The organism is Pyxidicoccus fallax (assembly GCF_012933655.1).
Lineage (GTDB): Bacteria > Myxococcota > Myxococcia > Myxococcales > Myxococcaceae > Myxococcus > Myxococcus fallax.
The window spans coordinates 1-47,121 of record NZ_JABBJJ010000056.1 but is presented as its reverse complement, the minus strand read 5'-3'; the positions used below and the strand labels follow the sequence as shown (position 1 = coordinate 47,121).

The following is a 47,121-nucleotide window of genomic DNA, read 5'->3' as shown; positions in this document are numbered from 1 at the left end:
GCCGTGGGCGGAGCGGGCTTGGGGGCCAGCTTCGGCTTCGGGGCCGGCGGGGGCGGAGGCGGCGGCTTCACCTCCACGACCGGCGCGGGCGGCGGCGGAGGACGGAAGACGACGTCCAGGCCCTTCTTCTCCTGGATGACCTCGCGCACCTTGCCGGCGGCCGAGACGACAGCGACGCCGATCATCACGAACACGGCGACGGAGGCCGTGGTGGAGAGTGCGAACCGACGGGCCGACGCGACATCGGTGGCGTTGTCGAAAGTTTCGAACATGGCTGGTGCGCATATAGCGACGCCATGTGTCACGTAGGTCCGGGACGCGTAACACTTCGCCCGCAAGAACATGACGGATGCGTCACGAAGCCCGGACGCCTGCTCACCCGTGAAGTAGGTGTGACGGTGCCTTCACCCGAAAGCCGGGAACGTCACGGAATTCACCGCGCACGTCGCGCGCGGTTGGCGCGACGGTGTCGGCGCCTGCGTGACGGGAGCGTCACGTCGCGCGAGTGAGGTGTCACGCGAGCCGGGATGATCGCCATGGCTCACGCTTTCTTCAGTGCAACGGCGACGTCACGGCGCGCGCATGCCCACGAACAGGCGCGGCAGGTGCGACAGCGTTCCATCCGGGAGCACGGCGCGGGGCGCGCCCGCGCGGCGCATCTGCCACAGCAGGGCGATCAGGAACACGCAGTAGAGGATGGCGTAGGGACGCCAGTACAGGACGACCTTGGATAGCTCGGGTCCGATGGCCGACTCGGAGGACAGGGCGCCGTTGAGCGTGATGAGGGCCAGGAGGACGAGGTTGAGCTTGTAGCGTCCCTCGGCCGCGGCGCGCATCAGCGGCCACGCGAGCACGTAGTTGGCGCGCCAGGCCAGTGGAGACAGGAGCGTCACGCCCAGGCAGCACACGGCGAGCAGGTCCGCGGGGCCGGGGCGGGCCCACAGCACCGCGCCCAGGAAGAGGGCCATGGCGATGCCCTGCGCGACGGTCATGCTCCCGGGAGGCGGGGTGGTCTCCGGAGGCAGCACGAGCGACAGCAGCAGCGTGGGCAGGCCCTGCGGGTTGTGCGCCAGCGCCCAGGGCGGCGTGGTGCGCGCGAGCGTCTCGTTCCACTGCTGGAACTGGATGAGGGTGCCGTCCCAGCCGTAGCGCGCGAGCGTGGGAAGCGCGAGGGCGACGCCGACCACCGCGGTGGCGCCGATGACGTGCCAGTGGCGGCGCCAGAGGAAGAAGAGGCCGACGAGGGCGGCGGGAGGCTTGAGGAGGAACGCGACGGCGAAGGCCGCGCCGGGACCCCAGACCCGGCCGCGCTCGGCGCCGAGTGCGGAGACGAGGATGAGCAGGAGGATGACGACGTCCACCTGCCCGTAGAAGATTTCGAAGGTGAAGGCGGGGAGGAGGGTGAAGGTGGCGAGCGCGGGGCCCCAGGCCCAGGGTCGCGCCTCGGAGGGGCCGGGCGCGGCGCGGGTGGTGAGGCGGACCACGAGCAGCATCATCGCGATGGAGCCCAGGTTCCACAGGGCGACGGCGACTCGCGCGGGGACGAGGGTGAACGGGATGAAGAGGGGCGCGGTGACGGGGGCGTACTTGAACGGCATGTGGCCGTCCGAGACGCGGTAGAGGGCGGTGCCCTCCAGGAAGCGCTCGGCGGCGGTGATGTAGACGCGGAAGTCCACGCCCCGCCGGGGGTGCTGGCCCACGGCCACCGCGGCCACCGCGAGCGTGGCGAGCAGGAGCCACCAGGCCCACCGGGCCCACTTGTTGGAATCACTTGCGACGTGAGAGGGCCCCGGTGAGGCGACGTTCATCGATAGGGGGTGTGTAAGGGGAGGGCCGGCACCATTTCACGCCCGACGCCGGGCGGCAACGTGGGGACCGGGCTTTCCGCAACGCCGTTACCCCTCGATGGCACGGGTGCAAGAACCCCGCGCCCGGGGCGTCGACGCTCGTGCCGTGTCGCCGGGCACTCCCGGAGGCACGGTGGCTTCACGGTGGGTGAGGCGACCCGCGCTCGTGCACGGGCGTGGGGAGCCGTCTGGTACGGTGTGGATCAGGACAAGGAAGTGGACATGACAGCGGTGGAACTCGCACGGGCCGCGTGCCTCATCCTCATCATCGGGCATGTGCTCGTGCTGGCGCTCCGGCGGAACAAGTGGCTTGCCTGGTTGGAGAAGGCCGGAGGGGAGTACGCCGAGCATGGCGTCACGCTGTCGGACGACGAGAAGGTGCGGTGGGTCGCGCGTCCGGCCGAGGGCGGAGGGGTGGAGGTGCAGGGCTTCGTCGAGGGCCTGTTCCCGCCCGGAGCGGACCCCGAGCGGGTGGGAGGAAAGGACAGTTCCTTGTTGAAGGTGCCGCTCACCGGCGGCGGGCTGCTGGTGCTGACCCCCGACCTCGTCGAGCCGCTGCTGGGGCCGCTGCCGCCGGTGCCGCGCGTGCGCACGGGAAGCGCCCGGTTCGACAAGGCCTTCGCGACGTTCGCCCAGGGCGGCGACCTGCCTCGCTGGCCGACGGGCACCCCCTTCCTCTCGCCCGACGACCTCGCCTTCCTGCAGGCCCACGGGCTGCGCTGGCTGCGGTGGAATGACGACCTGCTCGAGGTGGCCTTCGAGCCGCGCAGCCCCCCGGACACGGTGCCGCTGCTCGCCTTCGCCCATGCGCTGCGGCGCAGGGGGCAGGGCCGCGCGGTCGCGACTCCCTCGGCCGAGGCGCCGCCGCTGCCCTCGGTGCGGGTGTCGAGCGCGAGTCACTCGTTCTGGTTCGCGGTCATCTTCACGATGGCCTTCCTGCCGGTGCTCGCGGGAGTCGTTCCCCGATTCTTCACCCCACTGAGGGACGCGGTGTCCCTGCACGTGTGTGGGGCCGAGGGAATCCGGCTCGGCAACGATTACGCCCTGTGCCCGGATGGGCGGGAGGTGATGGGCACCGCGTGGCTGGCGTCCATCTGGTTCTGGCTGGCGCCCGTGCTCGCCTGGTTCCTGGTGAAGAGCACGGGGAAGCTGCTCAGGCCCGCCGAGCAGCCGGTGGCGGAGTAGTCGCTACAGGCCGTAGGCCTCCAGCAGCCGCAGCCACACCTCGCTCATGGTGGGGAACGACGGCACCGCGTGCCAGAGCGTGTCGAGCGACACCTCGCCCGCGACGGCGATGGTCGCCGCGTGGAGCATCTCGCCCACCTCGGGGCCGGTGAAGGTGGCGCCGAGGATGACCCGGCGCTTCTCGTCCACCACCAGCTTGGCGGTGCCCTTGAGGTCCCGGCCCAGCAGCCCGGTGCCGGACACGTTCTGCATGTCGTACTGCACCGTGCGCACGGGCAGCTTCGCCTCGCGGGCCTTGGCCTCGGTGAGGCCCACGCTCGCCGCCTGCGGGTGCGTGAAGATGACCTGCGGCGTGGCCTTGGCGTCCGCCCACGCGTGCACCTTCTTCCCCGCGATGATGTCGCCCACCAGCCGCGCCTGGTACTTGCCCATGTGCGTGAGCAGGTTGCGGCCGTTCACGTCGCCGCACGCGTAGAGCCAGCCGCCCTCCACGCCCTTCGCGCGGAGCTGGTCGTCCACCTGCACGGGGCCGCCGCCCTTCAGGCCCACCGTTTCCAGGCCGAGCCCCTCCGTGCGCGCCTCGCGGCCCATGGCCACGAGCAGCGCGTCGGCGCGGACCTCCTCGCCGTGGGTGAGCGTCACCGTCACCTCGCCCTTGTCCCCGGCGCGCTGGACGCGAGCGGCCGTCGTGCCCAGCAGCACGCGCACGCCCGAGTCGCGGAGCGCCTGGGCGACCTGCTCACCGACGAAGGGCTCGAAGCGGGACAGCAGGCTCTTGCCGCGCTGGGCGAGCGTCACCTCGGAGCCGAGCGAGCGCCACGCCTGTGCCAGCTCCACCGCCACCGCGCCGCCGCCGAGGACGAGCAGCCGCTTGGGGACCTCCTTCGCGCCGGTGCCCTCGCGGTTGTCCCAGGGCTTCGCCTCCTTGAGGCCAGGGATGTCCGGCAGGCGGGGCTTGCTGCCGGTGGCCAGGACGACGGCGCGCCGGGCCTCCAGCTCGCGCACGGTGCCGTCGCGGGACTCCACGCGGACCTTGCGCGGGCCGGTGAGCGTGCCGTTGCCGCGCACGACCGTGATTTTCGCGCCCTCGGCCCACTTCACCTGGGAGTCGTCCTTGTAGTCGCCGACCATGTAGTCGCGGTGCTCCAGCACGGCGCTCGCCACGAGCGGGCCCTTGATGGCCTCGCGCGCGCCCGGTGCCATCTTCGCCAGCCACAGGGCCTCGGCCGGGCGCAGCAGCGCCTTGCTGGGGATGCAGGCCCAGAAGGAGCACTCACCGCCGAGCAGCTCGTGCTCCACCAGCGCCACCGACATCCCGGCCGCCGCCGCGCGTGCGGCCGCGTTCTCACCCGTGGGCCCCGCGCCAATCACCACCACATCGAAGGCTTCCGCCATGTGTTTGCTCTCCGTGGACCGTTGCGTAGGTCGGGAGAGCAGGCGGGCCAATGGAACGTGGGGCTGCTCGTCGGATGGTGGAAAGAGTGGCTGGTAACCACGTGACACCTGCCCCGGCGTCACGGGTGATGGTGCCACCTGAGTCGTCTGGGAGACCGTTCGTCAGGAATCCCCGGGCCCCTGCGTCCGTGCCCGCGCTGAACTGGGCGAAGCGCGGGTGTCTCACTCGGGAACGAAACGACGGTCCGTGCCGGAATCGGGTGCGCGGCGGGAGGTGTGTCATGGGGACTGCAATGAACGGTGTCTCGCGTCGCTCCACGCCGTGCGCGCCTGACCGGGCGTGACCTCCTCCCTCGCTGAGCCCTGGCGCTGAGCTGGACGGAGCGGGTCTCCCGCGTCCTGGTTACCGCACGTGCGCGCGGAGCTGTCACCACCGTGCACCTGCTGGAAACCGTTCGTCCATTCATGTCTTCTTCCAGGAATCGCCGTCCCCGCGCGTCCCGTCGGCGCGAGGGGGACTCGCTGTCTTCGTTCTCGTCGTCTCCCTCCGAAAACCCTTCCGCGCGCCACCTGCGCGTGCAGTCCACCCTCTTCCAGGAGGTCTCCCTCCTCTTCCGCTCCGAGCTGTCCGACCCGCGCCTCGAAGGCGTCTCGCTGTCCTCTTTCGAGCTGTCCCCGGATGGCCGGCTCGTCCGCATCGGCTACACGCTGACGCCGGACGCCGCGGCCTCCGGCACCCGCGCCGTACAGGAGGCGCTCGAACGCGCGAGCGGCTACCTGCGCTCGCAGCTCGCGCTCCACCTCGACATGAAGCGCACGCCACAGCTGCGCTTCATCTACATCGGCGTGGCGGAGCCCTCCGGCACCGATGGGGAAGGGGGTGAGCGATGATGCCCCGCATCCTCCCGGCGAACCCTGGCGCCGTGCCCATCCTCGTCTGGGCCCGCGCGCTTCCACCGGGCGCGGAGAAGCAGCTCCGCCACATCGCCGCCCAGCCCTACGCCGTCGAGCATGTGGCCGCCATGCCGGACGTCCACGTGTCCTCGGGCGTCGCCGTGGGCACCGTCTTCGCCACCGAGCACCACGTGGTGCCCGGAGCGCTCGGCGGGGACCTGGGCTGCGGCGTCAGCGCGTACCGCTTCTCCGCACCGGAGACGCCGCTCGGCCGAGACGTGCTGGAGCCCCTGCTGGCGCGGCTGGCCCGCCTGGTGCCCGTGGGCGACACGGTCCACCGGGGCCGCGGTGTGCCGCTGCCCCCGGAGCTGGAGTCCCCACCCCTGTCCACCCAGAAGCTGCGCCACGCCTGGGAGCGGCTGGCGCCGCGACACCTGGGTACCCTGGGCGGGGGCAACCACTTCCTCGAACTGGACCGGGACGCGGAGGGCCACGTCTGGCTCCTGCTGCACACCGGCTCCCGCGGGGTGGGGGCCGCCATCGCCGACCACCACCTGCGCGTGGCCCAGGCGCAGGGGGAGGGCAGCCTGCCCGGCCTGAGCACGCGCTCCCCCGAGGGCCTCGCCTGTCTCGCCGACACCGGTCTGGCCTGCCGCTTCGCCCGCGCCAACCGCGACGCCATCGCCGCGCGCGCGGTGGAGGTGGTGGCCGAGGCACTCGGCGTGGCCCCCGACCCGGAGTCCTTCGTCGACGTGCATCACAATCACGTCGCCGAGGAGCCGCACTTCGGCCGCATGTTGCTGGTCCACCGCAAGGGGGCGGTCGGCCTCGAAGCGGGGCAGCGGGGGCTCATCCCCGGCTCCATGGGGACCGCGTCCTATGTGGTGGAGGGCCGGGGCGAGCCGCGCGCCTTCCGCTCCTGCTCGCACGGGGCAGGCCGCGTCCTCACCCGGACCGAGGCCCGCGCCCGCATCCGCCCGGCCGCGCTGGAGCACGCCATGCGGCGGGTGGTGTTCGACCAGGGCCGGACCGCCTCCCTCGTCGAGGAGGCCCCGGCCGCCTACCGGGACATCACCGAGGTGCTGGAGGACGAGGCCGACCTCCTCACCCCCCTGCGTCGCCTCACCCCCATCGCCGTCCTCAAGGGCTGAGGCCCCAAGCGCCGCGTCCCGGGCGGAAACCGGGGCGCGGCGCCTCCCCGCCCGGGGGACGGGGTCCCCGGGGAGCCCCGGCTTCACTCCAGGTAAAGGAGGGGAGCGACGCCGGGCCCGGGTTTCAGGCGGATGAGGGCCTCCCGGGGGAGATCCACGCCCTCGAAGCCCGCCGGAAACCCCGTCCGGGACGGGTTGGGTGGCGGACAGGGTTCGACTTCCATGTCAGGGTGGGTTCCCGAGCCCGTCCAGATGCCGTAGAATCGGGCACCAGAAACACACGTGCGAACCTGCTGGGGCGTCGTCTAATGGCAGGACATCAGACTTTGACTCTGATTATCAAGGTTCGAATCCTTGCGCCCCAGCCACTCCGCTCCGGGGGGACGCGGTAACAAGCGCGTCCGTCCGCGTGCATGAAGGACGGTGGCCCGATGCCGCAGAAGACGCTCCTGCTGGTCTCCGTGGGTAGCCCACCGGCCTCCCTCCTGAGGGACTTGCAGGACCCGCTGGCGACGCACATGGGCGTCCAGGCGGTGGTGGCGAAGACGGCACTTCCCTCTCCGGCCTATGCCTTCAACAAGGACCGGAGCCAGTACCACTGCAACGCCATCATGCGGCGGCTGTCGCCGATGCTGGAGCCCGGCCAGACCGCGGTCATGGGCATCACCGACGTGGACCTCTTCGTCCCCGACTCGCCCTTCGTCTTCGGCGAGGCGGACCGCGAGTCCCACACCGCCGTGGTGAGCCTCTTCCGCCTGCGTCAGGGCGCGGATGGCGAGCCGCTGCGCCGTCGCATCCAGACGGAGGTGGTGCACCAGGCGGGGCACCTGCTGGGGCTGTCCTACTGCGAGGACCCCCGGTGCGTGATGTTCTTCGCCCAGACGCCCCAGGACTGCGACCGCAAGCAGCTGTCGCTGTGCAACATGTGCCGCAACGAGCTGCAGAAGCTCAACCGCTGACACTCCGCGGGCCTTTGAATCCCGCGTGACGCGTTGACGTCCGACCCGGCGCGCCCTGTAGTACGGGGCGTGGTCGAGCGGGCCGGACAAGCGGAGTGATAGCGATGACGGGCATGCGGCGATGGCTGGGCGGAGTGCTGGCGGTGGGCTTGCTGGGGGCGTGCGAGCCCCTGGATGACGGCGGCGGCGGCGGCATCGGCGACGTCCTCTTCACGAAGGGCTTCGCCTTCGTGCGCCAGAATGACCGCAACGTCTTCGTGGTGGACGACGCGGGCGACCCCAACAGCCCGCAGCGGCTGACGACTGTGGGCGGCGCGTACTGGCCCTCCGTGTCGCGCGACGGGCGCAGCGTGGTGTTCGTGCAGCGCACCGGCAACACCACCTCGCTGCAGACCGTGCCCACCTCGGGGGGCGCCAACCCGGCCACGCTGTTCAGCTCGGGTGACGCGGCGTGCGCGCGCGGCTGCATCAACTTTCGCACGCCCACCTTCAGCCCCGACGGCCGCAGCGTCGTCTTCGTCTTCTCTCCGGCCAACAGCTCCCTCACGTCGCTGGGGCGGGTGAACGTGGACGGCAGCGGCTTCCAGGAGCTCACGCCGAACGCGACCGTCGCCTACGGCGCGCCTTCCTTCCTCCCCAACGGCAGCGCGGTGATGGCGCCGACGGGCAACACGCTGCAGCAGCTCGACGAGATTGCGCGCGTGCCGCTCAATGGCGGCGGCATCCTCACCTTCTCGCTCGGCAGCGGGGTGCTCGCGGTGGAGAACCGCGTGGCGGTGTCCCCGAGTGGCACGCAGCTGGCCTTCGACGGGCGCCTGTCCTCCGGCAGCATCCGCGTCTACGTGGCGCCCATCAACGCTGCTGGCAGCGTGGGCGTGGGACGGCAGTTGACGGACCTCACCGGCGCCAGCGTGCAGGAGACCTGGCCGAGCTGGACGCGCGCAGACCAGCTGGGCTTCCTCGTCGCGGGCACGGGTGGAGGCGACCCGGACATCTACCGCGCCACCGTCAGCAACAGCGGGCCGAGCTCGGTGACCATCGCGGTGCCCAGCGCCGCCGAGCCGTCCTACGGTCCGCTGTAGGACGTGATGCGCCGCGGGCCCGCGTGCCTCGCCGTCGTCTTTGCCATGGGCGTCGCGTGCGCCTCGGGCCCCTCGTCTCCGGGCGCATCCGGGCCCGCCATCGAGGAAGCCGCCGGGCTCGCGCGGCCTCCCTCCGGGCTTCGCCTGCACACCGGCGCGCCGGAGGGCGGGCTGCCGTACCGGCTCTTCGTCTCCGAGGAGGCCACCGCGTCGCGGCCGCACCGGCTGCTCCTCTGGCTGCACCCGTCGGGCGGCCACGGGCTGGCGCTGGTGGAGCCGCTGGCGGCGGACTTCGCGCGGAGGGGCTTCGCTCTCCTGACGCTGTCCCGGAAGGACTTCTCCGGCTGGCGCGGCGCGGACGCCAACCGGCTGATGCTGAAGGTGTTGCCGGACGCGGCGCGCGTCCCTGGCGTGGATGCCCGTAAGCCCGTGCTGCTGGGCTTCAGCGCGGGCGCGCAGATGGCGATGGAGCTGTGGGCCTCCCGCCCGGACGCCTTCGGTGGGTTGGTGCTGCTGTCGGGTGCGCCCCGCTTCTCGCGCGGGGCCGAGTCCACGCCTCCCACCGGGGCCGCGTACACCCGGGTGCCGCTGCTGTCCCTGGTGGGAGAGGGGGACGGCGAGGGGCCCGCCCTGTGGCGCGAGGCGTCGGTGGCCTGGCGCGAGGTAGGCATACCGCTCCAGGCGCGGGTGGTGTCCGGCCGTGGACACGAGTGGCTCCTGATAGACCCGGCCGAGCGGGACGCCGTGCTCGCCTGGCTGGTCGCGCTGCCTCCGGTGGAGTGAATCCCATCCCGGGGGCCGCTGGCGTCCGGGCGCGCGAGGCGCGATGCTGCCCGGGCGGAGGTGGTCATGTCCCTGTTCGATGCAGTGCTCGCGGGAGACCGCGAGGCCGTGAAGTCCAAGCTCGCCGCGGGGGCGGACCCCAACCCGTTCGATTCGGAAGGCCGCACGCCGCTGATGGCCGCCGCCCGCAAGGGCCGGGCCGACATCGTGCGCCTGCTGCTGGAGGCCGGCGCGGACCCCGAGCTGACGGACAGCCTCGGCGAGACGGCGCTCATCATGGCCGCCGCCCACGGCAACGCCGACGTCTGCCGGCTGCTGTTGCCCCATGCGAAGGACGACGAGCGGGACCTGGCCCGCACGCTCCTGTCCGGCGTGGGCATCACCGACCTGCGTCCCGAGCCCAACGTCCCGCCGCCGGACGACTTCCGCCGCAAGCTCGCCTCCGCGGGCGCGTACGTCGCCGGCAAGCTGGGTGATGACGGCCCCACCAAGCGCCTGGAGAGGGCCCTCCGCTCGGAGAAGCCCCCCAAGCGCTGACGCCGCCGTCCTCCGCCGGACACTCCTGCGAGCCCGGTATTCTCCTGTTACAACAGTAACGGCATTTATTCAGGTTTCCGCAGGTATTCCCAGCCTCGTCCGTGGAGAGTGACGAACGGGCATGGCGGGGGTGTTGCTTTGCGGGGAGACGCCGGGCCGGCGGTCCTCCCGTGTCGTGGGGGGCATGACATGCAGATGCCGGACACACGGCTCATCTACGGCGTCACCGCGCAGGGGCTCTTCCTCCATGCGCTGGGTCGCAGGCTGTCCGCGAACGCGCGCGTGGCGCTGCGCGAGGCGGGCATGGACCTGGACCAGGACCTGCTGCCGGCCTACGACCTCGGCACCTGGATGCGCTGCCTGGATATCGCGCTTCGGGACCTGTGGCCGGACCTGCCACGCGAGGAGGCCTGGCGGCGGATGGGCCACACGCTCGTCGAGGGAATCACGTCGACGATGCTGGGCCGGCTGACGATGACGGCGGCGCGCGCGCTCGGGCCGCAGCTCGCCGTGTCCCAGTTCAACCGCGCCTTCCGCAACTCGGACAACTTCGTGGAATTGCGGCCGAAGGAGCTGGGCCCGGGCCGGTGGGAGCTGTGGATCAGCGACATCGTCGGCCGGCCGCACTACTACCAGGGCATCCTGGAGAAGTCGCTCGAGCTGACGGGCGCGCGCGGGTTCCAGGTGTCGGTGCTCCGGCAGGAGCCGCCCGCCTGCGTCTTCCTCATGCAGTGGCCGGAGAAGTGAGGGCCCGCCCGGAACGACAAGGGCCCGGGGCTTCGCGGTGGAAGCCTCCGGGCCCTCAACGAATCACGGTACCGCGCTACGTCACTCCGGCTTGGCGCTCACCGTCACGCCGGGGGTCACCGTGCCGGAGCCGGTGCGGGTCTCCACCAGGGAGTCGGCCACCAGCTCGGTGATGTCCTTGACCTTGATGTTCTCCTCGCGGCCGGTGTCGTTGACCGCGTCCTTGAGCATCGTCGAGCAGAACGGGCACGCCACGGCCACCACGCCGGTGCCGCCCTTGTCCTTGTAGTCGCCCACCAGGCCCGGCTTCTTCTTGTCCGAGGCGGAGGGGTACGGCGTGTTCGGGTCCTCGGCGTGCTTCAGCGTCAGCGCCGCCTCGTTCAGGCGGTTGTGGTTGATGCGCGTGCCGATGTGCTCCTCCATCCACATGCGGCCGCCACCGGCGCCGCAGCAGAAGCCCTCGCGCTTGCTGCGCTGCATCTCCACCACTTCCAGGCCGGGGATGGCGTTGAGGACCTCGCGGGGCGCGTCGTACACGCCGTTGTGCCGGCCGAGGTAGCAGGGGTCGTGGTAGGTGAGCTTGGTGTTCATCACCGAGGAGAGCTTGATGCGCTTCTCCTTCAGCAGCTCGTTGATGAGCTGCGTGTGGTTGATGACGCGGTACTCACCGCCGAACTCCGGGTACTCGTTCTTGATGGTGTTGAAGCAGTGCGGGCACTGGGTGATGACCGCCTTCACGCCCATCGAGTTCCAGGTCTCGACGTTCGTCTTCGCCATCGACTGGAAGAGGTACTCGTTGCCCATGCGGCGAGCGGAGTCGCCGTTGCACATCTCCTGCTTGGACAGCGTGGCGAAGGACACGCCCGCCTCGCGCATGATTTTGACCAGCGCGCGGCTGACCTTCTTCTGCTTGTCGTCGTAGCTGCCCGCGCAGCCCACGAAGAAGAGGTACTCGTACGGGCCGCCGCCGTCACCCCAGGTGGGCAGCGCCAGGTCCTCGGCCCACTCGTCGCGCCGGTCCTGGCCCAGGCCCCAGGGGTTGCCCTGGCGCTCGATGCCCTCGAACACGCGCTGGATTTCGGGGGGGAACTCCGCCTTCACCTGCACCTGGTAGCGGCGCATGTCGATGAGGCGCGGCACGTTCTCGATGAACACCGGGCAGGCCTGCTCGCACCAGCCGCAGCTCGTGCACGCCCACACCGTCTCCGCCTTCAGCGCCGAGCCGACGATTTCGGGCAGCGGCTCCTTCACCTTGCTGGGGCCGTAGCCTTCCTCCACCCACTGCTCGTGGTCCCAGATCCAGTGCTTCAGGTCCTGGTTGACGCCCTTGTGCGTGAGCGGCTTGCCGGTGATGTACGTGGGGCAGTGCGTCTGGCAGCGGCCGCACTCGGTGCAGGAGTACAGGTCCAGGCCCTGCTTCCAGGTGAGGTCCTTCACCGTGGCGGTGCCGAACTCCTCCTTCTCCAGGTTCGGCGTGGGCAGCTTGCCGGTGGAGTGGGTGCGCTGGAAGAAGACGTTGGGCAGGCCGGTGATGATGTGGAAGTGCTTCCCCAGGGGGAGGAAGTTCAGGAACGTCAGGATGATGGCGAGGTGGATCCAGAACCCGGCCACGCCCACCGCGTGGGCGGCGTTCTCACCGAGCGGCATCATCGCCAGGCCCACGGCGCTGGTGACGGGCTCCCACCAGACGAGCGACGCGGCCGTCTGCGGCACCTGCGTGGCGCCCATCTTCGCCTGCGCGGCATTGGCCACCACCATGTGGCTGCCGCCGAAGAGGAACTCCGAAATCATCAGGCCGGAGATGAAGCCCAGGATGAGGTACGCCTCCCAGGAGACCGTCATGCGGTCCGGCTTCACCTTCCAGCGCGTCCAGACGAAGTAGGCGCAGCCGACCAGGGCCAGCGCGGCGACCACGTCCTTGGCCAGCAGGTAGACCTTGTAGAGGGCGAGCAGCGCCGGCTGGCTCGCCCAGAACGGGTCGCCCAGGTCGGTCAGCACCGCCAGCGCCGTGGACGAGAAGCCCATGGCGAACAGCATCACGGTGCGCAGCGCCAGCACCATGAACGCCGCGTAGATGAGGACGTGCATCAGGCCCGGGGTGAACTCCTCCGGGTCCACCATGCGCTTCTGGCCGAGGCCGAAGAGCGTGAGCCGCTTGAGGCGCTCGGGGATGTGGTCGAACCGATTCTCCCCCTTCATCGCGAGGAGCACGCCGATACGACCGGACATGGTCATCACGAAGATGGGGATGGCAACGGCGAGCAATAGGCCGGTGATGATGGGGCTCATGGGACTCTGGGGACCTCTGGGGGCGCGCGGCGAAGAAGGCCCGGTTGCCGCGGCGCGGCAAATCTCGAGTTCAAGTCAACCCTAACAGGGGTGATTCGCGAATCAAGCGCCGTTCGGTGTGGCGTGTCCGTCAGTCAAGCACGAGGCAGAGGCCCGCTGGTGGGGAACCGACCGGCGCACGCATTTACTGATGTGAAACCCCTGCCGAGCAGGCTTTGAAAATGAGCTGCGGGTGAACCGTGTAGAGCTTCCACCTGCCCCGGGGTAGCCCTACCTTGTACGATTGCCGCGCCAGGTGTCCGACGGGCGACGTTTCGCAAGTGCCCGGATTCTCATGGTTGCTTGGCGCTGGGCAGGCAGGCGGACGTACGGTGGTGGACGCGTTCGGAACTTTGACGTCCCAAGGGCTTTACAACGCGGAGCGACATGGCCAGACTCTTCGGTAAATCGGTCAACGCTTGATGGGTCGGGCACCGCATGGGGCGGGCCCGAGTCGACCGACAGAAGGGCGCCCACGGGGAGGCGAGCCATCCATTGGCCGTCCACCCCCGCCAGGCCGGAGCGCTCATCAGAGGAGCCGGACATGATTCAGCACGACGACACCACGTACATGGACGACGAAGGCCTCCCCTATGTGGACCGGAGTGACGACAACGAGTCCGACGTGAGCCAGACGGACGGCTCCAGCACCCGGTGGGGCTACGGTGAAGAGGCGTGGGGCGGTTGGCACGCGGCCGAGTGAGGACGGGGCCCCCGCGGCCCACGGATGCGCGGGGGCATTCCAGACGCAGGTGGTCGTGCAGTGAGTAGGACCGAGCGTACGACGCCCGAGCGGCGGCTCCCCCCGAGGTGAGCTCCCGGGCCCGGAAGCTCGAAGCGGTCTGCCTCCCGGGTGGACTGTCATCTTCTCCAACAGGTTCGCGTCACTGGGGCTCCCGACCGCGGGTGGCGGTGCCGGGGCTCACGAGGGAGGGTGTGATGAAGGTGCTCTGGTGCTGGCGATGCCAGATGGACATCCCGATGCTCGACGAGGCGGAGTTCGAGCAGGTGATGCAGGTGTACGCGGAGTGCAGGCGGGGCGGCATCAAGGCGTCCCTTCCGAAGGAGGGCGCGTCCATCAACGACCGGATTGCGGCCCTCCTGGCCCCGGTGTGCGCCGAGTACACGCGGCTGACTGGCTTCCCCGAGACGAACGTCAACGCGGTGCTGCACCACCGGCTGAGCCTCTTCGGCCCACCCTGCGCGACGTGCGGCAAGCCCCTGCGCACCCCGCAGGCCCGGTACTGCGCCGCATGTGGGGAGCCGCGCTGAGTCGGACGCGCCGCGCGCTCCGCGTGTGGGCGCGTCCCGACCCCCTCTTGCCGGAAAGCCCGACTCCCGACATTCTCTGACGCCGAAGCCTTCCCGTGGGAGCCCCCGCTCCCGGGTGTTGTGGCCCATGAGACTTCTGGCGGCGAGGGGCGTCATCCCTTCGCGGAACGATTCGCGGCACAATGCCTCGTGAGCGCACGGGGGAGTACGGATGAAGCAGACGGCCTGGGCAGTGGAGCGGGATGCCGAGCACGGCCGTGAGGTGCTCCTCCTCGTCACGTTGGAGGCGGACGCCGACGCGCCCCGCGCTCCGGTGGCCATCAACCTCGCCCTGGACCGCAGCGCGTCCATGCGCGGCGTGCCGCTGCTGGCCGCCATCCAGGCCGCGCAGGCGCTCATCGAGCGCGCCAGTCCCCGTGACTACCTGGGCCTGCTCACCTTCGACGCGGAGCCCGAGCAGGTGCTCCCCATGCGCGCCATGGAGCCCAACGCCAAGGCGCAGCTGCTCAAGGTGCTGTCGCGCCTGGAGGCCGGCGAGGGCACCGCGCTGCACGAGGCCGTCGAGCGCGCCGCCGAGGCCGCGCGCCGCGTGCTCGTCCCCGGTGCCCGGCCCCAGGTGCTGATGCTCACCGACGGCGAGCCCTCGGTGGGCCCGTCCCAGCTCGCGGACTTCAAGACGCTCGGCGGCCGCGTGGCCGAGTCCGGCGTCATGCTGCACGCGCTGGGGCTGGGCCGGCACTACCTGCCCGACGTCCTCGAGGCCCTCACCCGTCCGTCCGGCACCGGCTTCGTCCACGTGGACGACCCCGAGGGACTGCCCATGGCCGTGGGGCAGCTCGGCGCGGAGCTGTTCGGCGAGGTCGTCTCCGACGCGCGCGTGCACGTGCTGCCCTCGGGCTTCGCCGACCTGCGCTGCCGCCACCGCTACCCGGCGCGCGTGGAAGGTGACGCGATGAGCGCGGCGCTCGGCGCGGTGTCCCTGGCCTTCCCGCGCCGCGTCCTCTTCGCGGGCCTCTTGGGCTCGGCGGAGTGGAACCTGGGCGTGACGTCCTCGTACACGGAGCGGGGCGACACGCGCCGTATCTCGGTGCCGGTGACGCGCATCCTTCCGGAGAGCGAGCAGGGCCGCTACGTGCGCGCCGTCTCCGCGGAGCTGGAATTGGTGGCCGCCGAGGCCGCCGCGTGGAAGGCGCTGGGCCGCCGCCACCAGGACTCGGCCGAGCGCGCGCTGGAGGCCGCGGACCTGGCGCTCTACAAGCTCGCCCGGCTTGGCGCCCCCGAGGTGCCCCCGAATCGCCACGTGGAGCGGCTGGCGGACCTGCGGCGCATCATGGAGCGCCGGGCGAACCAGAACCTCCCCGCGCTGGTGATGCGCCGGGCCCACTCCGAGGTCTCCCGCATCACGATGAGCCGTGTGGGCCCCGCCCCCCTGGCCGCGCTGGTGCCCTGGAAGACGGAGGAGTAGCCGCCGCCCGCGCTTCCTGATGCGCGGCGTGGGGCCGGCCGCCCCGGGCCCGCGCGGGCGTCCGGGAAGCCGGATGAGCGGCGCCGTCTGCCCGCCTGCTCTCACCGGACGGGGCGCGGGGGCCTCCTGTAACCTCGCGGACTTCCGAGCGTATGGAAGACAGCAGCCGTCCTGGCGACGGGGAATGCCCGGCCGCCTGGGGGGTTCATGGGAGTCGGAGACCCGTGCCTGTCGCTGGCGGGCCGGCCCGCCGTGGGTTAACGGGAGGCGCATGAAGCGTCAGCAGTGGAAGAGGTTCGGTGCGGTGGGCGGCCTCGGCATGGCCTTGCTGGCCACGGTGGCGTGGGCGGAGCTGCCCGCGTCCGCGGTGGGCACGAGCGCGCCGGACGAGGGCGACCCGCGCGTGGAAGCGGCGTTGCTCGTGGATGCCACCCAGGTGAAGCCGGGCGACGCGTTCCGCGTGGGCGTGCGCTTCCGCATGGACCCGGGCTGGCACATCTACTGGAAGAACCCCGGCGACTCCGGTCTGGAGACGGAAATCGCCTGGGACACGCCGGGCTCCACCGTGGGGCCGCTGCAATGGCCCTTCCCGCACACCTTCCGCACGCCGGACGGCTTCATCGTCACCCACGGCTATGACGGCGAGGTGCTCCTCTTCGCGCAGGCGCGCGCCGCCGAGGGGGCCACGGGCTCGCTCCAGCTCTCCGCCGCGGTGGAGGCGCTGGTGTGCGAGGTGCACTGCATCCCCGCCGAGCTGATGCTCACCCGCAGCGTGCCGCTGGGCCCCCAGACCCAGCTGGACGCGGACGCCGCGCGCGCCTTCGACGACGCACAGACGAAGGTGCCCCGGCCCACGGCGGACACCGGCCACATGGTGAAGCTCGCGCTGGACACGCCGCAGCTCAAGGCGGGCCAGGAGTTCACCGGCACCCTCACCGTGGCGGGCCCTGGCGGCGCGCCGCTGCCCGCGCTGGAGGCGGACTTCTTCACCCCCGAGCGCATCGACGGCGTGGAGCGCGTGACGCTCACCTCCGCGGGCCCGGGCCGCTTCGCGCTGAAGGGCAAGGCGGAGCCGGACGTGCCCACCGCCGAGCCGCGCCTCACGGGCGTGCTGCGCCTGGGGACGAAGGCCTCGGGCTATCAGCCCGTGACGGTGGACGTGCCGCTGGCGCCCGTGGTGGCGGTCGGCGCGGTGGCCGGCGCGCCGGTGGTGAAGCCGCCGTCGGTGAAGGACAGCATCGCGGCGGTGAAGCCGGTGACCGCGGTGGCGGCGCCCCCGCCGGTGGCGGCCGACGACTCGGTGGGCCTGGGGCTGGCGCTGCTGTTCGCGTTCCTCGGGGGCGCGCTGCTCAACCTGATGCCGTGCGTGTTCCCCGTGCTGGCGCTGAAGGCGTACGGCTTCACGCGCATGGTGCAGCAGGAGCACGGCCGGGTGGGCGCGCACGCGGCGGCGTACGCGGGCGGCATCATCGGCAGCCTGTTGCTGCTGGCGGGCGCGGTGCTCGCGGTGCGCGCGGGCGGGGCCAGCGTGGGCTGGGGCTTCCAGTTCCAGGAGCCGCTCTTCGTGGCGGCGGTGAGCGCGGTACTGGTGGCCTTCGCGCTCAACCTCTTCGGCGTCTTCAACGTGGGCCTGGACGGCACCGCGCTGGCGGGCAAGGTGGACCAGAGTCACGGCCTCCTGCACAGCGCGGGCGAGGGCGTGCTCGCGGTGGTGCTGGCCACGCCGTGCTCGGCGCCGCTGCTGGGCACGGCGGTGGGCTTCGCCTTCGCGGCGGGCCCGCTCACGGTGCTGGCCACCTTCGTGGCGCTGGGCCTGGGGCTCGCGCTGCCCTTCTGCCTGCTGGTGCTGGTGCCGGGACTGGCGAAGAAGCTGCCCAAGCCGGGCGCGTGGATGGAGCGCTTCAAGCAGGTGCTGGGCTTCGCGCTGCTGGGCACCACGGTGTGGCTGGTGTGGGTGATGGGCGGGCTGGCCGGCGTGGACGGCATGGCGCGGCTGCTGGCCTTCCTCGTCGCGGTGGGCCTGGGCACGTGGCTGTATGGCCAGGCGCAGGCGCAGGACGGCGGGCGCAAGCTGGCCACCGTGGCGGTGGCGGCGCTGGTGCTGGTGGCCTCGGGCGTGGTGGCGCTGCGCTTCGACGAGACGGCGGCGCCCGCGGCGCGGACGTCCACGGTGGCGCAGGCCTGGGACGCGGCGGCGGTGGACACGGCGCTGGCGGCCGGTCAGCCGGTGTTCATCGACTTCACGGCGGACTGGTGCCTCACCTGCAAGTTCAACGAGCGCACCGTGCTGGCGCGCGAGGAGGTGCGCGCCGCCTTCACCGAGCACCAGGTCGCCTTCTTCGTGGCCGACTGGACGCGCCGGGACGCGCGCATCACCGCGAAGCTGGCCGAGCACGGCCGCGCGGGCGTGCCCATGTACCTGGTGCTGAGCCCCGGTGCTCCGGACAAGCCGGAGGTGCTGCCGGAGCTGCTCACCGCGGAGATGGTGGTGGACGCGGTGAAGCGCGCGGCGGAGTGCTCGCCCTCGCGACGCAAGGAAGGCTCGAACATCCTCTGTGCCACCGCGGGACTTCCGCGGCCCTGAGTTCCCGAAGACGCAGTCAACACTCCCCCAGGAGGTACGCCATGAAGCAGGTCTTCACCGCCCTCGCGCTCGGCACGTTGTTCGTCGGGGCTCCCGCCCTCGCGGATGCCGAGGTGGGCAAGCCCGCGCCGGCCTTCACGCTGAAGGACGAGACGGGCAAGGAGCACTCGCTGGCGCAGTACAAGGGCAAGGTGGTGGTCCTCGAGTGGACCAACCCCGAGTGCCCCTTCGTGAAGCGGCACTACGAGGCCGACACGATGGCCACCACCCTGAAGGGCTTCGACGCGAAGAAGGTGGTGTGGCTCGCGGTGGACTCCACGGCGCACAACACGCCGGAGAAGTCCGCGACCTGGAAGAAGGCGGAGGGCTTCCCCTACCCGGTGCTGCAGGACGCGCCGGGCACCGTGGGCAAGGCCTACGGCGCCAAGACGACGCCGCACATGTACGTCATCGATGAGCAGGGTGTGGTGCGCTACGCCGGCGCCATCGACGACGACCCGCGCGGCAAGAACGACAAGAAGGTCAACCACGTGAAGACGGCCGTGGACGCGGTGCTCACCGGCAAGCCGGTGCCGGCCGCCACCACCACGCCGTACGGCTGCTCCGTGAAGTACAAGAGCAGCTAGTCGCTTCCCGGTGGAGCGCGGGCGGTGGAGCCCGCGCCCCCGTGAGAGGATGTCCGGAGGCCCTCACTCCTGGGTGGGTGGGGGCCTTCTTCTTTTCGCGTGGGGACAGCGATGAATGCGTGGCGCATCCACAAGGCGGGCGTGGACGACATCGACGAGGTCATCCGGCTGCGGCGCGAGCTGATGCGCCAGTTCGGCGGGCTCACCGATGCGAACGCGGCCGCGTGGGAGGAGGCCGCGCGGCGGCACCTGCTGAAGGCGCTGCCGGAGGGGCGGTTCCACGTGTGGCTCGCGATGGCGGGGACGGAGGCGGTGGCGTGCAGCGGCCTCGTGCCCTTCGAGCGGCCACCGGCGGCGAGCGACCTCGGCGGTCTGGAGGGCTACGTCCTCAACATGTACACGGCGCCCGCGTGGCGGGGACGGGGGCTCGCGCGGGCGCTGCTCGCGGAGTTGATGGCCTTCGCGCGGGAGGCGGGCATGTCGAAGCTGTGGCTGCACGCCTCGGAAGACGGCCGGCCGCTCTACGAGAAGGTCGGCTTCGCGCCCGAGCCCACCGCGCTGGAGTGGAAGCCGGAGCGGCACTGACGGGAGTGTGCCTCGCGATGGCTTGTCGCGCTGGAGTGGAAGCCGGAGTGGCATTGACGGGAGCGTGCCTCGCGCGGCGGCTTGTCGCGCTGGAGTGAGCGCCGGAGCAAAGAGGCCCTCCGGGCTGCCGAGGCCCTGGTTTGCGGACGGCACCGGGAGCGCCGTGCCGCCTCCCGGCGGAGGGGGCAGGCAGCGGAGCGCCGGCCGGTGCCTTGTCCGATACGCGACGGGTTCGGACCTTTGCCCCCAGGAGGAAGACGATGGCCGACAACAAGGGCAATCCGGTGAAGGGTGACGAGCGGACGGACACGAAGAGCGCCGAGGAACTCCGGCGGGAGGCGCGTCACCAGGAAGGCGAGCGGCATGTCGAGGCGACGGACGAGGATACGGGCGTGGACCGCATCCACCAGAAGGGCATTGGCGGCTATGGCGCCCAGGAGGGCACCGAGCCCGCGCGCGAGTCGCCCCCGTTGAGCGACAAGAGCTAGCGCACCGCTGAACGGACGGGCCGGAGCGTGCGGGAGGTCGCGCGACGCGGAAGGGCTCCGGACATCCGAGCGGGCGCCGCTCTCCCGTGTCCCTCGGAGGTCCCATGTCCCCGCTGTCCCGTGCCGTGCGCTCCAGCCTCGTCCTGGGGCTGCTCTTCCTCGCGCTGCCCCTGGTGGCCGGCGCGCAGGAGGTGGCGCCCGTGCCCGCCGCCCCGTCCGCGCGTGACTGGCTGGCCGCGCACAACGCGGAGGCCGTGCGCCTCAACCGCGTGGCCATGGGCGTGCTGTTCGGCTGGGCGGTGCTGAACATCGGCACCGGTGTGGCGGGACACTTCGCCACCGAGGGCGAGACGCGCGCCTTCTTCCAGGCCAACGCGGCGTGGAACGTCGTCAACCTCGCCATCGCCGGCTTCGGGTATCACGGACAGGCCACCGCCGAGCCCGCCACGTGGGACCTGGCGCGCAGCCTCGCCGAGGGCCAGAAGATGGAGCGGCTGCTCCTCTTCAACACGGGCCTGGACGTGGGGTACGTCGCCTTCGGCGCGTTCCTGTGGGAGCGCGGACTGCGCAAGGACTCGGAGCGGCTGCGAGGGTGGGGCAAGAGCCTGCTGGTGCAGGGCGGCTTCCTGCTCGTCTTCGATGGGGTGCTGTGGTTCCTCAACTCACGGGTGAACGGCGAGCTCTCCGCCCGGCTGGTGCCCGCGCCAGGGGGCGTGGGGCTGATGTTGTCCTGGCCCTGAGCGACGGGCCGGGGCCCGGCTGGCCGGGGCCTCCCGCGCCCTGATGTGCGCTTGCGTCATGCCTACGGTGTGGAGAAGGCACGCGCCTTCATGGAGGTGGACCATGGCCGAGGCCTGTGACCACGTGGAGCGAGCGGGGAACCCCGAGCCCAGGACGGAAGGCTGCGAGGAATGTCTCGCGATGGGAGACGAGTGGGTGCACCTGCGGCGCTGCCTGACGTGCGGCCACGTGGGGTGCTGCGACTCTTCCCGGAACAAGCACGCGACGAAGCACTTCCGGCACACGCACCACCCCGTCGTCCAGTCCTTCGAGCAGGGCGAGAGCTGGGTGTGGTGCTACGAGGACGAGCTGTTCCTGGACGAACGCCCCCGCCACGACGAGGCGCGGGTGTAGCCGCCGCGGTTCAGCGGGACGGCGGCTTCGCGGTGTTCATGGTGAAGGCGCGCACGATGTCCTTGTCCGCTCCGTCACCTCCAGGCTGACCGTCCGCGCCGAGGGTCGACACCTCGACCTGCCCGTCCTTCGCCACGGAGAAGGTATAGGGCCGTCCCCACGGGTCCACGGGCACTTCTTCCACGACACCCACGTCCACCAGCGCGGGCCAGCCTCCCTCGAGTGGGAGCGGGCCCGTGCGCCGGGCGTGGTCCCTGAGGGAGGTCATGATGACGCCGAGGTCCCACATGGCGCGCTCCCGCGGCGACCGGGTCGTGAAGGGATGGCCGCAGAAGGGGTTCGCCGCGAGCTGCAGGAGCACGTAGCAGCCGGCGATGGGGACCACCACCTTGGCTGCTTGCCGCAGTGAGTGGCGCAGGGAACGGCGCGGAGTCATGACCGTCCCATCATGCCCTGGAGCGCCCGTGTCTGCCGGGTGTGCTCAGCGCGGTGGGAGGTCGACCTCGAAGGTGCGCGCGACGTCCTCGTCCTGGCCCTCTCCGCCCTGCCGGCCATCCGCGCCGTGACTCCAGAGCTTCACCTGCCGGCCGTCGACCGTGAAGAGGTAGGGGTTGTTCCAGGGGTCCACCGCCATGGTCTCCAGGACCCCCGCGTCCACGAGCACGGCCAGGTTCCCTGCCGGCGGCAACCGGCCCGTGCGCCGGGCGTAGAGCTTGAACGCGCCTTCCAGGTGGTGGAGGTCCAGCCGTGCCATGTCGTGCTTCGTGTAGCAGCACACCGAGTAGTTGAGGATGGCGCCACACGGGCCCAGCACTCCGAAGCAGGTGAAGGCCACGGCGACGAGGAGCAGGGCCTTGGTGGCCTCCAGGACGGAGTGGCTCAGCGGACGTCTGGAAGGAGTGTCGTGCATGGCGAGACCTCCTCCCGGTTGTTCAAGCCGCGTGCCTGTGTGCTCCCGAGAGGCACGGGGATGGGGGGACCGACGGCCCACCGCCAGATTGTCCGGACCTCCGCGTGTGAGCGTGGTCATCCTGTCACCGGCCGCGAGCCGTGCCCGCGGTCGCGGGTATCATGCCGTCACCGGCGCACGCGCCCCCGTGGCCAGGAGGACCGGATGAGCCTCGAAGGGAGCATCACCGAGCTGTTCGCGCGGCTCGCCCACTTCAGTGCGTTTCCGAAGTACTCCGTCGAGCGCCGGGTGGACCTCTTCCTCGCGCTCTTCATCGAGGAGTTCCTGTCGGACCAGTACGACGCGCCGGTGCGCATCATCGCTCCGGAGTTCCCCCTGAAGCGGGAGGCCAGCAACCAGAGCATCCACGTGGACTATCTGCTCCGGCGCGATGGCCCTCGTCCCGCGTGGCTCTTCCTGGAGCTGAAGACCTCGGCGGACTCCTTCCGGGACCCGCAGCTCGAAGCCTATCTGCGGGCCCGGGCCGCGGGGATGCCGGCGCTGCTGCGGGACCTCCACACCATCCAGCGAGCCTCGGACCACCGTGAGAAGTACGCGCACCTGCTCCAGGTGGTGGAGCGTGAGGCGCCCGTCGACGTGGAGTGCGAGGTGGTCTACCTGTCGCCCGCGCTGCACTGGCCGCTGCCGGAGCAGGTGCGGGTCTTCACACTCGACACGCTCGCCGCGTGGAGCCCCCGGAATCGGCATGTCGAGCTGTGGCCGCACGTGAGGCGGTTGCTGGAGTCGCTGCCCCGGTGAAGCGGACGGTGGCCCCGGTGGAGCCACCGTCATGCGCGTTCACGCGGCCACGGCCTCGGGACGGGGGCGGGTGCGGGCGTGGAGCTTCTTGCGGCCACCGCCCTTGCGCAGCACGTCCAACGTGACTTCCTCGTCGGTGGCCAGGGCCATGAGGCGCTGGAGGTCATCCACGCTGCCCACCGTCTTGCGGTTGATGGCGAGCAGCAGGTCGTCCACCTGGAGCCCGGCCTCGTGCGCGGGCGTTCCGTCTTGCACCTTGAGCACCTTCACCGCGCGAGGCTGCCCGGTGTCCTGGGCCAGCCGCGTGTCGAGGTTCACCGCCGTGGCGGCGATGCCGAGGAAGCGCCGCTCCACCTTGCCGCGCTGGATGAGGAGGCTGGCCACCCACGCGGCCGTGCTCGCGCCCACCGCGAAGCCGATGCCCTGCGCGTACGGCAGCACCAGCGTGTTGAGTCCCACCACCTCGCCGCGCGTGTTGATGAGCGGCCCGCCCGAGTTGCCCGGGTTGATGGCGGCATCCGTCTGGAGCATCCCCTCCAGCATGACGCCGTTGGGCAGGCTGATGCTGCGGTTGATGGCGCTCACCACGCCCATGGACACCGACTGCTCCAGCCGGAACGGGTTGCCGATGGCCATCACCAACTGGCCCACGCGCACCGTCTTCGGGTCGGCCAGGGGGAGGGTGGGGAAGTCCGTGCCCTCGGCGCGGACCACCGCGAGGTCGGTGGGGGCATCACCGCCCACGACCTCGCCTCGGAGCTCCTCGCCGTTGGAGAGCTGGATGGTGACCTTGCGGCTGCGCGTCACCACGTGGCGGTTGGTGAGGACGTAGCCGTCGGGGGTGAGGAAGAGGCCGGTGCCATGGCCTCGGGCGTGCTCGACGCCCACGACGGCGGGCGAGGCGCGCTCGACGAGGGACTCGAGGTCGTCGGAGAACTGTTGCAGGAGCTTCATCGCGTCATCCTTTCCTTCACGAGCGCTTGCCGATGGTGATGGGCACCTCGCGCACCTCACCGGCGCGAAGCACACGGGCCTGGACGGTGGTGCCGACCTTCTCGTCCCCGAGGTAGCCGAGCAGGTCCTCCACGCGGTGCAGCGGCTGGCCGCCCAGGCTCACCAGCACGTCCCCGAGCAGCAGGCCCGCCTTGTGCGCGGGGCCGTCCGGGTCCACTGAGAGGAAGATGAGCCCCGCCTCGGTGCCGGCGCGGTCCACGAGGGACGGGGGCACGCGCACCGGGTAGGCGCCCACGCCGAGGTAGCCCCTGCGCACGCCGCCGTGCTCGCGCAGCGTGGTCGCCACGCGGGTCAGGGTGTCGCCGGGGATGACGACGGCGGCGGTGCGGGAGAAGGCGGCGGTGAGCAGCCCGACGAGGCGGCCCTGCGTGTCCACCAGCGCGCCGCCGGAGAAGCCGGGGGGCAGGTCGGCGTCTGTCTCCAGGTAGCGGTCCACGCGACCACCGGCGTGGGTGCGCCAGCCCTCGCCGTGGGTGCTGACCATGCCGAGCGTGGCGCGCGCGGTGCGCCCCGGCCGGGCGACGGTGACGACGAGGTGGCCGACCTTCACCTCATCGAGCGGGGCGGGGGGGAGTGGGGTGAGGCCGGACACGTCGGCCTTGAGGAGGGCGAGGTCCGTGCTGGAGTCCCGGCCGACGAGCTCGGCGGAGACGGTGCGGCCGTCGGCGAGGCCGATGGCGATGTGGCCCTCGTGCTCGACGGCGTGGCTGGTGGTGACGATGAGGCCGTCGGCGCTCCAGACGATGCCCGTGGCGCCGCGACGGCGGCGGGCCTCGACGCGGACGATGGAGGGAGCGGTGCGCTCGACGACGGCGGCGAGGGACTGGGAGAGTGACTGGAGGTCGGTGGACATGGCGGATTCCTTTCGAGGCTGAAGGTAAAAGCCTCGAAAAGGCGCCACATCGGCGGACCGGGCAGGACGTGGAGCTACCCGTTCGGGCAGGTCGCCTCTCCGTTGGGAGGGGTGGCCCGGTCAACCGGGCGGGATGGGTCAGCCGGCCTTGCGGAAGCGCTCGTATCGTTCTTCCAGGGAGTCGCGGCGCGGGCGCAGCTCGGACTCCGCCGCAACATGCCGAGCGGTGCGTCCAGCTCCATGGCGCGCACGAGCCGGCGGTTGTCGCGCCCATCGATGTCCGTTCCCTCGAACCTGTAGAGGAACCCCTCGTCCGAGTGCAGCTCGTCGTAACGTGCCACCCGTCCCTCACGAGGCACGTTGGTCTTGATGGACAGCGCGGACTCACGCATCTGCCGGGGCCAGAAGATGCCGCGGGGACGGTTGGCGAACAGGAGCCGCTCACCCTGATACGTGAAGCCCTCGTTGATGACGTTCCAGGGTAGGACCTCGCCGTGCTGGTGCACGAGCCGCTGCAGGGCGTCGAAGGCGGCGACTCGGATGGGCCAGTCGGGGTCCTGGGACATGGGCACGCGGCGCCCGCCTCGGGAGCGGCGCCGGAACGTGACCAGGCTACCAGGTCATCGGGGATTCACGGCAATGGGCGCTCGGCCAGGAGCGCGGCTTCTTCAGGAACACGCGTGTCGGGAAGCAGAGAGGGCCGCCGTGCCGCGAGGCCGCCGTGTCAGGGGGCTGCCTATACTCTCGTGTGGATTCTGACGTGGCAGGTAGGCTTGGCGAGGCGGGACGTGGCTGCCCGGTGGGGGTACTGGCGTGAGCGGAGGGCATGTGGCCGTGGAAGGTCAGGCGGAGGCGTTGAAGGAACTGGGACGGCGGCTCGCGAGGTGCCGGAAGGCGTCGGGGCTCGACCTGGAGGCCCTGGGGGCGCGTACCGCGGTTGCTCCCCGGCTCATTCACGACTTCGAGATGGGACACGGCTCGCTTGGTGTGGGCGCGCTCGCGCGAATCGCGGGCGCCCTGGGCGTGGCGCCCACGGCCTTCCTGCACACCGCGGCTCCCCAGGAGCGGGCCCCCATCGAACCGGGAGTGCTCCTGAAAGGTCGCTCCGTCAGTGCCTCCCTGCTCCCACGAGACAGGGAGGCGCTCGCGAAGGGACTTCAGCAAGCCCAGGCCTTCTCACGGCTCGGAGACCTCCTGCGCGTCGAGCGATTGGCGGAAGGCTTCCATCCCAGGGCCGCGCCCGCGAAGGGGGCAAATCGCGGCGGGTATCGGAGTGCCCTCCGGGTCCGTGCACTGCTCCCGGAGCGGCAGGGGCCCATCCGGGGGCTGAGACGTCTCGTGGAGGGACGCTTCGACATCCTCGCCCTGCGGCATCACTTCGAGCATCCCGCGGTCCTTGGCGCGAGCTGCCGCTCAGGCCGGGCGCGGTTGATCGTCATCAGCGCGCGTATCGAGCGAGAGCCCGTGTACCGCTTCGTCCTCGCACACGAGCTGGCGCATCAGTTGCTCGACCTCGGCGACAGTGGAATCACGGCGGACGAGGGGCACTTCGAGAGTTCGGGCTTCTGGATGGAGAACCCGCCGGAGGAGAAGCGCGCCAATGCCTTCGCGGCGATGTTGCTCGCGCCCGAGGATGCGGTGCGAAGGGAACTCGGGCTGCCCAGGGTCGAGGGATACGGTCTGGCGGAAGCGAGGGCGCTGGTCACGCGAGCCCGGACGACGTTTGGCCTCAGCTTCTCGGCCATGGCCTGGCATCTCTACAACCTTCGCTACTTCCGCTCCGTGGAGACCGTCGAGGCCCTGGTGACCGCTCCGGATGAAGCACCGCTGACGGGCTTCGAGGGAGAGTCACGCTTCAACGGGTTGGAGCGCAGGGTCCTGGAGGCTCATTCCCGGGAACTCATCTCCGCCAGTCGCGCACGAGAGTTGCTTGGAAGCTCCCTGGAGGAGCTCTCTCTGCATGAAGAGGTACGTGGTGGATACGGACATCCTGGCCAACATCCAGCGAGCGGGTCACGCAGGGACGCTGGGAAGCCTCGGCCCGCTTCCCGTCGTCATCACTGACACGGTCTGGGAGGAGCTGACCATCAACGCCCGGTTGAATGGCGCGCCTCCCAGACTCGTGAAGGAGGCGGACGACATGCTGCGGGCCATCGCGGGAGCACCCAGAGTGCTGACACCGCAGAGTCCTGAAGCACGGACGCTCGTCCAACTACAGCTCCCGCCTCCCACCGAAGGTCTGGGGGAGCACTCGGTCATCGCATACGCCTTCCACCACCTGGAGGTGACGGCGGTCCTCAACGACCGCAGGGCGCTCCACCGGAGCATCGAGGAGCTGCGGGGGCGCGTCATTTCCTGGCACGGCTTCCTGGACGTGCTGCGCTCCGGACATGGGCTGACGAAGCGGGCCGCGGATGAGCTGTCCGCCTGGTTTTGCACCCGCTTCGTTCCACAGCGACCTCCCGTCTGGTGGTAGCGACCGTTGCGCCTCAGCGCCCATCCGCCATCAGGCCCCGCCGGAGCTGTTCGAGCTGGAAGTCCGCCAGGTCGTACGTCGGGTGGTGGAAGGCGTGGGTGCCGATGGCGGCCTCGAAATGCCGCTGTGCCTCTCGCGTGTCCGCTCGGCCCTCGTGCCCGGGCAGCTGTCCCGCCAGCGCCGCCTCGCCCAGGTAGTAGTGCGCCTGGATGCGGCGCAGCCGCTCCGTGTGCGAGTCCTCGTCCTTCGTCGCCGCCCACAGCGCCTGTTCGTCCAGCTCGCCCACGAGGTAACGCGCCACCGGCAGCGGCCAGTCCGCGGACACGTGCGACGCGATGAAGGACTTCAGCTTCGCGACCAGCGCCTCGCGGGGCCCGGACAGCGAATCCAACAGCCACGCCATGACGTCGTCCGGGTTCTTCTCCACGAGCACGCTCAGCGCCTGCTTCGCCAGCTCCGCGCCGTCGCGCATCGCCGCCACTGCCGTCACGTACATGCGGGTGGCCGCCGTGTTCTTCCCCTCGTCCACCAGCGGCCGCAGCAGTCCCGCCGACGCGTCCATGTCCCCTTGCGCCAGATGCGCTCGGGCGAGTATCAGCCGCGACTCCACGTCCCCCGGCATCCGCTTCACGATGGGCGCGAGCACCTCCACCGCCTCTCGCGTCCGGCCCTGCAGGAGCAGGCCCCGGGCGAGCCCCACGCTGTAGAAGGCCTCCTTCACGTCGGTGCCCGGAGCCGCGGTGCCCTTCGCACGCCACGCGGCCACGTGCGCCAGCGCGGCCCGGTAGCCCTTCTCCGCCAGCGCACCATCCCGCGTCAGCCGCCCCAACATGCCCCAGCGCCGCTCGATGATGTCCGGATTCAGCCCCACCCAGTCCAGCGGGTGCTTCGACACCAGCGCCTCCAGCATCGCGCGCACGTTCGAGGGCTGGTAGCGCATCATCATCGGCAGCAGGGACTCCTGCATCAGCGCCTGCCCGATGCGCAGCGCGTCCAGCTCCAGCAGCTCGCCCAGCTTCGCGTCCGCCACCGTGTACTCCATGGGCCAGAAGCCCGAGGGCGCGCCCACCGTCGCCTCGAAGCTGCTCAGCTTCACCGCGAGCTTCCCACCTTCCAGCGATACCTCACCCCACGCGAGCGCGTTCACCTTCGCCTCGCCCGTGCGCGCTCGCGCCTCCTCCAGCGTGGACGGTGACGCCACGGCGGGGTGCACCACGTCCAGAGGCGCCTCGCGAGTGAGCCCGTGGAGCGAGGCGAGGATGCGCGCCTGCTGCGCCTTCGCCACCTCCGCGGCCTCCGGGGTCGCGGCACGCAGCGGGAGCAGGCCCACGACGTAGCGCGGCTCGCTCCGTGGGGCGGGCTCGGCGACCGGCGCGGGAGCGTGGGTGCAGGCCACGCTCATGGCGGCCAGGACGAGGAGACAGGCTCGAAGACTCATGCCCGCGCCTTGAGCAAGAGCCGGGCCGGCATACCGGGCGGCCTGCCGGGCGATGCGCTCTCCTCCCGTCCCGAGGCTCACACCGCATCAGGACATTCCTAGCTTGTCCCGAGGTCGTCCCACTTCCGCGAAAGACCTTCCCGAATCCGAACGAGAGGTGAGCCCATGGAACAGACTCAAGGCAACACGACGCAGCCGGCACAGGGCATTACCCCAGGCGACCGCCAGGAGTTCGAGGCCCTCCTCAAGGGCTACGACGTGGCGCTCCTCACCACCCGCGGCGCGGACGGGCACTTCCACTCGCGGCCCATGGCCCTGTCGAAGAAGCGCCGGTCCGGCTCCGAAATCTACTTCGCCACCTGGGTGGACACGCAGAAGGTCCACGACCTGGAGGTGGACCCGCACTGCTCGCTCGCCTTCCACTCGACCGAGAACAGCTCCACGTACCTCTCGGTGTCGGGCGTGGTGGAAATCGTCAGGGACCGGCAGGTCATCCACGACTTGTGGGAGGCCAACTGGAAGCCGTGGTTCCCCAAGGGGCCCGACGAGGGTGACATCGCCCTGCTGCGCTTCATCCCCGAGCACGCCGAGTACGTCCACCCCGAGGGCGGCAAGCTCAAGGTGCTCTTCAGCACCGCGAAGGCCCTGGTGACGAAGCAGCGCCCCGACCCCGGTCCGAAGAAGGAGCTGGACCTGCACTGACGTCCGGCCCGCTCAGGCGCGCTCGAGCAGCGCGCCTCCCGGACCGAAGCCGAGCGTCAGGCACAGCACCCGCCGGCTGTCCGCGAGCCTCGCGTCCCCTCGCGCGGCCTCCGCGGCCAGCTCCGCGTCGTTGAGCACCAGCACGGTTCCACCGGTGGGGAGAGCCGACTCCCGGAGGATGTCCGCGACCAGCGGCGCATGCCCTTCCCAGCCATAGGTGCAGCCACCGGGAAGGAGCGCCGCGTCGAGCGGGCACGGAAGCGCGAGGCACAGCGCGTCCGGGGGCTGCTGGCCCGCGAAGTCTCGCAGGGCTCCGGCGACGAAGCGCACCGCCGCGGGGATGTGGTGCTTGTCGGCCGGGCGCGGCATTCCGATGAACAGCAGCGGCAGTGTGGCCGTGTCCCGCTCGAAGACGTGCACGGCCTGGGGGCTCGCGCACTTGATGCTCGTCTGGCCCATGTCGAGCGCCACGGGGCGGTTGGGCCGCATCGGCGCCAGGATGCGCAGTCCCGCGCGCACGGGAGCGAAGCGCGGATCGTCCGCGACGTACACGGGGCACGGGAGCGCGGCCGTGACCTCCTCCACCAGTGGCGCGAAGCCCTCCAGGCACGCCAGCCCGCCGCTGAGCCACACCGCGTCCACGTCATGCCGCGATGTCAGCTCCCCCAGCGCGCCCGCGAGCGCGGGGAGCAGGTGGAAGGCGAGCATCGACTCGGGGACTCCGTCGCGCCGGGCTTCGTCCACGCGAGCCGAGCCGAGCAATTCCCACAGCTCGTGCCCGAGCACCGGGAGGTTCCACACCTCCAGGTTCGTGACACCCGGAGGGACGTGACGCCGGAGCGTCCAGCCGTGCGCGACCGTGCTCATGCGAGCCTCGCCCTTTCCAGCGGTGTCATCGACGGAGGATGCGCGTTCCGGGTCATGCCGCGAGCCTCGTGAGCTCCAACACCGTGACCCGGCCGGAGCGCCTGGCTGTGGGGGCCCGTGCTCATGCCGTGAGCCTCACGCCATCCATCGAGGTGCTCCCCGGAGGCACATGACACCGCGGCACCCAGCCGTACGTGCCCGCGCTCATGCCGCGAGCCCCGTGATGAGCTCGGCGGCCTTCCTCGCGCCGTCGTGGGCACGGTAGGAGGCGGCGATGGTGGCCACCCGCTCGCGCAGTGGTGTGCCGGGCTCCAGGAGCTGACGGAGCGCGGCACGGCACGCGTCCACGGTGAGGGTGCGCGGGTCCAGCGCGAGCCCGGCGCCGGACTTCGTCAGGAAGTGCGCCTGGATGGGCTGGTCGTTGCACACGGGCAGCAGCAGCATGGGCACGCCCGCCGTCATCGCCTCCATCACCGAGTTGGCCCCACCATGCGAGATGAACGCGGAGGTCCGTGCCAGGAGCTGCCGCTGCGGCACGTACGGCACGGCGACCACGTCCCCGGGCAGCGCGCGCGAGAAGTCCGTGTCCGCCAGCTCGCCCGCGCTGAGCACCACCGTGACACCGAGCGGCGCGGCGGCCTCGGTGATGGTGCGGAACAGCTCGGGCTGCCACGAAATCTGGCTCCCGAAGGACACGTACACCACGGGCTTGTCGCCCAGGCGCTCCCACGGGAAGTCCACCTCGTCCCCACGAGCCTCCGGCGGTACCGAGGGCCCCACGAGGTGCGTGGCGGGAGGAACTCCGGCGTCCGGGCCCAGGAAGGCCTCGGTGGCGAAGATGATGTTGAGGCGTGGCGACAGGCACTCGCAGTTGCGGAAGCGCGCGTCGAAGCCATGACGGGCGAACAGCGCCTGTCGGTCCGCCGCCAGCGCGCGCACGTTGCGCTTCAGGCCGTAGTCACTCATGGGCTCCAGCAGCGACAGCGCGGAGGACACGCCCGCCCAGGGAATGCCCGCCTCATGGGCCGCGAGCACCGCCGCGTACTGCATCCCGTCCAGCGCCATGACGTCCGGGCGGAAGCTCCGCACCACCTCGCGCACGGGCCCGAGCAGCGCGGGCACCGCGTCGAGCAGCAGACCTCGAATCCACTTCCCCAGGGCCACCTCGTCCAGGACGAGGCGCGCCAGGGCCTCTCCGCTCGTCTCGATGGCGGGAGCCGGGGCCTCGGTCCCTGGCAGGTGCAGCACCTCCACGCCGAGCGCGGCGAGCTGCGGCGCGGGCTCGGGGATGCAGAGCCAGCCCACGGTGTGCCCCATGCGGCGCAGCCACTGCGCGACGCCCGCCATGGGGTTGAGGTGGCCCTTCTCGGGCGAGGTGGCAATCAGGATTCGGGACATGGCGTGTCGGAGGCGCGGTGCGCCTGGAGCATGGCGAGGGAGACGAGCCGCATCAACAGCCGGTCCACGGCGCTGGCCTCCGGAACGTCGGGAGACAGACGTGTGGAGCGCTCCAGCAGCGCGCGTGTCGCGCCGGGGTCGATGACTCGCAGCGGTTCCAGGCGCGAAGGCGTGAGCCAGGCGCGGTACAGCTCCAACCAGCGGGCCCGCACGGGACTGGAGAGCGCGGTGTGCGCGTAGCGGGGCGTCTTGCGCGCGAGGCGGACCTCGTCGGGGACGAGTGCGCGCACGGCATGCCGGAAGAGCCACTTGCCCGCGCCGTCCCGCGCGAGCGCGGACTCGGGGAGCGACAGCGCCACGTCCGCGAAGGCCGCGTCGAGGTACGGCGTGCGCACGGTGAGGCCGTGGGCTCGCGCGCCTCGCAGCTCCGGAGGAAGCACCAGCTCGCGCAGCACCCAGGCGGCGTAGCGGACCTCCTCGGACGCGTCTTCCGGCTCCAGCGCCCAGGGCACCGCGACCTCGGGATTCGTCCCCAAGTTGTCCACAATGGAGGGACGCAGGACCTCGCGGGCGAGACGGCGGTCCTCTTCCACGCGGGCCCGTGCGCCGGAGAGCGCCGAGGGATTGCCCAGGAGCACCTCATCCGCGCCCGCACCGCTCAAGAGGACCGAAGCTCCGTGCTTCCGGGCCTCCGCGTAGAAGGCGAAGCTCGCTACCGCGCGGGCGTTGATGATGGGTTGCTCGTTGCCGAGGACGGCGGGCTCCAGGAGGTCCGGGAGCACGGCGTCGGGAATGGGCACATCCACCAACTCCACGCCCGAGGCCCGGGCCACCGTCCTCGCGTTCCGCCGCTCCGTGGCATCGGCGAAGTGGACGTCCATGGTCCAGGCGCGAACCCGTCCCGGCGCGTGGCGCGCGGTCAGGGCGCACAGGGTCGCGCTGTCCACGCCGCCGCTCAGGCTCACGTCACGCGCGCCCGAGGACACGTATTCCCCCACGACAACGGAGAGGGCCGACAGGAGTACCTCCGCGAGGCGTTCCTCTTCCTCCGGAGGCAATGTCGGCAGGCGCCGAGCCGACAGTGGACTGGCCTGTGTTTCCTCCGTGGTCGACGTCGATGGGTGCGGCTCCGAGGATGGACGTGTCTCCGTCGAGGAGGCCTCGGCAAGGTGCTCCGTGGTGCCCTGACGTCGCACGCGGGGCAGCGCCACCCGTTCCCGCGTCACGTTCCGGAACAGGCTCTCCCCCGGTGGCAGCGCGTGCCGCAGGAACGCGGCCACCGCCTCGGGAGACAGCCCCTCCGGCGCGAGCCGCCACACGGACTCCTCGGGAGCCGCGCCGCGTGGCTGGTAGTGGGGCAGGGTGGCGAGCGGGCCGCCGGGGACGAAGGACACGCGGGGACTGTGACAAGCGCCGGGGGCTCGGGGCAACCCCGCTATAGTCCCGCGCGTGCGCTACGAGCTTCACGACGGTCGAATCCTCACCTGGTCCCTGGAGGCGCACGTCACCACGCACTGCAACCTGCGCTGCGTGCAGTGCTGCCCGCTGTCTCCGCACCTGCCCACGTGGGCCGTCAGTCCCTCCGTGCTCGGCGAGGACCTGCGCAGGCTGGCCCGCGTCCTCCGCCCCAACATCTTCAAGCTCACCGGCGGCGAGCCCTTCCTCCACCCGGACCTCCCCGCCGTGCTGGACGCCGCGCGCGCCTCCGGCATCTCCGAGCAGCTCTCCATCACCACCAACGGCTTCCTCGCCCAGAGTGCCCCGGATGCCGTCTACGAGCGGCTGGACCGGATGACGCTGTCCGTCTACTCCTCCGCGCCGCTGCCCGAGCGCTCCATCGCCCGCATCACCGAGCGCTGCGAGCAGCACGGCGTCCACCTCTCCGTGAAGCACATCGACGCCTTCCAGCAGCTCACGCCGGACACGCCGCACACCTCGGACGCCGCCGTGCGCGCCATCCACGAGCGCTGCTGGCTCAAGGTGCGTTGCCACCTCGTGCACGCGGGCCGCTTCTACTCGTGCACGCGTCCACCTCACGTGGCCACGGTACTCGGGCCCACGTACCCGGAGATGCCCACGCTCGCCGAGGTGGACGGTGTCTCTCTCGACGCTCCGGACCTGCTGGAGCGGATGCTCGGCTACCTGGAGCGGGATACGCCGCTGGCGACCTGCCGCTACTGCCTGGGTGCCAGCGGCGACTTCCGTCCTCACGCGCAGCTCCCGCGCGCTCGCGTGTGACGGGGTGTCCTCAGCGCGTGGGCCTCGGTGCCGACTTCGGCAGCGTGGACTGCATCGACGCCGGGTAGCGGTCTCCCGAAGCGACTCCCGGCGGCGCGATGGCCTCGATGTCCGCGAGGTCCTTCTCCGTGAGCTTCACGTCCAGCGCGCCCAGGTTCTCGTCCAGGTACTTGCGCCGCTTGGTGCCCGGAATCGGCACGAGGTCCTTGCCCCGGGCCAGCACCCACGCCAGCGCGAGCTGCGCGGGCGTGCACCCCTTCGCCCTCGCCAGCCGCTCGATGTGCGTCACCAATTGCAGGTTGCGCTCGAAGTTGTCCCCCTGGAAGCGCGGCGAGTTGCGGCGGTAGTCATCCTGCGCCAGGTCCTCGAAGCGCTTTATCTGCCCCGTGAGGAAGCCACGTCCCAGCGGGCTGTACGGCACGAAGCCCACGCCCAGCTCACGGCACGCCTGGAGCACGCCATCCTCCGGCTCACGGCTCCACAGGGAGTACTCGCTCTGCACCGCGGTAATCGGGTGGATGCGGTACGCCCGCCGCAGCGTGGGCGCGTCCACCTCCGACAGCCCGAGGAAGCGCACCTTCCCCTCGTGCACCAGCTCCGCCATGGCGCCCACCGTGTCCTCGATGAGCGTGTTCGCGTCCACCCGGTGCAGGTAGTACAGGTCGATGACGTCCACGCCCAGCCGGCGCAGGCTCGCCTCGCAGGCCTTCTTCACGTACTCGGGGCTGCCGTTGATGCCGCGCTTCTGTGGGTCCGCCGGGTCCCGGACGATGCCGAACTTCGTCGCCAGCACCACCTTCGCGCGGTGTGGCCGCAGCACCCGGCCCACCAACTCCTCATTGGTGCCCGAGCCGTACATGTCCGCGGTGTCGAAGAAGGTGACGCCCCGCTCCAGCGCGTGCAGCAGCGTGGCCTCCGATTCCGCGTCGTCCCGACCGGAATAGAAGTCGGACATGCCCATGCAGCCCAGGCCGAGCGCCGAGACGCTCGGTCCCTCTCTTCCCAGCTTCCGTGTCTCCATCGTTTCAACCCTTCCCGCGTGCGCGCGGCGCGAGGTCTTCCGAGACGAAGAAGATGGTCAGCTCGGCGTCATCGTCGATGGGAGCACGGCTGGCGGCCCGCACGGCTACCGGGGGCGCGCGTCCTCCCCCGCCGACGCCACGAAGGCGCTGGAGTCCCGCGGCAGCTCCACGGTGAAGGTGGAGCCCTTGCCCGGCTCGCTCTCGACGCGGACGTGCCCGCCCATCATCTCCACCAACGTGCGGGTGATGTAGAGGCCCAGCCCCAGGCCGCCGTAGTGACGCTCCGACACGGCGCGCTCGAAGCGGCCGAAGAGGCGCGGCAGGTACTCCGGGTCGATGCCGATGCCCTCGTCCCGCACCTTCAGGCGGGCGCCGCCCGGGGTCTCCTCCAGGCACACGTGGATGGGGTTGCCGCTGCCGTACTTCACGGCGTTGTCCACGAGGTTGGTGATGACCTGCTCCAGCCGCAGCCGGTCCCACCGGCCCACGAAGCCCGACGCGCGGCAGTCGAGCTGGAGCGTGGAGCCGGCGCGGGCCGCCTGCGGCTCGTAGCGGGCGAGCACCTCGCGCACGAGCGCGTCCACGTCCACGTCCTCCAACGTCACCGTGACGCGGCCCGTGGTGATGCGCGACACGTCGAGCAGGTCGCCCACCAGCTCCGAGAGCTTCTTCACCTGCCGCGTGCCGACCTCCAGGTAGCTCTCCACCACGCGTCGGGGAATGGCATCCGGGTGCCGGGCCAGCTCGCGCGCCAGCGCCTGCAGCTTCAGGCTCAGCGGGGTGAGCGGCGTCTTCAGCTCATGGCTGGCGATGGACATGAACTCGTCGCGCAGGCGGATGGCCTCCTGCGCCTCGCGGTACAGGCGCGCGTTCTCCATGGAGAGCGCGGCCCGGTGCGCCAGCTCCGCGCCGAGGGGCACGTCCGCCGGCGTGTAGCGCCGGCCCGAGCGGGTGGTGGTGAAGAAGGTGAGCACGCCCAGCATGCTCCCGCGCGCCACCAGCGGCACCGAGATGAGCGAGAGGAGGCCGGTGGCCTGCATCACCCGCGCGTGCTCCTCGCTGTGCGTGCTCCGGCGGATGCGCTCGGGCGTGAAGTCCTCGATGAGGAGGGGCTCCGCGCGCAGGAGGGCCTCGGTGGGAGGGTGGTGGTGGTTGCCGTCGGGCCGCAGGGGGAAGCGCTGGACCTCTTTCGCCAGGTCCGTGTCCTCCGGCGCGGCGTGGGTCACTCCCACCCGGCGGAACGTCCCATCCGGCTCGGCCAGGTCGACGAGGCACCAGTCCGCGAGCGCGGGCACCACCAGCCGCGCCATCTCGCGCAGCGTGGCCTCGGGGTCCAGCGAGGTGGCCAGCAGGGCGCCCGACTCGGCGAGGAGCCGGAGCCGTCCCTCGGCCTGCCGCAGGTCGGTGGCCAGTGCCTCGGCGCGCTGGCGGGCGCGCACCACGTCCGTCACGTCGAAGCCGAAGCCCGCGAGACCGTCCACCCGCCCCTGGGCGTCGCGCGTGGGCTGGTAGACGAGGTTGAGGAAGATCTCCGGCGATGAGCCATCCGCCCGCTGGAACCGGGCCGGGAGCGCATGGCCGATGAAGGGCTCGCCCGTGGTGTAGACGCGGTCCAGCATGGCGATGATGCCCTGGGCCTCCGCCTCCGGCACCGCTTCCTGGACCGTCCTGCCCATCAAAGGGCGATGGCCGAGGAGTGCGTCGTTCAGCGTGTTGGAGAAGGTGTAGACGTGGCTCGGGCCGTTCAGGAAGACGATGTGCGCCGGGGCCTCCATGAAGATGGCATGGAGCCGGGCCCGCTCGGCCTCGGCGGCGCTCCGGGCCGCGCGCTCCCGCTCCAGCAGCACCGCGCGCTCCGAGTCCACCCTCCGGAACATCACGTTGAGCAGGGTGATGAGCAGCGCCAGCAAGGTGAAGAGCACCAGGGACAGGGCGTTCCCAGGCCCGAGGACGAAGCTGTGGAACGGCGCCAGGAAGTAATAGTCCACCGCCACGAGCGTCAGCGCCGTGGTGAGCAGCGCGGGCCCCCAGCCGCCCCACCAGCCGGACACCATGACCGCCCCGAAGAAGAACAGGAACGGGGTGACGGACATGAAGGACCACAGGCCGGACTGGAGGGCGAAGGCCGTCAGGAAGGCGCCCACCGCCACCGCATAGCGGCCACCCTCCGACTCCAGGAGCCGCCGCCACCGGCCACCCGAGGGGGGCGGCGGAGCGGGGACGTCATGCACGGACGGTGGGGAGGCGGGCAGGGCCGCGCGGTGGAGGGGCTCGGACATACACGTGAGGGACGGGCGGAGTCTTCCCTGAAGAGGCTCATGGCCTAACACGGCAGGGCCCGATTGAGGGACTTCACACCCAGGCTTGTTGATTGGAGGGCGAGCAGCCCGTCACCCCTTGGAGAGGAGGGTGCGGAACGGCTGGGGCTTGGCTCGGGTGGCGAGCGCCGCGGGCTCCACGTGGCGCACCTCCAGTCGCGGCTCCGTCCACCCGAGGTTGCGCAGCGCCGCGGTGAGCCGCTCGCACAGCGGGCCCACGTTCGCCTCCTCCGCGCCGGCCACCTCCAATTCGAAGCGCGAGCGCTCCACCTGCGTCAGCCGGAAGGCGCGCAGCGCGTGGTGCTTGAACACCCAGGCCAGCGTCCATGCGTCCACCGTGCGTCCGGAGGGCGTGAGGAAGTGGCATGCGCCGCGCCCGCCGAAGCCCTCCAGCGTCCAGCCGTGGAAGCCGCACGCGCACGCGTCCCGCCGCACGGTGCCCGCGTCGCCCGGGCGGTAGCGCAGCAGCGGCAGCACGCTGGGACGAAGCCGCGTCACCACCACCTCGTCCAGGCCGGGCTCCAGCCACACGTCCGGGGCGAAGACGTGGAAGCGGCCCTCGCCGCGCGCGCACTCCCAGGCGAGCGGGCCTGTCTCCGTCGTCGCGTAGTAGTTGAGGACGGGCGCCGGCACCTTCTCGCGCAGCGCCGCGCGCAGACCCACGGGCAGGTGCTGCGCGGAGGTGAGCACCAGCCGGGGCGTGGGTACCTCGCGCTGCTCCGCGAGCCAGCGCAGCCCCTCCGGGTCGGAGAAGAGGACCGCGGGGCGCACGCGGCACAGGCGCTCGCGCGCGTCGCCGCGCAGCACGGAGACACGGTGCAGCGCCCCGTCATGGAAGATGGGCAGCCGCACGGAGTACTCCAGCCCGCCCGGCAGCGCGTCCAGCAGCACCACCCGGGGGCGCGGCGGCAGCACGGCGCCCGCGCGCGACACGAGGAACCGCAGCACCGCCCACATGTGCAGGCAGTCCCGCCTGTCTCGCACCACGCGCACCGGGTCGCCCGTGGAGCCGGAGCTCTTCACCACCACGCACTCGTCGCTCTCGGCGGGCAGCGTGGGCACCGCGTCCCAGTGCCGCGCCAGCGTGCTCCGGTCCAGCAGTGGGAAGTGGCCCAGGTCCTCCAGCCGCTGGAGGTCCCCCGGGTGCAGCCCTGCCTCCTGGAGCTGGCGGAGGTGGTACGGCGAGGCGAGCAGCGCGCCCCGCAGCGCCACCAGTCGCGCGTCGAGCCGCGCCCGGGCCTCCGCTTCGTCCGCGAGCGCGGCGAGGTGCGCGAGGCCCTGGGCGATGGACTCGGCCCAGGGGATGTGCGGGCGCTGCGTGGACGTGTCCCGGCGGATGTGCGCGCGGGGGGCGACGTGGAGGTCGGCGGGGAGGGCTCCCGTCACTCGCGCCAACCTCGCGCCTCGGCTTCACGCCGGGCGGCCTCGGCCAGCATCTTCTCGCGCTGCTCGGCCTCCTTCCGGCGAATCTCCTCCGCGCGCACCATCTCCTGCTGCGCCTTGCGGTAGTCCAGTTGGTTCAGGCGCTGGGTGGACTGCGAGGGGGACTCGTCCTTCACCTCGCCGCCCACCACGTGCGCCCACTTGCGTAGGAACTCCTCCTGGCGGAAGGCGTTGGAGCGCACCATCTCCGCCGTCAGCGGAGCGATGTTGGCGAAGAAGCGCTGGAGGATGTCGGTCGCGTTGGCGCTCTTCACCAGCACCTGGGCCGTGGTCTCCCGCAGGGACGACGAGGCCAGCACGTGCGCGAGCATGCCCACCTGCTCCCTCCAGAGTGGGGAGTTGGCGTGGTCCTCCAGGGCCGCCCAGTCCTGGCGCGAGGGCGGCCGCACGTTCGCCATGCGGAAGGTGTCGCAGATGATGGCCACGGCCAGGTCATGCGGGTACGGCGAGGTGACGGGGACCGAGGCGAGCTGCTTGCGGATGAGGGGAATGTCGAAGCGCATCAGTTCTCCAGCAGGGCCTGGGACAGGGCGGCGGCGGCGGGGCCGAAGTCCGACAGCCACCTCACCACCACGAGGCGGAAGCGGCGCTCGCGCAGCACGGGGGCCAATATCTTCCGGACACCGTGTTCGTCCGGCAGCGCCAGGAAGGCGACCAGCGCGCGGGAGCGCCGCGTCGCCTCCACCAGCAGGTCCATGGCATTGCCCTGGCTCACGTTCGCCAGGAAGTCGCTGTCGGAGATGATGACGCGCATCGCGTCCGGCCGCTCGCGCGACAGCGTCTCCAGCAGGGGGAAGGGGAACCACGTGCCCCCGCCGATGTAGTGCAGCAGGAAGTCGCGCGCCGTCTCCTCGTCGTACATCCACGGCGACACGTGGGGATTGTCGTGCGAGTAGATGATGCCCTTCACCGTGGCCTTCTTGCGGATGGCCGAGGCGGACAGCACCTGCGCGGCCAGCGTCATCGCGTTGAGCTGGTGCTCGGGGCTGGGCATGGAGCCGCTGGTGTCCAGGTAGATTTCCACGGACGGCACGCCCAGCTCCGAGGGAATGGGCAGGTCCGCCTCCAGCTCGCGGCGCAGCGGCGCCACCGCCGCCAGCGGGCCCTGGGACAGCACCGTCAGCGTCCAGTCGATGGTGGACGGGTCGTCGCCGTACTCCCACGCCTCGGGGAGGGTGCGCAGGTACGGCTCCGGGCGCGAGGGCAGGGAGGGCAGCTTCACGATGTGCTGGTCCACCAGCCGCCGGTAGTGCCGCGACACCAGCGCGTGCCGCAGCTTCCCGCTGTCCGTGCCGGGCAGGTGCCGCGTGACGCGGTCGATGGTGTCCAGCGCGTCCGTCCCATCCCCACTCCTGCCGCCGCTCAGCCAGCCGCGCTCCTTCGCGTCCTCCAGCGCGTCGTCCCAGCCCGCGGAGCCGTGGACGGCCGCGTCCAGGTCGTCCACGTCCGGCAGCGACACGTCTCCGCCCAGGGGCAGGCAGTACTCCAGCTTCTGGGGTTCACCGACGTAGCGGATGAACATGGCGCAGAAGTAGAGGAACTGGAGGCGCGGCGTGGGCAGCGCGTAGAAGGTCTGCGCGAACATGCGCGCCTGGGTGCGGACATAGGGGAACTGGCGCTCCATCTCCGCCTCCTGCGCGGCGGGCGCGAGCGTGCCGGCGGCCAGACCCCACAGCTCCTCGTAGATGGCGAGGTAGAAGAAGAACAGCGGCGACACGTCGCCAGGGCGGGCGCGCTGGAAGCCGCGGTACACCTCCGCGAGCTGCTCCGCGTGCGTGCGGCCCACCACCTCGTTCACCTGCAAGTCGTAGAAGAGGTTGGTGAGGGACTGCTTCAGCCCGGGGATGAGCCGCTGCTCCTGCACCCGCAGCTCCGCGTCCCAGCCGAGCGTGTGGGGGAATCTCGCGTGGTGGCCAATCTCGTGGGCCAGCACGGCGGTGAGGCTGTCGGCGGCGCCCATGGACGCCAGCAGCTCGAAGTGGACGAAGACCTGCCGCTTCGCGAGGTCGATGTACGCGAGCGGCTCGTTGGCGTGGTCCGCGCCCGGGAGGAAGGGCACGTGGGGCTCGGGCGGGGTGAGCTGCACGTGGATGTCCCACAGCGCCAGCGCGTCGCGCCAGCACGCAGCGATGTGCTCGGGGGTGAAGCCGCGCGGGCTCATGCCGGGTTGAGCACCACCACGAACTGTGAGGTGTCCAGCGTGGCGGCGGCGCGCCAGTCGTTGACGAGGGTGGTGTGCCACCCGTCCACGCGCGGGTCGTTCAGCTCCAGCAGGGTGAGGGCCCGCGCCTCGTCGAGGGTGTACTCGGGCGTCTCGCGGCAGCCCATGGCGCCCAGGAGCATGGGCGTGTCCGTCAGCCACACGCCCTGCGTGGCCGCCTCGCGCCCGCCCACGGCGGTGCGGTGCCGGTCGTGGACGCACAGCACGGTGGGGGCGAGGAAGTGCATGTGGCCGGGCAGGAAGCGGCTGTCCTCGGCCGCCAGGTGCACGAAGTGGACAGTGCCCTCGCCGCCCAGCTGCTTCGCGGGCGGCTCCATGGCGGGGGCCACCGTCTCGCGCAGCCGGGCCTCGATGTCCGACAGCGAGAAGAGGTCCTGCCCCACGCGATAGAAGATGCGCTGCACCCACGGTGGCGCGGACTCCAGGTTCTCCCCCAGGTTCCACAGCTGCGCGAGCACCCCGGCGCGCTCGGGCTCGGGCACCTCCGCGAGCAGCCGGGGGATGAGGTTCGCCCAGGCGAGGGTGAAGAAGTTCTTCCGGCCCGCGCTACCGGGGTAGAGGTAGCCCAGGCCGATGGCCTCGGCGCCCAGGCGCAGGTAGGTGCGCAGCAGCTCCTCGCACTTCTCCGGGTCATCGCCCGAGGCCGCCAGCTCCTGGCCCAGCCGGGGCACGGGGCCGGTGAGCAGCTCCTGCCACAGGGCGGAATCCCAGCGCACGAAGCGGCCGCGGGCGCTCGCCTCCAGCTCCTCCACGAAGGTGCTCATGGCCGGCCTCCCGGGTTCTCCTTCAGCCACGTCGCGTAGTTGCGGTAGCGGCTGTACATGGACTTCAGGTGGATGAGGTCCTCGTAGACGGGGCCGGACAGCTCCTGCTTCGTGAGCAGGTCGTTCATCAGCACGGTGACGGCGGCGATGCGCTTCTCGGTGGTGCGCAGGTCCACGCCGGACAGGCCCTTGTCCAGCTCGTTGCGCAGGGCGCTCACCTTGCGGCGGATGGGTTGGTGCGTGTCGAAGCGGGCCATGGCCATGTCGAACATGTTGCGAATCCAGGCCACGCGGTCCTGGAGGAGCAGCCGGTGGTCCTTCGCCTCGAAGAAGGCGCTGCGCGTGTTGGGCACCAGCTTCTCGTGCAGCACCCACGGGGCAATCTGCCGGAAGTCCTCCAGCTCCACCGCGGAGTGGCCGCGGAAGAAGGCCAGCGCCTTCGCGAAGTGGAGGATGGTCTGGTAGGCGCGCACGCTGACGCCGTTCTCCGTCTGCGTGCACAGGTGCACCTTCTTGTCGAGCGGGCACTGCTCGTTGCACACCGCCGCCACCGTCTGCCCGGCGAGCTTCAGCGTGTCCTTGTGCTTGAACTCGAAGCGCGGCGAGGCGCGGCGGCAGAAGTCGAGCTGCCCGAGGAAGAAGGCGATGCGCTCCAGCACCTCCTTCGGCACTTCGATTTCGAGGATGGAGGCGTAGGCGCGCTCCAGCTCGCCAGGGGTGAAGACGATTTCCTTCGGCAGCAGCTCCTCGGGGGACTTGTCCGCCTCCAGGCGCTGGAGGAGCTGGTCCATGAAGCCCGAGTTGAAGGGCACCGCGCGCACGACGACGTCGATGCGGTCCTTGAGCGCCTCGATGACCTGGAAGGTGCCGCCGCCCTGGTCGTCGTTGGCGGTGAGGAACCAGGACGAGCGGCCCGCGTAGACGTACTGGTCCATCATCTCCGCGTACCCTTCCGCCATGAGGGACAGGAGCGCGGACTGCGTCTTGGTGGGGATGCGGTTGTACTCGTCGATGATTTTGACGCGCTGGCCAATCCACTTGCGCCAGCTCACCTTCACGGCGGACATCTCCTCCGCCTTGAGCATGTCCGCGGGCAGGGGCGCGCCGAGCAGGTCCGCGATGGACAGCTGCGGGTGGCCGCGCTGGATGCCGCGGTGGACCTCGTCGCGGCTCATCCCGGAGAGCAGGGCCATGAGCACGGCGGAGGTCGTCTTGCCGCGCCCGGGGCCGCCCACGAGCAGCGCGCGGCGGCAGGTGAAGAGCGTGAGCAGCGGGATGAGGACGAAGGAGCTGTAGCTGGTGTCCTCGGGGAGGTGGACCTCCTCACCCGCGGGCGTCTTGAGGGAGGCGGACGGCCCGAACTCGAGGTCGTAGTAGGGGCAGATGACGGCGTTGTTGGTGATCCACCAGTACGCCTGCCGCATCTTGTCGTGGAGGCTGCCCCCGTCGCGCTCCGAGAGGTGGACGTTGAGCCCCTTGTCCGCCGAAGCGCGCCCGGACAGCAGGCGCGTCACCCAGTCCTGATTGGCCATTCGGGTGGGGAGCGTATCACCAGGACGGTCAGAGCGTGACGAGGCCCATCCTCGCGGCGCGGACGACGGCCTCGGTGCGGCGCTGGACGCCCAGCTTGGCGAGCACCGCGTTGACGTGGAACTTGGCCGTGTGCTCGCTGATGGAGAGCCGGTCCGCGATGGCCTTGTTCGACAGGCCCTCGGCCAGCAGGGCCAGCACCTCGCGCTCGCGCGGGGTGAGCGTGTCGGGGCTGGCGGTGCCGCCCGCCGTCGTGGCCCGGGGCGCCGCGCGCACCTCCATGAGCGCCGGGTCGAACACGGTGAGCCCTCGCGCCACGGCGAGCAACGCGGCGGAGAGGGGCGCGGGGCCCACGTCGCGGAAGAGCAGCCCGCGTGCTCCCGCCGTCAGTGCCACCTCGCCCGCCGCCTCATCCGCCACCAGCGCGAGCACCGGAGCGCCCAGGTCCGGCGCCTCCACGCGCGTGTCCGCGTCCGGCAGCCGCAGGCCCGTGTCCCACAGCACCACGTCCGGTGCCTCGCCCTGCGTGGACTCCAGCTCCGCCTGCGTGCCGGAGGCCACCAGGAGCAGCTCGCCCGCCTGGTCGCCCAGCGCGCGGGAGAGCGCGCCCCGAGCGAGCGGATCCTCGGCGACGAGGGCGAGGCGGATGGGGGCGGTGGCGGCGTCCAGCACGAGACCTCTTCCTTAACCAGCCCCCGGGCCCTCCGCTCGTGATGGCCCGGTGCGACTTCCGGGTGGCACCGCCGGAGGGTGGGCGCTGGTAGCCTGCCGACAGTCACGGGCCGGACCCTTCAGTTCCATGAAGAAGTTTGAAGGAGGAGGCACTGCATGAATGCGCTGTGGGGGGTGGTCTGCACCGTCTTCGCCACGGTGGCCCACGCCGCGGCCCCGAGCCCCTACGCGAAGGCCGGCGACGAGGTGGTGAACAGCGTCCGCACCCGCTTCTTCGACGCGAAGAAGGCCGAGGCCTGGGCCGCGAAGCACCAAGGCTACGGCGCCGCCGCCTCCAGCGCGGAGGACTTCGCCCGCCGCACCAATGAGGCTCTCGCGGAGCTGGGCGCCTCGCACACCGTCCTCTACCCGCGCGGCGGTGTGGGGGACATGGCCCTCTCCGCCATCTTCCAGGAGTTCCTCAGGCTCCCCCGCGTCGAGCACGCCAGCATCGGCGCGGACATCGCCGAGACTCCCGCCGGCTTCTTCGTCCGCCACGTCTTCGCCGGAGGCCCCGCCGCGAAGGCTGGCGTGCTCCGGGGCGACCGCATCGTCTCCGTCGAGGGAAAGCCCTTCCGCCCTGGCACCTCCTTCAACGGCCGCGACGGCAGGGCCACCCGCCTCTCCCTCGAGCGCACCCAGGGCGCCGCGCTCCTCACCTTCACCGTCACCCCGCGCAAGGTGAACCCCAGGAGGGAGTGGCTGGAGGTCCAGCGCGGCAGCTCGCGCATCGTCGACCGCGGCGGCCAGCGCGTGGCGTACCAGCACCTCTACTCGTGCGCCGGCACCGAGCACCAGGAAGCCCTGCGGATGGCCCTGACGGAGACCTTCATGAGCGCCGACGCGCTGGTCATCGACTTCCGTGACGGCTGGGGCGGCTGCAACACCGAGTTCCTCGACCTCTTCAACCCGCTGGTGCCGTTCTTCACCGGCATCGACCGCGGCGGGCGGCGCAACACCCGCGCCACCACATGGCGCAAGCCGGTGGTGCTGCTCGTCAACGGCAACTCCCGCAGCGGCAAGGAGATGGTCGCCTTCGCCTTCAAGAAGCACAAGCGCGGCACCCTGGTGGGCCAGCGCACCGCGGGCGCCGTGCTCGCGGGCGCGCCCATCCGCCTGTCCTCCGGCGACCTGCTCTACCTCGCCGTCTCGGACGTGGAGGTGGACGGCGTGCGGCTCGAAGGCTCCGGCGTGGCCGTGGACGTGGAGGTGCCGGACGCCCTGCCGTACGCCGCCGGGAAGGACCCGCAGCTCGACAAGGCGCTCGGCGTGGCCGCCTCCGCCGTGGGCCGTCGCTGACTCAGCGGAACGCCGCGAGGTTGCGCTCCACCCACGCGGAGAACGGGCGCGCTGGCCGCCCGAGCACCCGCTCGACGTCGGGACTGATGCGCCGCTCGGCCTCCGTCGGCGTCCCCAGGATGTCGAGCGTTCCGTCGGCGACGGGCTCGGGCATGAACCGCAGCATCATGGCCCTGGCCTCCTCGCGACTCCATTCCACGAAGCGCAGCGGAGTCCCCAGTGCCTGTGCGATGACAGCGGCTTGCTGCCGAGGGGAAATGGCGGCTGGCCCGGTGAGCTCGTACACCTTGCTCGCGTGCCCGTCCTCCCGGAGTGCGCTGGCTGCGACGGCCGCGATGTCCGCCGGGTCCACGACGGGGAGCGCCACGTCGGCGAAAGGCGCGGCGACGCTGCGTTCGGCGCGCACGGTGGCGGCCCAGGCAAGGGCGTTGGAGGCAAATCCCCCCGGCCGCAGGAACGTCCAACGAACAGCGGAGTCTCGAAGCACGCTCTCGAAGGCACGCAGGTGCGCGTGGGAGGGCGCGGCGGGCCGGGTTGCGACTCCCTGAGACGAGAGCAGCACCACGCGGGGGACGCGCGCGGCCTCCAGAAGCCTCCGAAGTGCCTCGGGAGCCAGGCCTTCTCCGCCCCCCGGGACGAGCAGGAAGAAGCCCTTCGCGTCCCGAACGAGTGGCTCCAGCAACGCGGGGTCGGACAAGTCCGCTTGAACGTGCCGGACTCGCCGCGGAAGCGGCTCCGTGGGTGCCTTCCGTGCCACCGCCAACACCTCTTCACCCTCCGCCGCCAACGTGCGCACCAGCTCCCGCCCCACATTGCCCGTTGCCCCAGTCACGACGAACATCCGCTCGCTCCTCGAAAGAGTTCCCCTCTTCGATAGCGAGCGTGGAGACGCATCGTCACTTCGATTGCGAGAGGCACCTGCATTTGCCAGTAACTTCCCGGTTACCGACATGGCACTCAAAGTCAGGAAGAACCGAGCGACTCCGCCCGCCGACGTCGTCGTGCGGCGACGGGGCGAGGGCCCGAAGGCGGGAGAGGACTGCCCGCTCAACCGCTCGATGGAACTGCTCAGCGGTGCGTGGGCCCCTCACGTCATCTACTACCTGAGCGCCCAACCCCGGCGCTTCGGCGAGCTCCGCATCGATATCGCGGAGGTCTCCGCGCGCGTGCTCAGTCAACGCCTGCGAGAGCTGGAGGCCAGGGGCGTGGTCTCGCGCGCCGTCGTCCCCACCACGCCCCCATCGACGGAGTACGCGCTCACCGAGCTCGGGCGTGAGCTCGTCCCCGTCATCCAGGCCATCGCGGATGTCGGCCGTCGCCTGCAGAACCGCCCCGTCGAGCGGCGGAGCCGCCCGGGACCCCGGAGCGCGGCGAAACCGCGTCTGCTCGAGGAGTGACCATGTCCGAAACCCAGAGAATGCTGGCATGAGACGCATACGCATCGATGGGTTGAAGCGGCGGGGTGCTCCCCTCGTGGTCCGACAGTCGTGGTTCGGATGAAGATGGCGCGGCGCTTCTGCTGAAGGAACATGAGGGGGCTTCCCAGGCCCACGCGTATGCAAGGCGCTCGACGTGGCCGCCTCCGCCGTGGGCCGTCGCTGACTCCTTCGAGGCGCGAATCGCTCCTGCATCGAAGGTTCCCACCCTCGTCGCGAGCGTGGAGCCAGATGCCCCTCGCGGCCTCCGTTGCGGTCAGGCCGTCGTCCCGCGGCACCGCATGACTCCAGCCGCGGCTTTTCATGGGCCGCTACCTGCTCCGCCTCGCCACCATGTATCGATGGGCGCACGAGCCGGATGACCCGCCAGGCCCTCACCGGGCGCGGGCCCATCCTCCCTGGATGTCAGCCCCTCGCATGTCGCGAGCCCTGCCTCCCTCGTATGTCAGTCCTCTCCCATGTCCCTTCCGGCCCCTGGCTGGAACGGAGCCAGATGACCCGCCAGGTCCTCACCGGGCGCGGGCTCCACCCTCCCTGACATGTCAGCCCCCTCCGGTAGAAGGGTCGTCGTGGAGGAATGATTCCTCCAGCGAGGCGGTGGCCCGGGGAGGTGGGGAGGGG

General features: G+C 71.2%; 45 protein-coding genes, 1 tRNA gene and 1 pseudogene. 25 read left to right on the top strand and 22 right to left on the bottom strand.

The annotated features are described in order from the left end of the window. Both HG543_RS14895 and HG543_RS14890 read right to left on the bottom strand, forming a co-directional pair. Positions 1 to 272 (bottom strand): annotated as a pseudogene (locus tag HG543_RS14895) (energy transducer TonB); the annotation flags it as partial. A 297-nt stretch (positions 273 to 569) separates the two neighbouring features. After that, positions 570 to 1,808: a glycosyltransferase family 87 protein gene (locus tag HG543_RS14890; RefSeq protein WP_169345421.1), complete on the bottom strand. Its 1,239-nt coding sequence runs from the start codon at positions 1,806 to 1,808 to the stop codon at positions 570 to 572. 261 nt (positions 1,809 to 2,069) lie between these two features. Between HG543_RS14890 and HG543_RS14885 the strand changes: the two genes are divergently transcribed. Continuing rightward, a complete protein-coding gene (locus HG543_RS14885) occupies positions 2,070 to 3,032 on the top strand; it encodes a hypothetical protein (protein WP_169345420.1) in 963 nt (320 codons plus the stop codon). A gap of 3 nt (positions 3,033 to 3,035) precedes the next feature. Here the strand turns inward: HG543_RS14885 and HG543_RS14880 are convergent, their stop codons facing one another. Continuing rightward, the gene (locus HG543_RS14880; RefSeq protein ID WP_169345419.1) at positions 3,036 to 4,427 is read right to left on the bottom strand and encodes a dihydrolipoyl dehydrogenase family protein; all 1,392 of its coding nucleotides are present in this window, start codon (positions 4,425 to 4,427) and stop codon (positions 3,036 to 3,038) included. 465 nt (positions 4,428 to 4,892) lie between these two features. On the opposite strand from HG543_RS14880, the gene HG543_RS14875 reads away from it, so the two are divergent. From HG543_RS14875 to HG543_RS14840, 8 genes are all read left to right on the top strand, one after another. Beyond that, positions 4,893 to 5,318 carry a ribosome-binding factor A gene (locus HG543_RS14875; RefSeq protein WP_169345418.1) on the top strand — a complete coding sequence of 142 codons (426 nt, stop codon included), beginning with the start codon at positions 4,893 to 4,895 and terminating at the stop codon, positions 5,316 to 5,318. Continuing rightward, positions 5,315 to 6,472, top strand: coding sequence for an RtcB family protein (locus HG543_RS14870; RefSeq protein WP_169345417.1), 1,158 nt, complete (start codon positions 5,315 to 5,317; stop codon positions 6,470 to 6,472). Before HG543_RS14875 ends, HG543_RS14870 begins: the two co-directional genes overlap by 4 nt. A gap of 294 nt (positions 6,473 to 6,766) precedes the next feature. Then, positions 6,767 to 6,840: transfer RNA gene (locus tag HG543_RS14865), tRNA-Gln, on the top strand. 63 nt (positions 6,841 to 6,903) lie between these two features. After that, on the top strand, positions 6,904 to 7,431 hold the full coding sequence (locus tag HG543_RS14860; protein WP_169345416.1) for a non-proteolytic archaemetzincin-like protein: 528 nt from the start codon (positions 6,904 to 6,906) through the stop codon (positions 7,429 to 7,431). A gap of 95 nt (positions 7,432 to 7,526) precedes the next feature. Beyond that, positions 7,527 to 8,513, top strand: a complete 987-nt coding sequence (locus HG543_RS14855; RefSeq protein WP_171817986.1) for a TolB-like translocation protein — start codon at positions 7,527 to 7,529, stop codon at positions 8,511 to 8,513. Between the two features lie 6 nt (positions 8,514 to 8,519). Beyond that, the gene (locus tag HG543_RS14850) at positions 8,520 to 9,296 is read left to right on the top strand and encodes an alpha/beta hydrolase (RefSeq protein WP_169345415.1); all 777 of its coding nucleotides are present in this window, start codon (positions 8,520 to 8,522) and stop codon (positions 9,294 to 9,296) included. 66 nt (positions 9,297 to 9,362) lie between these two features. Next, a complete protein-coding gene (locus HG543_RS14845; protein ID WP_169345414.1) occupies positions 9,363 to 9,833 on the top strand; it encodes an ankyrin repeat domain-containing protein in 471 nt (156 codons plus the stop codon). Between the two features lie 189 nt (positions 9,834 to 10,022). Then, entirely contained in the window at positions 10,023 to 10,580 is a 558-nt protein-coding gene (locus tag HG543_RS14840) for a DUF2378 family protein (RefSeq protein WP_169345413.1), read from the top strand. Between the two features lie 81 nt (positions 10,581 to 10,661). Here HG543_RS14840 and HG543_RS14835 read toward each other — a convergent pair whose 3' ends face one another. Then, on the bottom strand, positions 10,662 to 12,869 hold the full coding sequence (locus HG543_RS14835) for a (Fe-S)-binding protein (protein ID WP_169345412.1): 2,208 nt from the start codon (positions 12,867 to 12,869) through the stop codon (positions 10,662 to 10,664). Between the two features lie 583 nt (positions 12,870 to 13,452). On the opposite strand from HG543_RS14835, the gene HG543_RS14830 reads away from it, so the two are divergent. The 9 genes from HG543_RS14830 (at position 13,453) to HG543_RS14790 (ending at position 21,062) form a co-directional block, all read left to right on the top strand. Next, a complete protein-coding gene (locus HG543_RS14830) occupies positions 13,453 to 13,611 on the top strand; it encodes a hypothetical protein (protein WP_169345380.1) in 159 nt (52 codons plus the stop codon). Positions 13,612 to 13,847: 236 nt separating this feature from the next. Further along, positions 13,848 to 14,180 (top strand): hypothetical protein, encoded by a 333-nt coding sequence (locus HG543_RS14825; RefSeq protein WP_169345411.1) that lies wholly within the window; start codon positions 13,848 to 13,850, stop codon positions 14,178 to 14,180. Between the two features lie 211 nt (positions 14,181 to 14,391). Further along, positions 14,392 to 15,645, top strand: coding sequence for a vWA domain-containing protein (locus HG543_RS14820; RefSeq protein ID WP_169345410.1), 1,254 nt, complete (start codon positions 14,392 to 14,394; stop codon positions 15,643 to 15,645). Between the two features lie 271 nt (positions 15,646 to 15,916). Beyond that, positions 15,917 to 18,229: a protein-disulfide reductase DsbD family protein gene (locus HG543_RS14815; RefSeq protein WP_169345409.1), complete on the top strand. Its 2,313-nt coding sequence runs from the start codon at positions 15,917 to 15,919 to the stop codon at positions 18,227 to 18,229. A gap of 41 nt (positions 18,230 to 18,270) precedes the next feature. Continuing rightward, on the top strand, positions 18,271 to 18,855 hold the full coding sequence (locus tag HG543_RS14810) for a thioredoxin family protein (RefSeq protein WP_169345408.1): 585 nt from the start codon (positions 18,271 to 18,273) through the stop codon (positions 18,853 to 18,855). 111 nt (positions 18,856 to 18,966) lie between these two features. Continuing rightward, the gene (locus HG543_RS14805) at positions 18,967 to 19,440 is read left to right on the top strand and encodes a GNAT family N-acetyltransferase (protein ID WP_169345407.1); all 474 of its coding nucleotides are present in this window, start codon (positions 18,967 to 18,969) and stop codon (positions 19,438 to 19,440) included. Positions 19,441 to 19,700: 260 nt separating this feature from the next. Further along, positions 19,701 to 19,928: a hypothetical protein gene (locus tag HG543_RS14800; RefSeq protein WP_169345406.1), complete on the top strand. Its 228-nt coding sequence runs from the start codon at positions 19,701 to 19,703 to the stop codon at positions 19,926 to 19,928. A gap of 104 nt (positions 19,929 to 20,032) precedes the next feature. Beyond that, positions 20,033 to 20,668, top strand: coding sequence for a DUF6992 family protein (locus HG543_RS14795; RefSeq protein WP_169345405.1), 636 nt, complete (start codon positions 20,033 to 20,035; stop codon positions 20,666 to 20,668). 103 nt (positions 20,669 to 20,771) lie between these two features. Next, on the top strand, positions 20,772 to 21,062 hold the full coding sequence (locus HG543_RS14790) for a UBP-type zinc finger domain-containing protein (protein ID WP_169345404.1): 291 nt from the start codon (positions 20,772 to 20,774) through the stop codon (positions 21,060 to 21,062). 10 nt (positions 21,063 to 21,072) lie between these two features. On the opposite strand, the gene HG543_RS14785 is transcribed toward HG543_RS14790, so the two are convergent. Then, positions 21,073 to 21,498, bottom strand: a complete 426-nt coding sequence (locus HG543_RS14785) for a type II secretion system protein GspG (RefSeq protein ID WP_169345403.1) — start codon at positions 21,496 to 21,498, stop codon at positions 21,073 to 21,075. Between the two features lie 45 nt (positions 21,499 to 21,543). Then, positions 21,544 to 21,972 carry a type II secretion system protein GspG gene (locus HG543_RS14780; RefSeq protein WP_169345402.1) on the bottom strand — a complete coding sequence of 143 codons (429 nt, stop codon included), beginning with the start codon at positions 21,970 to 21,972 and terminating at the stop codon, positions 21,544 to 21,546. Between the two features lie 204 nt (positions 21,973 to 22,176). On the opposite strand from HG543_RS14780, the gene HG543_RS14775 reads away from it, so the two are divergent. Beyond that, a complete protein-coding gene (locus tag HG543_RS14775; protein WP_169345401.1) occupies positions 22,177 to 22,770 on the top strand; it encodes a hypothetical protein in 594 nt (197 codons plus the stop codon). Positions 22,771 to 22,809: 39 nt separating this feature from the next. On the opposite strand, the gene HG543_RS14770 is transcribed toward HG543_RS14775, so the two are convergent. From HG543_RS14770 to HG543_RS14760, 3 genes are all read right to left on the bottom strand, one after another. After that, the gene (locus tag HG543_RS14770) at positions 22,810 to 23,724 is read right to left on the bottom strand and encodes a S1C family serine protease (RefSeq protein ID WP_169345400.1); all 915 of its coding nucleotides are present in this window, start codon (positions 23,722 to 23,724) and stop codon (positions 22,810 to 22,812) included. 16 nt (positions 23,725 to 23,740) lie between these two features. Continuing rightward, positions 23,741 to 24,637, bottom strand: a complete 897-nt coding sequence (locus HG543_RS14765; protein ID WP_211193931.1) for a S1C family serine protease — start codon at positions 24,635 to 24,637, stop codon at positions 23,741 to 23,743. 74 nt (positions 24,638 to 24,711) lie between these two features. Further along, positions 24,712 to 25,203: a hypothetical protein gene (locus HG543_RS14760; RefSeq protein WP_246357024.1), complete on the bottom strand. Its 492-nt coding sequence runs from the start codon at positions 25,201 to 25,203 to the stop codon at positions 24,712 to 24,714. Between the two features lie 247 nt (positions 25,204 to 25,450). Here HG543_RS14760 and HG543_RS14755 point away from each other — a divergent pair, with 247 nt between their 5' ends. Further along, positions 25,451 to 26,701, top strand: a complete 1,251-nt coding sequence (locus tag HG543_RS14755; RefSeq protein WP_169345398.1) for an ImmA/IrrE family metallo-endopeptidase — start codon at positions 25,451 to 25,453, stop codon at positions 26,699 to 26,701. After that, positions 26,598 to 27,113, top strand: coding sequence for a hypothetical protein (locus HG543_RS14750; RefSeq protein ID WP_169345397.1), 516 nt, complete (start codon positions 26,598 to 26,600; stop codon positions 27,111 to 27,113). The genes HG543_RS14755 and HG543_RS14750 overlap by 104 nt, the downstream gene beginning before the upstream one ends. A 13-nt stretch (positions 27,114 to 27,126) precedes the next feature. Here HG543_RS14750 and HG543_RS56295 read toward each other — a convergent pair whose 3' ends face one another. After that, positions 27,127 to 28,551, bottom strand: coding sequence for a tetratricopeptide repeat protein (locus tag HG543_RS56295; RefSeq protein WP_169345396.1), 1,425 nt, complete (start codon positions 28,549 to 28,551; stop codon positions 27,127 to 27,129). Between the two features lie 165 nt (positions 28,552 to 28,716). On the opposite strand from HG543_RS56295, the gene HG543_RS14740 reads away from it, so the two are divergent. Continuing rightward, the gene (locus HG543_RS14740) at positions 28,717 to 29,253 is read left to right on the top strand and encodes a pyridoxamine 5'-phosphate oxidase family protein (RefSeq protein WP_169345395.1); all 537 of its coding nucleotides are present in this window, start codon (positions 28,717 to 28,719) and stop codon (positions 29,251 to 29,253) included. 12 nt (positions 29,254 to 29,265) lie between these two features. Here the strand turns inward: HG543_RS14740 and HG543_RS14735 are convergent, their stop codons facing one another. The 3 genes from HG543_RS14735 to HG543_RS14725 all read right to left on the bottom strand — a co-directional run bounded on the left by HG543_RS14735 (position 29,266) and on the right by HG543_RS14725 (position 32,912). After that, the gene (locus HG543_RS14735; protein ID WP_169345394.1) at positions 29,266 to 30,120 is read right to left on the bottom strand and encodes an ROK family protein; all 855 of its coding nucleotides are present in this window, start codon (positions 30,118 to 30,120) and stop codon (positions 29,266 to 29,268) included. 204 nt (positions 30,121 to 30,324) lie between these two features. Then, the gene (locus HG543_RS14730) at positions 30,325 to 31,518 is read right to left on the bottom strand and encodes a glycosyltransferase (RefSeq protein WP_169345393.1); all 1,194 of its coding nucleotides are present in this window, start codon (positions 31,516 to 31,518) and stop codon (positions 30,325 to 30,327) included. Continuing rightward, positions 31,503 to 32,912, bottom strand: coding sequence for an asparagine synthase-related protein (locus HG543_RS14725; RefSeq protein ID WP_343073357.1), 1,410 nt, complete (start codon positions 32,910 to 32,912; stop codon positions 31,503 to 31,505). Before HG543_RS14725 ends, HG543_RS14730 begins: the two co-directional genes overlap by 16 nt. 55 nt (positions 32,913 to 32,967) lie before the next feature. Between HG543_RS14725 and HG543_RS14720 the strand changes: the two genes are divergently transcribed. Beyond that, entirely contained in the window at positions 32,968 to 33,756 is a 789-nt protein-coding gene (locus tag HG543_RS14720; protein ID WP_169345392.1) for a radical SAM protein, read from the top strand. A gap of 10 nt (positions 33,757 to 33,766) precedes the next feature. On the opposite strand, the gene HG543_RS14715 is transcribed toward HG543_RS14720, so the two are convergent. From HG543_RS14715 to HG543_RS14680, 8 genes are all read right to left on the bottom strand, one after another. Beyond that, positions 33,767 to 34,777 (bottom strand): aldo/keto reductase, encoded by a 1,011-nt coding sequence (locus HG543_RS14715; RefSeq protein WP_169345391.1) that lies wholly within the window; start codon positions 34,775 to 34,777, stop codon positions 33,767 to 33,769. Positions 34,778 to 34,882: 105 nt separating this feature from the next. Continuing rightward, the gene (locus HG543_RS14710; RefSeq protein ID WP_169345390.1) at positions 34,883 to 37,057 is read right to left on the bottom strand and encodes a sensor histidine kinase; all 2,175 of its coding nucleotides are present in this window, start codon (positions 37,055 to 37,057) and stop codon (positions 34,883 to 34,885) included. A gap of 111 nt (positions 37,058 to 37,168) precedes the next feature. Next, the gene (locus tag HG543_RS14705) at positions 37,169 to 38,482 is read right to left on the bottom strand and encodes a phenylacetate--CoA ligase family protein (RefSeq protein WP_343073356.1); all 1,314 of its coding nucleotides are present in this window, start codon (positions 38,480 to 38,482) and stop codon (positions 37,169 to 37,171) included. Then, the gene (locus HG543_RS14700; protein WP_169345388.1) at positions 38,479 to 39,042 is read right to left on the bottom strand and encodes a hypothetical protein; all 564 of its coding nucleotides are present in this window, start codon (positions 39,040 to 39,042) and stop codon (positions 38,479 to 38,481) included. The genes HG543_RS14705 and HG543_RS14700 overlap by 4 nt, the downstream gene beginning before the upstream one ends. Beyond that, entirely contained in the window at positions 39,042 to 40,700 is a 1,659-nt protein-coding gene (locus HG543_RS14695) for a M48 family metalloprotease (protein WP_169345387.1), read from the bottom strand. Before HG543_RS14695 ends, HG543_RS14700 begins: the two co-directional genes overlap by 1 nt. Continuing rightward, positions 40,697 to 41,524 carry a hypothetical protein gene (locus tag HG543_RS14690; protein WP_171818460.1) on the bottom strand — a complete coding sequence of 276 codons (828 nt, stop codon included), beginning with the start codon at positions 41,522 to 41,524 and terminating at the stop codon, positions 40,697 to 40,699. Before HG543_RS14690 ends, HG543_RS14695 begins: the two co-directional genes overlap by 4 nt. Further along, positions 41,521 to 43,056, bottom strand: coding sequence for an AAA family ATPase (locus HG543_RS14685; protein WP_169345385.1), 1,536 nt, complete (start codon positions 43,054 to 43,056; stop codon positions 41,521 to 41,523). Before HG543_RS14685 ends, HG543_RS14690 begins: the two co-directional genes overlap by 4 nt. A gap of 28 nt (positions 43,057 to 43,084) precedes the next feature. Next, positions 43,085 to 43,726 carry a LuxR C-terminal-related transcriptional regulator gene (locus tag HG543_RS14680; RefSeq protein ID WP_169345384.1) on the bottom strand — a complete coding sequence of 214 codons (642 nt, stop codon included), beginning with the start codon at positions 43,724 to 43,726 and terminating at the stop codon, positions 43,085 to 43,087. A gap of 156 nt (positions 43,727 to 43,882) precedes the next feature. Here HG543_RS14680 and HG543_RS14675 point away from each other — a divergent pair, with 156 nt between their 5' ends. Beyond that, positions 43,883 to 45,064 (top strand): S41 family peptidase, encoded by a 1,182-nt coding sequence (locus HG543_RS14675; protein ID WP_169345383.1) that lies wholly within the window; start codon positions 43,883 to 43,885, stop codon positions 45,062 to 45,064. Position 45,065: 1 nt separating this feature from the next. Here the strand turns inward: HG543_RS14675 and HG543_RS14670 are convergent, their stop codons facing one another. Next, positions 45,066 to 45,905 (bottom strand): NAD(P)H-binding protein, encoded by an 840-nt coding sequence (locus HG543_RS14670; protein ID WP_169345382.1) that lies wholly within the window; start codon positions 45,903 to 45,905, stop codon positions 45,066 to 45,068. Between the two features lie 109 nt (positions 45,906 to 46,014). Between HG543_RS14670 and HG543_RS14665 the strand changes: the two genes are divergently transcribed. Continuing rightward, a complete protein-coding gene (locus HG543_RS14665) occupies positions 46,015 to 46,461 on the top strand; it encodes a winged helix-turn-helix transcriptional regulator (protein WP_169345381.1) in 447 nt (148 codons plus the stop codon). Positions 46,462 to 47,121 lie beyond the last annotated feature (660 nt).

Bases quoted from the DNA above. Each gene is read 5' to 3' on its own strand.
- HG543_RS14890 (WP_169345421.1), bottom strand. From the start codon at position 1,808: ATGAACGTCGCCTCACCGGGGCCCTCTCACGTCGCAAGTGATTCCAAC.
- HG543_RS14885 (WP_169345420.1), top strand. From the start codon at position 2,070: ATGACAGCGGTGGAACTCGCACGGGCCGCGTGCCTCATCCTCATCATC.
- HG543_RS14880 (WP_169345419.1), bottom strand. From the start codon at position 4,427: ATGGCGGAAGCCTTCGATGTGGTGGTGATTGGCGCGGGGCCCACGGGT.
- HG543_RS14875 (WP_169345418.1), top strand. From the start codon at position 4,893: ATGTCTTCTTCCAGGAATCGCCGTCCCCGCGCGTCCCGTCGGCGCGAG.
- HG543_RS14870 (WP_169345417.1), top strand. From the start codon at position 5,315: ATGATGCCCCGCATCCTCCCGGCGAACCCTGGCGCCGTGCCCATCCTC.
- HG543_RS14860 (WP_169345416.1), top strand. From the start codon at position 6,904: ATGCCGCAGAAGACGCTCCTGCTGGTCTCCGTGGGTAGCCCACCGGCC.
- HG543_RS14850 (WP_169345415.1), top strand. From the start codon at position 8,520: ATGCGCCGCGGGCCCGCGTGCCTCGCCGTCGTCTTTGCCATGGGCGTC.
- HG543_RS14845 (WP_169345414.1), top strand. From the start codon at position 9,363: ATGTCCCTGTTCGATGCAGTGCTCGCGGGAGACCGCGAGGCCGTGAAG.
- HG543_RS14840 (WP_169345413.1), top strand. From the start codon at position 10,023: ATGCAGATGCCGGACACACGGCTCATCTACGGCGTCACCGCGCAGGGG.
- HG543_RS14835 (WP_169345412.1), bottom strand. From the start codon at position 12,869: ATGAGCCCCATCATCACCGGCCTATTGCTCGCCGTTGCCATCCCCATC.
- HG543_RS14830 (WP_169345380.1), top strand. From the start codon at position 13,453: ATGATTCAGCACGACGACACCACGTACATGGACGACGAAGGCCTCCCC.
- HG543_RS14825 (WP_169345411.1), top strand. From the start codon at position 13,848: ATGAAGGTGCTCTGGTGCTGGCGATGCCAGATGGACATCCCGATGCTC.
- HG543_RS14820 (WP_169345410.1), top strand. From the start codon at position 14,392: ATGAAGCAGACGGCCTGGGCAGTGGAGCGGGATGCCGAGCACGGCCGT.
- HG543_RS14815 (WP_169345409.1), top strand. From the start codon at position 15,917: ATGAAGCGTCAGCAGTGGAAGAGGTTCGGTGCGGTGGGCGGCCTCGGC.
- HG543_RS14810 (WP_169345408.1), top strand. From the start codon at position 18,271: ATGAAGCAGGTCTTCACCGCCCTCGCGCTCGGCACGTTGTTCGTCGGG.
- HG543_RS14805 (WP_169345407.1), top strand. From the start codon at position 18,967: ATGAATGCGTGGCGCATCCACAAGGCGGGCGTGGACGACATCGACGAG.
- HG543_RS14800 (WP_169345406.1), top strand. From the start codon at position 19,701: ATGGCCGACAACAAGGGCAATCCGGTGAAGGGTGACGAGCGGACGGAC.
- HG543_RS14795 (WP_169345405.1), top strand. From the start codon at position 20,033: ATGTCCCCGCTGTCCCGTGCCGTGCGCTCCAGCCTCGTCCTGGGGCTG.
- HG543_RS14790 (WP_169345404.1), top strand. From the start codon at position 20,772: ATGGCCGAGGCCTGTGACCACGTGGAGCGAGCGGGGAACCCCGAGCCC.
- HG543_RS14785 (WP_169345403.1), bottom strand. From the start codon at position 21,498: ATGACTCCGCGCCGTTCCCTGCGCCACTCACTGCGGCAAGCAGCCAAG.
- HG543_RS14780 (WP_169345402.1), bottom strand. From the start codon at position 21,972: ATGCACGACACTCCTTCCAGACGTCCGCTGAGCCACTCCGTCCTGGAG.
- HG543_RS14775 (WP_169345401.1), top strand. From the start codon at position 22,177: ATGAGCCTCGAAGGGAGCATCACCGAGCTGTTCGCGCGGCTCGCCCAC.
- HG543_RS14770 (WP_169345400.1), bottom strand. From the start codon at position 23,724: ATGAAGCTCCTGCAACAGTTCTCCGACGACCTCGAGTCCCTCGTCGAG.
- HG543_RS14765 (WP_211193931.1), bottom strand. From the start codon at position 24,637: ATGTCCACCGACCTCCAGTCACTCTCCCAGTCCCTCGCCGCCGTCGTC.
- HG543_RS14760 (WP_246357024.1), bottom strand. From the start codon at position 25,203: ATGTCCCAGGACCCCGACTGGCCCATCCGAGTCGCCGCCTTCGACGCC.
- HG543_RS14750 (WP_169345397.1), top strand. From the start codon at position 26,598: ATGAAGAGGTACGTGGTGGATACGGACATCCTGGCCAACATCCAGCGA.
- HG543_RS56295 (WP_169345396.1), bottom strand. From the start codon at position 28,551: ATGAGTCTTCGAGCCTGTCTCCTCGTCCTGGCCGCCATGAGCGTGGCC.
- HG543_RS14740 (WP_169345395.1), top strand. From the start codon at position 28,717: ATGGAACAGACTCAAGGCAACACGACGCAGCCGGCACAGGGCATTACC.
- HG543_RS14735 (WP_169345394.1), bottom strand. From the start codon at position 30,120: ATGAGCACGGTCGCGCACGGCTGGACGCTCCGGCGTCACGTCCCTCCG.
- HG543_RS14730 (WP_169345393.1), bottom strand. From the start codon at position 31,518: ATGTCCCGAATCCTGATTGCCACCTCGCCCGAGAAGGGCCACCTCAAC.
- HG543_RS14715 (WP_169345391.1), bottom strand. From the start codon at position 34,777: ATGGAGACACGGAAGCTGGGAAGAGAGGGACCGAGCGTCTCGGCGCTC.
- HG543_RS14710 (WP_169345390.1), bottom strand. From the start codon at position 37,057: ATGTCCGAGCCCCTCCACCGCGCGGCCCTGCCCGCCTCCCCACCGTCC.
- HG543_RS14700 (WP_169345388.1), bottom strand. From the start codon at position 39,042: ATGCGCTTCGACATTCCCCTCATCCGCAAGCAGCTCGCCTCGGTCCCC.
- HG543_RS14695 (WP_169345387.1), bottom strand. From the start codon at position 40,700: ATGAGCCCGCGCGGCTTCACCCCCGAGCACATCGCTGCGTGCTGGCGC.
- HG543_RS14690 (WP_171818460.1), bottom strand. From the start codon at position 41,524: ATGAGCACCTTCGTGGAGGAGCTGGAGGCGAGCGCCCGCGGCCGCTTC.
- HG543_RS14685 (WP_169345385.1), bottom strand. From the start codon at position 43,056: ATGGCCAATCAGGACTGGGTGACGCGCCTGCTGTCCGGGCGCGCTTCG.
- HG543_RS14675 (WP_169345383.1), top strand. From the start codon at position 43,883: ATGAATGCGCTGTGGGGGGTGGTCTGCACCGTCTTCGCCACGGTGGCC.
- HG543_RS14670 (WP_169345382.1), bottom strand. From the start codon at position 45,905: ATGTTCGTCGTGACTGGGGCAACGGGCAATGTGGGGCGGGAGCTGGTG.
- HG543_RS14665 (WP_169345381.1), top strand. From the start codon at position 46,015: ATGGCACTCAAAGTCAGGAAGAACCGAGCGACTCCGCCCGCCGACGTC.